Source organism: Nostoc sp. (assembly GCF_036917375.1).
Lineage (GTDB): Bacteria > Cyanobacteriota > Cyanobacteriia > Cyanobacteriales > Nostocaceae > Nostoc.
Genome location: NZ_JBALDN010000059.1, coordinates 1 through 57,671, shown reverse-complemented (window position 1 = coordinate 57,671; position 57,671 = coordinate 1). Strand labels below are relative to the sequence as shown.

At 41.7% G+C, this 57,671-nt stretch carries 45 protein-coding genes (1 of these 45 running past the window's edge); 19 read left to right on the top strand and 26 right to left on the bottom strand.

The features are described from left to right. On the bottom strand, positions 1 to 305 hold the beginning of the coding sequence (locus V7K45_RS15970; RefSeq protein ID WP_335005018.1) for an NAD-dependent epimerase/dehydratase family protein. 688 nt of this gene lie to the left of the window's left edge; the window shows 305 of its 993 coding nt (coding positions 1–305); its start codon is at positions 303 to 305; the stop codon falls past the left edge of the window. A 365-nt stretch (positions 306 to 670) separates the two neighbouring features. Between V7K45_RS15970 and V7K45_RS15965 the strand changes: the two genes are divergently transcribed. Next, a complete protein-coding gene (locus V7K45_RS15965; RefSeq protein WP_335005016.1) occupies positions 671 to 1,387 on the top strand; it encodes a molybdopterin-dependent oxidoreductase in 717 nt (238 codons plus the stop codon). Positions 1,388 to 1,577: 190 nt separating this feature from the next. Here the strand turns inward: V7K45_RS15965 and V7K45_RS15960 are convergent, their stop codons facing one another. The 6 genes from V7K45_RS15960 to V7K45_RS15935 all read right to left on the bottom strand — a co-directional run bounded on the left by V7K45_RS15960 (position 1,578) and on the right by V7K45_RS15935 (position 13,454). After that, complete coding sequence (locus V7K45_RS15960; protein ID WP_335005014.1) at positions 1,578 to 4,544, bottom strand: lamin tail domain-containing protein; 2,967 nt, start codon at positions 4,542 to 4,544, stop codon at positions 1,578 to 1,580. Further along, a complete protein-coding gene (locus tag V7K45_RS15955; protein WP_335005012.1) occupies positions 4,541 to 4,732 on the bottom strand; it encodes a hypothetical protein in 192 nt (63 codons plus the stop codon). Before V7K45_RS15955 ends, V7K45_RS15960 begins: the two co-directional genes overlap by 4 nt. Further along, complete coding sequence (locus V7K45_RS15950) at positions 4,729 to 8,478, bottom strand: TonB-dependent receptor (protein WP_335005010.1); 3,750 nt, start codon at positions 8,476 to 8,478, stop codon at positions 4,729 to 4,731. The genes V7K45_RS15955 and V7K45_RS15950 overlap by 4 nt, the downstream gene beginning before the upstream one ends. After that, positions 8,475 to 9,911, bottom strand: coding sequence for a hypothetical protein (locus V7K45_RS15945; RefSeq protein ID WP_335005056.1), 1,437 nt, complete (start codon positions 9,909 to 9,911; stop codon positions 8,475 to 8,477). The genes V7K45_RS15950 and V7K45_RS15945 overlap by 4 nt, the downstream gene beginning before the upstream one ends. Before the next feature lie 269 nt (positions 9,912 to 10,180). Beyond that, positions 10,181 to 10,744, bottom strand: coding sequence for a hypothetical protein (locus V7K45_RS15940; protein ID WP_335005008.1), 564 nt, complete (start codon positions 10,742 to 10,744; stop codon positions 10,181 to 10,183). 178 nt (positions 10,745 to 10,922) lie between these two features. Continuing rightward, the gene (locus V7K45_RS15935) at positions 10,923 to 13,454 is read right to left on the bottom strand and encodes a beta strand repeat-containing protein (protein ID WP_335005006.1); all 2,532 of its coding nucleotides are present in this window, start codon (positions 13,452 to 13,454) and stop codon (positions 10,923 to 10,925) included. An 829-nt stretch (positions 13,455 to 14,283) separates the two neighbouring features. Between V7K45_RS15935 and thrC (V7K45_RS15930) the strand changes: the two genes are divergently transcribed. Both thrC (V7K45_RS15930) and V7K45_RS15925 read left to right on the top strand, forming a co-directional pair. Further along, positions 14,284 to 15,594 carry a threonine synthase gene (gene thrC / locus V7K45_RS15930; RefSeq protein ID WP_335005004.1) on the top strand — a complete coding sequence of 437 codons (1,311 nt, stop codon included), beginning with the start codon at positions 14,284 to 14,286 and terminating at the stop codon, positions 15,592 to 15,594. An 89-nt stretch (positions 15,595 to 15,683) separates the two neighbouring features. Then, positions 15,684 to 15,959 (top strand): ubiquitin-like small modifier protein 1, encoded by a 276-nt coding sequence (locus V7K45_RS15925; protein WP_335005002.1) that lies wholly within the window; start codon positions 15,684 to 15,686, stop codon positions 15,957 to 15,959. A 255-nt stretch (positions 15,960 to 16,214) separates the two neighbouring features. Here the strand turns inward: V7K45_RS15925 and V7K45_RS15920 are convergent, their stop codons facing one another. Next, the gene (locus V7K45_RS15920; protein ID WP_335005000.1) at positions 16,215 to 16,568 is read right to left on the bottom strand and encodes a hypothetical protein; all 354 of its coding nucleotides are present in this window, start codon (positions 16,566 to 16,568) and stop codon (positions 16,215 to 16,217) included. Between the two features lie 412 nt (positions 16,569 to 16,980). Continuing rightward, entirely contained in the window at positions 16,981 to 18,648 is a 1,668-nt protein-coding gene (locus tag V7K45_RS15915) for an iron uptake porin (RefSeq protein ID WP_335004998.1), read from the bottom strand. 255 nt (positions 18,649 to 18,903) lie between these two features. On the opposite strand from V7K45_RS15915, the gene V7K45_RS15910 reads away from it, so the two are divergent. After that, positions 18,904 to 21,261, top strand: a complete 2,358-nt coding sequence (locus tag V7K45_RS15910) for a hypothetical protein (protein ID WP_335004996.1) — start codon at positions 18,904 to 18,906, stop codon at positions 21,259 to 21,261. 124 nt (positions 21,262 to 21,385) lie between these two features. Here V7K45_RS15910 and V7K45_RS15905 read toward each other — a convergent pair whose 3' ends face one another. After that, complete coding sequence (locus V7K45_RS15905) at positions 21,386 to 21,580, bottom strand: hypothetical protein (RefSeq protein ID WP_335004994.1); 195 nt, start codon at positions 21,578 to 21,580, stop codon at positions 21,386 to 21,388. Positions 21,581 to 22,513: 933 nt separating this feature from the next. Between V7K45_RS15905 and thrC (V7K45_RS15900) the strand changes: the two genes are divergently transcribed. Further along, positions 22,514 to 23,605, top strand: a complete 1,092-nt coding sequence (thrC, locus tag V7K45_RS15900) for a threonine synthase (RefSeq protein ID WP_335004992.1) — start codon at positions 22,514 to 22,516, stop codon at positions 23,603 to 23,605. A gap of 43 nt (positions 23,606 to 23,648) precedes the next feature. On the opposite strand, the gene V7K45_RS15895 is transcribed toward thrC (V7K45_RS15900), so the two are convergent. Continuing rightward, positions 23,649 to 24,125, bottom strand: a complete 477-nt coding sequence (locus tag V7K45_RS15895; protein ID WP_335004990.1) for a hypothetical protein — start codon at positions 24,123 to 24,125, stop codon at positions 23,649 to 23,651. Positions 24,126 to 24,257: 132 nt separating this feature from the next. Between V7K45_RS15895 and V7K45_RS15890 the strand changes: the two genes are divergently transcribed. The 3 genes from V7K45_RS15890 to V7K45_RS15880 all read left to right on the top strand — a co-directional run bounded on the left by V7K45_RS15890 (position 24,258) and on the right by V7K45_RS15880 (position 26,703). Next, positions 24,258 to 25,157 (top strand): YihY/virulence factor BrkB family protein, encoded by a 900-nt coding sequence (locus V7K45_RS15890; RefSeq protein ID WP_335004987.1) that lies wholly within the window; start codon positions 24,258 to 24,260, stop codon positions 25,155 to 25,157. 87 nt (positions 25,158 to 25,244) lie between these two features. Further along, positions 25,245 to 25,751 (top strand): DUF4112 domain-containing protein, encoded by a 507-nt coding sequence (locus V7K45_RS15885; RefSeq protein WP_322702134.1) that lies wholly within the window; start codon positions 25,245 to 25,247, stop codon positions 25,749 to 25,751. Positions 25,752 to 25,770: 19 nt separating this feature from the next. Beyond that, positions 25,771 to 26,703, top strand: coding sequence for an alpha/beta fold hydrolase (locus tag V7K45_RS15880; RefSeq protein WP_335004984.1), 933 nt, complete (start codon positions 25,771 to 25,773; stop codon positions 26,701 to 26,703). Positions 26,704 to 27,285: 582 nt separating this feature from the next. On the opposite strand, the gene V7K45_RS15875 is transcribed toward V7K45_RS15880, so the two are convergent. Beyond that, on the bottom strand, positions 27,286 to 27,780 hold the full coding sequence (locus V7K45_RS15875) for a hypothetical protein (protein ID WP_335004982.1): 495 nt from the start codon (positions 27,778 to 27,780) through the stop codon (positions 27,286 to 27,288). A gap of 357 nt (positions 27,781 to 28,137) precedes the next feature. Next, entirely contained in the window at positions 28,138 to 29,235 is a 1,098-nt protein-coding gene (locus V7K45_RS15870; protein WP_335004980.1) for a D-alanine--D-alanine ligase family protein, read from the bottom strand. 376 nt (positions 29,236 to 29,611) lie between these two features. On the opposite strand from V7K45_RS15870, the gene V7K45_RS15865 reads away from it, so the two are divergent. Further along, positions 29,612 to 31,303, top strand: coding sequence for an NAD-binding protein (locus tag V7K45_RS15865; RefSeq protein ID WP_335004978.1), 1,692 nt, complete (start codon positions 29,612 to 29,614; stop codon positions 31,301 to 31,303). 235 nt (positions 31,304 to 31,538) lie between these two features. Next, positions 31,539 to 32,138, top strand: coding sequence for an arsinothricin resistance N-acetyltransferase ArsN1 family B (locus V7K45_RS15860; RefSeq protein WP_335004976.1), 600 nt, complete (start codon positions 31,539 to 31,541; stop codon positions 32,136 to 32,138). A 432-nt stretch (positions 32,139 to 32,570) separates the two neighbouring features. Here the strand turns inward: V7K45_RS15860 and nblS are convergent, their stop codons facing one another. The 5 genes from nblS to purD form a co-directional block, all read right to left on the bottom strand. Then, positions 32,571 to 34,517 carry a two-component system sensor histidine kinase NblS gene (gene nblS, locus V7K45_RS15855; protein WP_335004974.1) on the bottom strand — a complete coding sequence of 649 codons (1,947 nt, stop codon included), beginning with the start codon at positions 34,515 to 34,517 and terminating at the stop codon, positions 32,571 to 32,573. A 468-nt stretch (positions 34,518 to 34,985) separates the two neighbouring features. Further along, positions 34,986 to 35,330, bottom strand: a complete 345-nt coding sequence (locus tag V7K45_RS15850) for a XisI protein (protein ID WP_335004972.1) — start codon at positions 35,328 to 35,330, stop codon at positions 34,986 to 34,988. Beyond that, positions 35,318 to 35,734, bottom strand: a complete 417-nt coding sequence (locus tag V7K45_RS15845) for a XisH family protein (RefSeq protein WP_335004970.1) — start codon at positions 35,732 to 35,734, stop codon at positions 35,318 to 35,320. Before V7K45_RS15845 ends, V7K45_RS15850 begins: the two co-directional genes overlap by 13 nt. A 213-nt stretch (positions 35,735 to 35,947) precedes the next feature. Further along, on the bottom strand, positions 35,948 to 36,409 hold the full coding sequence (locus V7K45_RS15840; protein ID WP_335004968.1) for a hypothetical protein: 462 nt from the start codon (positions 36,407 to 36,409) through the stop codon (positions 35,948 to 35,950). A 271-nt stretch (positions 36,410 to 36,680) separates the two neighbouring features. Beyond that, positions 36,681 to 37,982, bottom strand: coding sequence for a phosphoribosylamine--glycine ligase (purD, locus tag V7K45_RS15835; protein ID WP_335004966.1), 1,302 nt, complete (start codon positions 37,980 to 37,982; stop codon positions 36,681 to 36,683). A gap of 689 nt (positions 37,983 to 38,671) precedes the next feature. On the opposite strand from purD, the gene V7K45_RS15830 reads away from it, so the two are divergent. Further along, positions 38,672 to 39,631, top strand: a complete 960-nt coding sequence (locus V7K45_RS15830) for an NAD-dependent epimerase/dehydratase family protein (RefSeq protein ID WP_335004963.1) — start codon at positions 38,672 to 38,674, stop codon at positions 39,629 to 39,631. A gap of 83 nt (positions 39,632 to 39,714) precedes the next feature. Here V7K45_RS15830 and V7K45_RS15825 read toward each other — a convergent pair whose 3' ends face one another. Beyond that, positions 39,715 to 39,978, bottom strand: a complete 264-nt coding sequence (locus V7K45_RS15825; protein WP_335004961.1) for a hypothetical protein — start codon at positions 39,976 to 39,978, stop codon at positions 39,715 to 39,717. Positions 39,979 to 40,696: 718 nt separating this feature from the next. Here V7K45_RS15825 and V7K45_RS15820 point away from each other — a divergent pair. The 3 genes from V7K45_RS15820 (at position 40,697) to V7K45_RS15810 (ending at position 42,458) form a co-directional block, all read left to right on the top strand. After that, a complete protein-coding gene (locus V7K45_RS15820) occupies positions 40,697 to 40,933 on the top strand; it encodes a hypothetical protein (RefSeq protein ID WP_335004959.1) in 237 nt (78 codons plus the stop codon). Positions 40,934 to 41,188: 255 nt separating this feature from the next. Then, entirely contained in the window at positions 41,189 to 42,058 is an 870-nt protein-coding gene (locus tag V7K45_RS15815; protein WP_335004957.1) for a hypothetical protein, read from the top strand. Positions 42,059 to 42,083: 25 nt separating this feature from the next. Continuing rightward, positions 42,084 to 42,458 carry a hypothetical protein gene (locus V7K45_RS15810; protein ID WP_335004955.1) on the top strand — a complete coding sequence of 125 codons (375 nt, stop codon included), beginning with the start codon at positions 42,084 to 42,086 and terminating at the stop codon, positions 42,456 to 42,458. A gap of 200 nt (positions 42,459 to 42,658) precedes the next feature. Here the strand turns inward: V7K45_RS15810 and V7K45_RS15805 are convergent, their stop codons facing one another. Further along, complete coding sequence (locus V7K45_RS15805; RefSeq protein WP_335004953.1) at positions 42,659 to 46,654, bottom strand: DUF2157 domain-containing protein; 3,996 nt, start codon at positions 46,652 to 46,654, stop codon at positions 42,659 to 42,661. A gap of 194 nt (positions 46,655 to 46,848) precedes the next feature. Beyond that, positions 46,849 to 48,441, bottom strand: a complete 1,593-nt coding sequence (locus V7K45_RS15800; RefSeq protein ID WP_335004951.1) for a glycosyltransferase family 39 protein — start codon at positions 48,439 to 48,441, stop codon at positions 46,849 to 46,851. A gap of 736 nt (positions 48,442 to 49,177) precedes the next feature. Between V7K45_RS15800 and V7K45_RS15795 the strand changes: the two genes are divergently transcribed. Further along, positions 49,178 to 50,146: a TauD/TfdA dioxygenase family protein gene (locus V7K45_RS15795; protein ID WP_335004948.1), complete on the top strand. Its 969-nt coding sequence runs from the start codon at positions 49,178 to 49,180 to the stop codon at positions 50,144 to 50,146. A gap of 305 nt (positions 50,147 to 50,451) precedes the next feature. Then, a complete protein-coding gene (gene modA / locus V7K45_RS15790; protein WP_335004946.1) occupies positions 50,452 to 51,261 on the top strand; it encodes a molybdate ABC transporter substrate-binding protein in 810 nt (269 codons plus the stop codon). 296 nt (positions 51,262 to 51,557) lie between these two features. Here modA and V7K45_RS15785 read toward each other — a convergent pair whose 3' ends face one another. The 4 genes from V7K45_RS15785 to V7K45_RS15770 form a co-directional block, all read right to left on the bottom strand. Continuing rightward, complete coding sequence (locus tag V7K45_RS15785; protein ID WP_335005054.1) at positions 51,558 to 52,115, bottom strand: peroxiredoxin; 558 nt, start codon at positions 52,113 to 52,115, stop codon at positions 51,558 to 51,560. Between the two features lie 57 nt (positions 52,116 to 52,172). Beyond that, complete coding sequence (gene sipA, locus V7K45_RS15780; RefSeq protein ID WP_335004944.1) at positions 52,173 to 52,415, bottom strand: regulatory protein SipA; 243 nt, start codon at positions 52,413 to 52,415, stop codon at positions 52,173 to 52,175. 169 nt (positions 52,416 to 52,584) lie between these two features. Continuing rightward, positions 52,585 to 53,106: a Coq4 family protein gene (locus tag V7K45_RS15775; RefSeq protein WP_335004942.1), complete on the bottom strand. Its 522-nt coding sequence runs from the start codon at positions 53,104 to 53,106 to the stop codon at positions 52,585 to 52,587. Between the two features lie 69 nt (positions 53,107 to 53,175). Next, complete coding sequence (locus tag V7K45_RS15770) at positions 53,176 to 53,694, bottom strand: Spy/CpxP family protein refolding chaperone (protein ID WP_335005052.1); 519 nt, start codon at positions 53,692 to 53,694, stop codon at positions 53,176 to 53,178. A gap of 346 nt (positions 53,695 to 54,040) precedes the next feature. Here V7K45_RS15770 and V7K45_RS15765 point away from each other — a divergent pair, with 346 nt between their 5' ends. Next, positions 54,041 to 55,306, top strand: a complete 1,266-nt coding sequence (locus V7K45_RS15765) for a sensor histidine kinase (protein ID WP_335004940.1) — start codon at positions 54,041 to 54,043, stop codon at positions 55,304 to 55,306. Next, the gene (locus V7K45_RS15760; RefSeq protein ID WP_335004938.1) at positions 55,306 to 55,968 is read left to right on the top strand and encodes a response regulator transcription factor; all 663 of its coding nucleotides are present in this window, start codon (positions 55,306 to 55,308) and stop codon (positions 55,966 to 55,968) included. The genes V7K45_RS15765 and V7K45_RS15760 overlap by 1 nt, the downstream gene beginning before the upstream one ends. A gap of 119 nt (positions 55,969 to 56,087) precedes the next feature. Here the strand turns inward: V7K45_RS15760 and V7K45_RS15755 are convergent, their stop codons facing one another. Beyond that, positions 56,088 to 56,513 carry a nucleoside deaminase gene (locus tag V7K45_RS15755; protein WP_335005050.1) on the bottom strand — a complete coding sequence of 142 codons (426 nt, stop codon included), beginning with the start codon at positions 56,511 to 56,513 and terminating at the stop codon, positions 56,088 to 56,090. A gap of 88 nt (positions 56,514 to 56,601) precedes the next feature. Between V7K45_RS15755 and V7K45_RS15750 the strand changes: the two genes are divergently transcribed. Further along, complete coding sequence (locus tag V7K45_RS15750) at positions 56,602 to 57,393, top strand: ion transporter (RefSeq protein WP_335004936.1); 792 nt, start codon at positions 56,602 to 56,604, stop codon at positions 57,391 to 57,393. The last annotated feature ends 278 nt before the right edge of the window (positions 57,394 to 57,671 follow it).

Genomic DNA, 57,671 nt, shown 5'->3' with positions numbered 1-57,671 from the left:
TCTTGGGTTGATTCTGGAGGCATGTGCCACGCTACATTAATTACTGTTCTAATATCATGCTTGCGAATTGCTTGTGCAACATCATTGCTGGAAATCTCTACCTCTTGAGAGCAGATTATTTCCTTGCAAAAAGGCTTTATACCCTCAATATCACTACTCGGACGCACAAGTGCCAATACGGCAAAATCTTGTGTCTGAGAAAACTTTCGGCACAGCGCTCCGCCAATATACCCGGTTGCACCTATAATCAATACATTTTTAACGGAAGAGCTTTTTTCGGATGAAAAGTCTTTGTTATTTGACATATTTGAAATTTGTAACTAATTAAGGTTTTTTATGTTTTTAAAATAGCGCTTAAGACAAATTAAATATTCGTTATCAGTAGAAAATAAATGCGTGGGGATTTTTATGTGTGTAACTAACTTACAATCTTTAGGTTGGCGATCGCAAGGCAGATAAATGCGAAATATTGACTTTTACCTTTGCTTTAACCGTTGAATTAGTCAAATATTTAATTTGCAGCATTCATGAGGTTTAGTTGGCAGACTCTACGTACTGTTAACTTTATCACTGTTCCTACTGTCATACTGTTTACAATTGCTCATTCCTTACTTGCCCTGAAGGTAGGAAGCGTCCGTTTAGTGAATATTTATGTTTCTGTAGAGGTTTTATGAGTCTGATTCTGCCCAAACGTACCCTATCCCGTCGTCGGTTACTGCAAATATCTGGACTTTCAGGGGTAGGCTTTCTTCTTGGTGGCTGTGGAACAGATTTGTTCTCAGATAATCTGCGGCAAATATCTGAGCCACTAAACCAAAGTCTTGAAGCACTTCTGCTAACTCAAAAACCTATACCTGAATTTCCTGTTAGTGCCATAGAAGCAGATAAATTGTTGGTTAATACCTTTGACTTTACCCCGCAAATCGATCCGGCACAGTTTCGCTTAATAATTGATGGTGAGGTCAATAATGCGATGCAATTGAGCATGGCAGATATTCAAAAACTACCCTTGACTTCAATGGTAATTCGCCATGTCTGTGTTGAAGGCTGGGCTGCGATCGTTCAATGGGGAGGTGTGCGATTGCGAGATTTAGTAGCGCTGGTACAGCCGAAGTCAAACGCCCGCTATGTCTACTTCAAATCTGCTGATGGCTACTATGAAAGCTGGGATCTTGCTTCTGCCATACATCCTCAAACTCTCATGGCTTATCAAAAGAATGGACAACCCTTATCAGTTGATAATGGTGCGCCCATACGCCTAGCATCCCCAATTAAACTGGGCTACAAGCAAAGTAAGTGGGTAACTCAAATTACATTCGTCAGCAATTTGTTACCTACTAAAGGCTATTGGGAAGATCGGGGCTATGAGTGGTTTGCAGGGCTATAAAACAGGCAAAAAGTTAATCTATTAATTTATATTTGTACCGATCAAATACTACATAACCCAAGTTGCTAGTTATGCGATCGCCAGCGCTTCGGGTTGGTATATGGGGTGAGTATGGATCGTAAAATCCCCTCCAGGAACAAAAACGGAGGGAAAGATGCCTTGGCGTACCACTAATTAGCCGTGGTTAAAACTATTTCACCTTAGCGCGGAAGCGGACAAAACCATAAGAATTAGCTGGTGTGCCAGATCCAGTGGCTGCGGGTAGATTGGGAAAACTGGGGACTGTAATATTGACCACTACTGCTCCATTAGTGTTAGTACCGCAGTATGATGGTGTACCTGATTCATTAACTGTATAAAAATGCCCGCGATCGCTATCTCCGACATTAGTAAGATAAAGCGTAGGTGTATTAGAACCAATAGCTAGGGCAATTCCTCGATCTGCTCCTGGTAAGCCACCATCACTAGGAATCATGCCATTAAAAGCAGTGGGAATAAAATTAACATTAGTTGGAACTAAGTCACAGAATTTCACATTAGTTGCATTACCAAGACCATTGGAAAGAAAATATATAGTGTATTCCAATTCATCTCCCGGTTTGACAGTGCCAGCATTAATTAATCCTCGCAAGTAGCCAGCAGGCCATTTAGGATCGCTATCATCAGTAGCATAAGGTTCTGGTACATAGTTACTGGCATTAGTAGCAACGTCACTGCGACCATCCACAATATCAGTTAAATCTTGGTTATTGAGGCGGGTAATGCGTTTAATTAACAAAAGCTTTGCATTCACAGCAGTAGCACCGTTATTGCTTTCGCCAACGCTAGTAACACGACTACCTGTAGTATCAGTGTCTCTAGTTGGTAGATAGTTTGAACAACGTGTGCTGGCGTTATTACTAGTAGTTGCTTCCCAGCAAGCACTAGCATTTGTATCCTGCCCATTGGGAGTTAAGCTGATAGATTGTCCAGTAGTAGCCCCAACGAGAGAAGACTGATAAGTATTTTCCCAAAGATTGAGAACACTCGCAGGAGGTGTATTAATTTCATTACCACTGCCATAGGCGATATAGTCAATAATTTTATTCTGGCTATCGTACAACCAGATATCATCACCCAAGTTGTTGAGTTTGGGAGTTTGTCCCAACCAAGCCTGGAAAGCTGCTGCTGTGGCTTGATGATTGGCGTTGTTATTCCCAATCCAAATTACAGCATATTGGCCTGCTTGTAAGATTGTGCCGTTAGGAAATGTATAAGTAAAGCCGTTAGTACTATCATTATCATTAGCAGTCAGATGTCCATCTGCTAACTTCAAACCACTCAAATCTACAGTTGATGCAGATGGATTATAAAGTTCAATAAATTCATCGTTAGTGTTAGTAGCAGTACCCGTTTCGTTGTACAAAACTTCATTAATGATGACTTTGCCAACAGTTGGTGAAACTATATCAATGATGTTTAATGGAGTTGGTTGAGTTTGACCAGGATAATAAGTCCACAAATCCAACCCTTTGGTATCTCCAAAAGAGCCGTTGCATGATGTCCCAGCATTACCAGCGTTACCATTCTGACCAAATTTACGGTCATTGCTGGCGGTGTCAAAGCCGTTAATTGGGTTGCTGAAAGCTGGGTTTGGTGGATTAATCCCACAGAGTACTTGACCAGAAGTACCAATTTGAGTACCACCGATGGTTTTATAACTGCGATCGTCGTAAAATCCTCTACTATTACCTATAGGATTAGCGGCATTCAGCATTGTAATAGTAGGGCCACCAGTAAAATTGTTTTCCGCATCCAGTAAGGGAAAGTGATATTCCCCTCCAAAAGTTCTGACACTAACTTTGTAATTACTACCAACCGGAAAAAAATTGCCACTGTTATCCTTACCATTCCAATTAACTGCTTGCTGTCCTGTTGTAGTCATAATCCCTCGCAAAAGACGGTTTTGAGAGTTGGTGGGATCAAAATTGCTGCCGTCTCGGCTGATAACCAGTTCGTAAGTACCTGTAACATTGCTGTCAAAGTTCAAAGTACCGCCTGTACCAAATGAACTGTTATTTCCCACAACAGTGCCGTTGAATTGTAAATTACTAACAGCAGGAATAATTGGGCTAAGGGGAATACCAGTTCCCTCTAAAGTGCCGTCTCGTTTGTAACGTTCAACGAATGGAAGCACGTTGGTGTCGATGGAGTTCAAAAAAGTAGCATATTGGGGACGAGCCAAGCTAACACCACCTTGGGGATTTGCCAGCTGACTATCCGCTCCTAGTATGTCGTGATAGAGAGGCGATATCCCGTCACTGTCAAAAAAGCCAGTTTGATTACCATAGAGAACGAATCCGTTAGGATCTGTGCCTCTGAGTTCTACTTTATATCGGAAACCATCTGTGGTGACTGGATAAACTGGGAAGTTGAGATATCGACCGTTATTACCAGTAAAAAGAGCGAGATAATAGGTGAATAACCGCCCGTTGAAGTCGCTAATTGAAGTTTGATCGCTGCTACGTACAGTTACATCCCAAGCTGCTACACTAGTTTTTTGTTGATCGTTAAAGTTGTTGACACTACTCAAATCAATTTCACCGGTAGGAGTGGCATTAGTAGAAGAGTTACCCCCATCAGGCCCGTAGAAAACGATGTCATAAACTCCAGTTGATGGAGCTTGGTAGTAGCAGGGAATATAGCCATTGGGATTACCTCCGCCAGAAATAGCACGCGGGCCATTTAACTCCTGTTGGCGAGTTGAGATGATGCCCCGCCCAGGTTGAGAAGTACACACAAAATCTGGTGTGCCGGGAACAGTTTCACTGCCAATACTCCCACTGACACGACCGGGGTTGTAAACGCGGACATTACCATTATTTACCCCAACTGCGCTGGAGCCTAAAAGAATATACTCATCTTTGTTGGCATAGACTTTTAGTAAAGTTCGTCGCAGCACAAGACCGCCATAAGTATCAGTACGCCACTCTAAGTTAGCTCTGCTACTGCCAACTGAGGCATTACTGGGATAAAGGGTGCGACTACCTTCAGCCTGAGCAGATGGTATTCCAAAATTCAGATAGCACAGTAATAGAGCAAGGCCACTTAGTAGTTTTTTATAACGGTTGGGGTGGTTGTTATTAACCGCTAAAAGATGTTTTAAAAGTAGGCTCATTGATACTTCACTAGCTCCTGATTTGAAGTGGATGACAATGGCACTACCGCATTCATGGGAAGTTCAGAGATTCCATACTGAGCATTAATAGCGCCTTCTCCGTCTATTAGGTTGCCCAATGTGTACGATAATCTACCATCTAGATTGGCTGCTGCGATCGCTCTTAAACTTTTAAATAAAGATTTCATTGCTTAATTCCTAAATAACTTCGCGTCCTCTTCAGCCTATTTACCAAAGTTTTCATCGCCGATTCCTGTGGCTGGCGCGCTACAGATTTTTGTTGTCCAAAGCCGTCAAACAATTCGTTGAGCTTAACCGTAAAGCCTAAATACGCGCCTCCCGCAGAACGTGTTCCTGAGAAATCTCGGTCATCAACTTTCCCAAAGACGTAACCAGCAGAAACGCGCAGGTTAGGCGTGAGGTAGTAGCCTGTTTCCAGAACAAAGCCTGTCTCACTGTAGCTAGACTGACTAATTACACGAGCCTCACCCACCAAATCCCAGCTATATCCCAAACGATAGGTAGCGCGTACTTGGGCCAGATTTACTGTGCTAGTACCGGCTAAATCGTTAGCTAAATAAGAGGTGCTGTTACGCAAAGCATACTTCCCGTAGAATTCCCATTGCCAGTTAGGAGCGTAAATCGCTTCTAAAGCAAAGGTATGGTCTTGAGAACCCGTACCACTTCCTAACAGAATGGTGTCAGGGATGGTTGATGGATTTTGGCGATATTCATAACGCAATAAAGCATTAAATTTATCGCTATTGGGGTCGCGGTAGGCTAAACCCAGCTTTAGGTTAGCGGTATCTCCCAATCCTGAAAGCTTTTGATTGGAAGAACCAGCTTGTTGATAACGTACTAAAGCTGTGAGAGCCGGAGAAATTTTACCCGCAGCACCTGCGGTAATTACTGTATTACTACCACCAGAAGAGGAACGATGTTCATAACGGACGCTAGCTTGAAACTGCGGATTATCACTGTATTCCAGCCCGACACTGTAGCTATCGCCACCATCAAACCCGATCGCAGATGCTGCTTGACCAAAGGCGTATGGTTGGGCATATTGTTGACCCGCTAAAGTGCGTCCGAAGAAGTTGCCAAATACGTGTTCGTAAGCAACGTTCAACCGCAATCCCGAAGCAATAGTCCAACGGTTATTTATACCAATTGCTCCTTGAGTAGTCATTTCGTTAGCACCACCTAAAATTGAGTAACGACCAGTCAAGGTAGTATCCGAACCGAGTTTGTGTTCGCCGTTGACACTCAAGCTGGTGATGGAATTACCCGAATATTGACCGCTACTGTAATACTGTTGGGCTAAACTGACATTAACACCAGGAATTACCGCCCAATTCAACCCCAAAATGGTACGGTCTGGGTAAATAGCATTTTTTTGGGAAGATAAGCTGAGTTCATTTTGGGCTTGGAATGTCAGGTTTTTAGCTAGAGGAACTGCAAAACGCGATCGCAGTTGATCGGAATTACTACTTAGGGTACTGTCGGGGATACGGTCTTCCAGACGACGGTGAATCCAATCCAGATCGATAGTGGCGCTACCCAGGCGTTGTTGAATCCCAGCAGAAATCGTCGTCAGGGAATTATTAACCTTACTACCAGGTATCGCCTCATAACGCGGTGCAAAGAGTTCTTCAAAGGTATCTAAAGGTTGGGGAGCAATCCCAAAATTGTCTTCGTGGTCGTATTGCGCTCTGACGTTGGTAGTTGAAGTGAGTTTAGCTGTAACCTGCGCTCCATAACGGGTTTGTCCTGGGACAAAGCTGATAGTGGCATTATTGGCAAAACCCGTATCAGCAAAACGATAATAGGCACGACCTTGAATCCCATTAGTAATCTTTCCTTCAGCTTCTAAACGGTAAGCATCACCTCTGACCTTTCCCACAACATCAGAATCATTCGTGGAATGGGCATATTCTGCAATTAACTTACCGTTGTCACCCAAGGCAATCAGCGCATCTGCACCGTAGAGTTGAAAGTCGCGCACTCCGTGATTTTCTTGAATGTAAGTTGCTCCTATCCAACTTTCCTGATTAAGTTTGCGGGAAAGATTATATTGCAAACGACCAGCATAGATGTTCCCATCAGAGTCTTCGCTGTCATATTGATAGCTAACAACAATCCGACGTACCAACACTTGTCCGGTTCGATCGATATCGGTGCGAAGAATCGGTTCGCGGAATAATAGAGTACCGCGATCGTAGTCGATTTCGTAGTCTGGACCTCGGTTAAGCTGTTTGCGTTCTAATACAGTTCCAGGACGATTGAGTTCTTCTAACTCGATAAAGACATTTTCACTACCTGCTTGTAATAGTCTGCGAGAGAGGAAGTAATAGCCGCTAGTACCATCAGGAGCAATGGTGTCTCGTTGAAAGCCTTCTAAGTGATCGCCGTAGAAACCTGTAATTTGTAGGTTTCCTAAGTTGTAGTTAGCTTTAAAACCGTGGAGTTGACGGGTGATAGAAGTAAATTGCTGCGATCGCCGCGCAAATTCTTCTGTGTTATAGTCACCCCACATCGCATAATCCGGATCGGAGCCGGGGGTACGAGCTGAACGCTCAAAACGCAAAAATACACTGTCAATGGAAGGAGCAACTACATCAACTTTCGAGCTATCGCCGTAGACAGGATAGTTTTGCTCGCTGAATTGGTAAGTTCTAAACAGGCGATTATCGCAGTTGCAATCTTCATTGAGGTTACGAGAACTGTTGTATGCACCTGTAAATAACCATTCTCCGATCGCACCAGTGGCAAATATCGCTGAATGGAAATCTAATTGCGTTCCGTTGTTTTTGTCAGGAGGGAGGAAATCACGGAAACTGCCGTAATAATTTGTACCTCTAGCACCCAAACGTAAATCTATGACTCCAGTAACTAAACTCGGACGCAGTGCCGTTTCAAATTGCAGTTGAGTGAAGGCTTCTAAATCATTAGCGATCGCGCGAATTGTGACAGTTTCCGCCTTCAGTTGCGATCGCAATGTCGCTGTAAATTGCCCTGCTTTCGCCTCCACTTGAAATCCGGGTTCATTAGGCTTGAAGTCTTTCCCGATCAACTCCCCAGCAGTGGGTATGAGGGTGACAACAGCATCACGATTCGAGCGATTGCCAGTTGCATCGATGAGTTGACCCCGAATTGTCGCCGTAGAACGTCCATCTGCTGGGATACGAGACTCAACTGTTTCTAAAGTTAATTGCTGCGGCGCTCCCCGCACCGTAACTTGCACTGTTACAGGGGGTTCTGTTCCTCCAATAACCTGTGCAGAGATGGTGTTTGCACCTTCTTTTAACGAGACACCATACCATGTCTGCGTTACTAATTTGGTGGTAGCATCAGTTTCCGTCCGTCCTACTAAAGAAGGGTCTACCAACGCCCCATTTACCCGCAATTCCACTTGACTACCAGCAGGAAACTGCACAATTACCGTGCTAGCTTGTACATCTACAACACTGTCAGCCGTCGGAGTCAGGATTTTAATTGTTGTAGAGATAGGGACAGTGGGGGATACGGGAAGATTTTCATTCACCCCTTGTCTCTTTGTCCCCGCGTCCTCTACTCCTGCAATTTTGCCTAAGTCTCTGGGCAAATCTACAGAAGTTTCTGGTTGAAATGGTTGTATTTCTGTTTCACTTGGCTGGGCATTTGGAATTTCAGGAGCCGATGCTGAAGAAGTTGAAGCAAATTCGAGAGGTGGAGAATTTAAAGCCTCTCCCTTAAAAGAAGAGAGGTTTTCCAGATGCGCTGAAAAGTCAGGATCTTCGACACTCTTTTCTGCTTGCGAATGGGAATCAGGGAAAAAGAGATTTTCACTAGTGATTTCTGCTTTGACAACTGTAGGGTACAAAACAAGGCAGACTACTGGCATCACCCCCATCAATCTCAGGTTAAATGTAGTTAAACAGTGCAGTCTGGGTTTCATTTCTTGACTGGCTCCTGAAATGTTGGGGTGACAGCGAAGTTCATGCGTACTAAGCCACCAGGCTCTAAATGCACCAAGCGAGATTGGCTATTTCGTTCGCGGAATTTTTCGTTATGAGCTAGGGTGTAACCCGCTACACTGCTAAGGTCTAGTACACCTGTGTGGTATCCAGGTAAGACGTTAGCTAAGGAGAACAAACCATTAGGATCTGTAGTGATGCGGTTTCCGTCCTCCAGAAAAATTACCGCATTGGCTACTCCAGGCTCACCACGCTGTTGTTCGCCGTCAAAGTTTTTATCAACAAACACCCGACCGATAATCGTGCCACAGTCAGAAACGATTCCTGGACGAATTTTCAATTGGTGCGTTGCTGGGCCATCCTTAGTACTAAACCGGTTATCAGCTCGTTGACCATTAACGATCGCAGTGTTGCGACCAGTACCACGCAATGCATCGGCTGTTATTTGAGCCGCGTAGGCAATATTCAAGACTTTCTCTGGGGAAATTGTTACGTCTGTGCGGAATGTGATTGTGTTACCGTTGCGTTCTGAAGCGATCGCTACTGGTTGACCATCTAGTTCTCCTTGCACCGATTTCGGCAAGAATTGGAATCCTAAAGGTAGGTCGTCGGTGACAAATATATTACTCAAACCAGCATCAGCGAGATTTTTTACCGACAGGCGGTAAATTACCGTATCTCCAGGTTCAGCAGTAGCGCGATCGCCTGTTTTGATAATCTGTAACTGATTGGCTTGACACAAATTTGTAGTGAATTCAAAGGCTAGTAAATCCAGTCCCACTGTTTCTGCATTGGGAACTAAAACCACTGTTTGCTCTACTCTGGTTTCGCCTGTAAGACTGATTGGTTGACCATCTAGAGAACTGGCGACATATCGCACGACACCATTACCTTGTGTTCCAGTGTTAGCAAGGATTTCAATTTTGACCCGCCGCTGTTTGTAGATGGAATTTGGTGGTGGATTAACTACAAAAATGTAGGTTCTACCTGGAGCGGTTTGACCCTTATTCGGATCGAGTAGGAAATTGTAGACACCCGCAGGATTATTCGTAACGAAGTAGGGATTACTATTCTCAGTATTCGGCGATTTCCCACCAGGAACGTTGTTATTGGGAATATCTGGTAACTCTGTTCGAGTCAAAGCAACCAAACTGCCCAATTCTGTCCCCGTAGGATCGCTAGAGTTGGGTTCGTATACCCCAACTGAAAAACCTGTATAGTCAGGTAAAATTGTCCCAGCGCAACCTAAAATCCGTCCTAATGGATCGAGTAAAGGGATAGGACTAACATTAATTTGCTCAGAACTTCCTTGATATTGATAATTGCTAGCAGAATCTGTATAAGTATAAGTAGCTTGATTTATTAATGGCAAAGACGCAACCAGATTGTTAGTCTGTTGCGCGATCGCTGGCATAGATATAGTAGTATGCAAAAAACTTCCCAGAAGAACAGTAGCTGTTAACCGTCGCCACCAGCTACCGCTAGAAGTAATTTGCTTTTGGTTTTGAGGACGGCTCACTTACCACATCTCCTCTGAAATGTCAAGCTTGTTGTTAATAAAAGCACTTATTTATTTGGGAAAATCCAGTTAAGCTAAAACTCTTTTAAAATCTCGTTTCCAGGTGGAATCTGAACATATTCTTGATTGCGGCTATTTTCCGAGTCAGCAAGGTGGCGTGTTAATCAGCGCACTTGAGTTTGATAAGTTGCCTTGACTGTTGTCTTCGCTGCAAGTGACGGAATCTGCAAACGGATATGAGTGTAAGCAATGGCTGGTGCTGGTTTTGTTTCCACTTTGCCGCCAGGAAGAGTAACTTTAACCGTAGGATTTTCGACAAAGCTACGCCCACCATCAATGCTGTAAATCACTTTGGCATTTTTGGCGACATTGGTAGAATTCAGCACGTAGACCATTCCTTTGGGAATAGGTTGATTAAAAGTTAAATTCTTCACTGGGCGATCGCTCTTATTTTCGCCGCTCAAGGTATATCGCAATACATCTCCTGGTCGCACTACAACTTGACCTTTCAAAGGTTCCCATTTCTGGCTTTGCTTACCTTGTTGATCCTGTGCCACTACTTGCTTTTCTGCTTCTAAGCGCAATTGAATTTGCCCTTGAGTTTTGATATTCTGAGCAACAGCACTTTCTGAATGCCATACATTTGCGATTCCCGGAATTTGACCGGCAAATGGAACTGTAACAATGAGAGCGAATGCTCCTAAACCTGCAAGAGAAACACGCTTCATATAAATCACCTCAAAAAACTTCTAGAATCTGAATTGTTGACTTATCTTTCCCAGCTTTTGCTCAGAAAAAGTCACTCTGCTATTTGCTTGCTATTTGGGGGTTGGGGATAAGGTCAAATGGTTTGCAGACTCTGGTACAGAAGAGTCTGCAAACTTCAAAGTCCCCAATCCCAACGAATTAGTTCACCTTGCGTTGGAAGGTAAATGTTCTTTGAATACCCGGTGCGATCGCGCCCGTGACAGTATCCACATACTTAGTAACATCAGTGTTTACCGTAGTTCCAGTTTGGTCGATGCCAGAGTTAGTAGCTGGATTACCACTGAAGAATTGAATGGTTGCACTCCCGGAATCCTTAGCTGAACCAACAATGTTGCTAGTATCAATTTGACCGCTAGCATCGTTGTCTTTCGCCCAATTATTGGGGCTTTGCGTACCATCTTCAGTAATCACAACTTTGTTAGCATTCAAAATCACATTCCCAGTTCCAGATTGAGGATCGGAAATATTTGTGTATTGAATTTGGTACTCAATAATGTTTCCTGGCGCAGGCTTCTTCGGATCGATACTGAATGTGCCATCATTTCCTTGGACTACAGGCCCAGTTCCTTGTAAGACTCGTGACATTTTCAGCAGTTTCAGGAAGCCAGTGTACACGCGATCGATAGTGATGTTGGATGAATCAAAGATATTATCGTTTCCACTATCCTTAATTCCATCACCATTAGTATCCGTCGTATAGTTGTCAATCGAAGCAGTGATCGGTACAGGGAAGCCTCTATTAATATCAGTAGATAACTGCGTACCTGGAGGTAAATCAACTTCTACACCATAGTTGATACTTGCACCAGGAGCAACGTTGGGGATTGTAATTGCTGTACCAGGTGTTGTAAACACTCCCGTTGCACTATTGTAAGTATAAACAGCAGACTGACTATTGTAGGTAATAGTCACCTTCGTATTATTCGGTAAATCTCCTATATTTGTTGGTTTAGTTGGCTCTATCTTCAAGACACCTGCATCAGTACCACTATTCTTAATAGTGTTGGTGAAGCCAACTGATTGTGGATCGAGTGTAATACCTGGTGGTGTACCAGCAGGAACGAGAGAAGATTTGTTAGTGAAATCATCGTTGGTTCCACCTGACGGCCCAGTAGCGTCCGGGGCATTTTGCGGCCCGTTGAGTAACGCTGAAGCAATAGGCGCTTGCACCGTGAAGACGTTCGCCTCACCGCCTGAACCAGTACCACTGTTGTTATTACCTGTGTCAGTTCCAGTTTCTGGAGATGCTGGAGTGTTAATATAGCCATCATCAACGCTGCCGGACGGTAGAGTATCAGGAATACCATCACCGTTAGTATCTGTACCCACAGGAGGTGTCATACTGCCTGGGGAACCGTCGTAGTTGCTGGGGTTTTGGTCGCCAGAATCGTCGTATACTGGGAAATTGCTACTGGGTGTTTGACCAAACAATTGAGCGATATTAGCGACGGTTAAGGGTGAAGATGCAGTTGATTCAACAGCTAGCTGAATCGAGAAGCCATTTACCGTTGTACCAGGAGCAATGGAAGTAATGGTTGCTGGATTATTGATAAAACCAACGCGAGTAACTGAGGCCAAGGCTGGTGCTGTCGTAGTCCAACTAGCTGTATTAGCATTAGTTGTAACTGGAGTGGTGGTATAGACAGTTTGCCAACCAGGAGGGGCAGTTGGTGCTACTGCTAAATCTGTACCCGCAGGAATCGCATCAGAAACCAAGATATAAGTACCAGCAGCACCATTAACATTGATGCTTGTACCCGTCAAAGCTGATGGTGTAATTCCCTGTCCTGTGGGATCGTTGGACTCAACTCGCAAACTCAAATCGTAGGTCAATTTATCATCTGTAATCGCAGTTGTGCCAGCATTGTTATAGCCACTGCGAATCTTCAGAATGGTGGCTAAAGCATAGGTCTTCACCGTTAAACCAACCTTAATTTGCTCGGTGGCGCTAGCTTCCCGTGTACCATTAACTGGTGTGCCATCTACCTCACCAACAGCACCACCATTGGCGTTATCTACGGTGAATACGTCACCACCATCAGGACTCCGCAGTTGGTTTTGAGCATCACCAGGAGTATTACCAAGAGTAACGGTAATGACATCATTGGTTTGAGCGCCAGCTTGTACAGTTACTGGCACACGTACTAACACAGTACCGTTAACCGGAACAGAAGGTGTGTCTACGCCACCTTGAGGGACGTTTATCCAAGTTTGACCACCATCAGTACTATATTGCAGGCTATTAACTGTACCACCATTTGGTAATGTGCCAGAAACTGTACCTGGCCCAGTTGTTGTCGCTTGGTTGGGAATGTGAAATTTAGTAGGGTCATTACCTACGTTGGTCAAGGTGTAGGTGTAGATTAGTAAGTCGCCAACTGCAACATTACCGCCATTGTTATCTGTAACTCCAGACCCTGTAACGGTGATTCCAGCAACCTCTGCTACAGTGACAACCACAGTGTTAGAAGTGGCATTTATAGTTGTCCCTGGACTGTTGGGATCTTCGTAGGTTGCTGTTGCAGTGTTACTAATAGATGTACCCGCAGTCGTTCCGTCAGCTAATACGGGTGCGAGAAATTGGAAAAGGCTACCAGTTAATAATGCTGTTGCTACTAGAAATTGGTAAAGTTGACGCTGCTTATTTACGGATTGATTTCGATTTACCATATAAGTAGTTTGTTTGCTGGACTTGTATCTCGGATTTTGAGACAGGAAAAAGTTCGGCAATTCCCTTTAAGGAATTACCGATTATGGCTGCCCAAAACGTTGAAGTTTTGGGAATACATATTTAAGGAGTTAAATTATTGACACTCCTGGGAAATTATATTGAGACAATAACCAGAAATAACTTGTTTAGTTGTTTTACGCTTACCCTTGGGAATCAAAGCTGGCAATCGCAAATATGTGTAATTTATTACTGTATTTTGCTTAGTTAGAGATGTAAATAGCAATGTAGCTTTTAAAGCAAAAAAAATCTTCCGTATAAATAAGTAACTTCTTTAGCTATCAATGAGTGCATCAAAGCTAAAAAATTAACTTTATTGTGGCAACACACATAGCAATTTTAGTGAGTTGATTCAGATGCCAAAAACACTAGAACTTATATATAAAAATGTTTTTGAGTCTTTGTTATCAGAAATATATACTGCCCTGGAGAGTCATTTAGATAAAAAAAATTGAAAATTAACTAGGCGATCTAGATCGCTTAAATAGGATAGCAATTTCAATAAATGCAATTTCGTCATAAAAAAATGCGATTTAATCATAGAAAGTTTCAGTGTTAATGCTGAATAATGTAATCTATTTTATTTTTTCATAACATTAACTATATACGTGTAAATACTAAAAATCGAGATTACTAGTATTAAAGTTTTACAAGAATCATTCCTCTCAATACTAAACATACCCGATAATTTTAGTCGGGTATGTTTGACTGGTATTTTTGCTCGTGTTAGTATCAGGCGACAAGTGACAGACAAACAGGGAAAGCTAGTTTATGACTCAGGCAATCAAAACCCAAACCCAAACCCAAACCAGCACTGCCTACTTTCAAGCCTTGAAGTGTAAGGAATGTGGTGCGGAATATGAACTCAAAGCCAGTAATGTTTGTGAGTTATGTTTTGGCCCGTTAGAAGTCAAATATGACTACAATGCCCTACGTCTGACTGTCACTCGTGAAACAATTCAAGCTGGCCCCAATTCAATTTGGCGCTACCGTCCCTTTTTGCCTGTCGCAACTGACAATGTTATAGATGTGGGAACTGGTATGACTCCCCTAGTTCGTTCCCACCGTCTTGCCCGTCGCCTGGGTCTAAATAAGCTTTATATAAAAAATGATGCCGTGAATATGCCCACCCTGAGCTTTAAGGATCGGGTGGTGTCAGTCGCTCTATCCAGAGCGCGGGAGTTAGGTTTTACTACTGTTTCTTGCGCTAGCACTGGTAATTTAGCAAATTCTACAGCTGCGATCGCAGCTCACGCCGGTTTAGACTGCTGTGTGTTCATCCCCGCAGATTTAGAAGCCGGTAAAATTCTCGGTAGCTTGATCTACAGTCCTACCCTCATGGCCGTCAAAGGCAACTACGATCAAGTCAATCGTCTCTGTTCGGAAGTTGCAAATACACATGGCTGGGGTTTTGTCAACATTAATCTGCGTCCTTATTACTCTGAAGGTTCTAAGACGCTAGGTTTTGAAGTTGCAGAACAACTAGGCTGGGAACTACCCGATCATGTTGTTGCTCCTTTGGCATCTGGTTCGCTCTTTACAAAAATTTATAAAGGGTTCCAAGAATTTGTCGAAGTTGGTTTAGTAGAAAACAAGAGTGTCCGTTTCAGCGGCGCTCAAGCTGAAGGTTGTTCGCCCATCGCCCAAGCCTTCAAAGAAGGACGCGACTTTATTAAGCCAGTAAAACCGAATACAATTGCGAAATCGCTAGCGATCGGCAATCCAGCAGACGGTATTTATGCTGTGGAGCTAGCTCAGAAGACTGGTGGTAACATTGAATCAGTCAATGATGCCGAAATTATTGATGGCATCAAGTTGCTGGCAGAAACCGAAGGCATCTTCACAGAAACGGCTGGTGGTACAACCGTGGCCGTGCTGAAAAAACTGGTAGAAGCTGGCAAAATCGATCCAGATGAAACTACCGTGATTTACATCACAGGCAATGGTTTGAAAACCCAAGAAGCAATCCAAGGCTACGTTGGTGAACCCTTGACTATTGATGCGAAACTCGATAGTTTTGAACGTGCGCTAGAGCGATCGCGTACTCTAGATCGCTTGGAATGGCAACAAGTCCTCGTTTAGTTAGGAGTTAGGAGTTATGAGTTTTTTATATTCATAACTCTTTACTCTTAATTTTATTCCTAACTCTCCACTCTTCACTTTTTACTTCTATGGCTGTAACAGTTTTAGTTCCTACGACTCTTCAGAGTTTTACTAATAATCAAGCTACTTTAGAATCTAGCGGTAACACTATTGCTGAATTGTTAGATTCCTTAGAACAAAGCTTTCCTGGCATTAAATCCCGGTTGTGCGATGAACAAGGTAAGCTACGTCGGTTTGTGAATTTTTACGTCGATAGCGAAGATATTCGCCACTTAGATGGTATAAACACAACACTGAAAGATGGCGATGAAGTAAGTATTGTCCCAGCTGTCGCCGGTGGTTAATACACAGAACACCAACTAAGCTAGAAGCCTAGCTAGACCAGCCTTTACAAGATTGCCTCATTCCTTCCCAGTCCGAGACTGGGAACGCCCATTAAGATATCTACCACTTTTCTTACTCACGGCAGAGACAATGCAGACAGCATTTCCGGTTGACTATACATAGAAACGAGATTTTCTCGCATATTTTGGCTTAACTTGACACTAATAAGCAATGGCGTACAACTTAATCTTGTGAGAGTTATTTTGCTTGGCTAACTATACAGCAATGATCTGAGCAAGTCTTTGTTGCCAAGAATCATTGTTATCAATAGTTAAGATAATCCGCTTGTAGGATTCATCTCGCAATTCAATAGTTAAATAATTTGTCTCTCGATTCACATACCAAAACTCTTTACCCCGGTTAGTGTAATAAGTTCCAGCCTTAATCACTCCAGGAACAAAGCTACCAGGGGCACGCAATTCTCGCCAATTACTTTGGGGTTCGGCTGTTGTAACTTGTTCAATATGGGCTAGTGATATTTCCCAAAGCTTATTTAAACGAACAGCTAGCAGTTGCTCTTTAAATGTAAATTCTATCTGCAATTTATCATCAACGATACTTAGGTTCATAAGTAACTATTAAATTATGTTTATTGTAAAAGTTATAGCTGATAAAAATATCCAATTGCAGAGAAATTCATACTTGTGTTTTATGGGTAAGTATTTGGCGATTTGGCAGATTGTGATTAGAGTATCTTGATATATTGCATAAATTACCAAGATGTTTTTACTTATTATACAGAAGGCGGGCTAAACCCGTCTTTTTTATTAGACTTCTTGCAGAAGTGGGGGAAAGGGGAAGGGTTAAAGGGAAAAGGGATGGAATTTCCCCTTTACCTTTAACCTTTAACCTTTCCCATAAAAGGAGATATGTTGATTATTTATACCAAATTTATAACATTTCCCCATAAATCAATGTCCGCATCTTCCAAAGTTATGAGTGCTGGCTTGCGCAGATGCTTCTTATTATGTGAAACTAAAATTAAAAACTAAAAGTACTCCGCAGAATGCCGATAGTAACTGAGTCACTATCTGGTGTGTTACCAGGCTGGATAAGATGAATTATTCCTGGTGTAATGCTGATATTATCTGTTAGCTGAAAACGATAAAATGCCTCAATTTGAGTAGTCGTGCCTGGTTGTCCACCTGCTCGTCCTAAACCTGTATTGATAAAATCAGGGACATTATTTCCTACCGGTAAGTCACTACTAGTGATTTTAGGAGGTTGACCGACATAAATTCCTCCTAAATTTCCTTTAGCAAATAAATCAGGGAAATTCAGAAACACCATATAATTTGTCGTTTCTACACTTCCCGATTGTCCAGGAATATAAGATTTAGTATAACCACCCCACGCACCTGCACTAATGCGGGGAGAAATTTGCCAAGTGAGAGTCGCACCCACAGCGTTAGTTTGTAGCGGTGCTGATTTTCCGGTAGTAGTATTAACTGTAGTTAAGCATTCATCACCAACAAAGGTTAGCAAACAACCATCGGAAGCGTAATTGTTAACGTAATATAAACTTAAATCTAAAGTATCGGTTGGTGTCAGCAGTAATTGCACGCCTGTAGTGGTAGTTCCATCAAATAAACCGCTACCTTTACCGGGATTTCCTGGTTGATAACTAGTATAAATTGCCTGCAAACTAGCGCGTTTAGCAAATTGCCAATCAATAGCTATACCACCGTGACCATATCCCATATTTAAAATTGGGTTTCTTTGGGCAAAATAAGATAATGGCCCTGTTGCCGCACTTTCTACCCGATTGGGGCCTCGGAAAGCAGCTGGCATACTTACACCTTCTGTTCCTACCATTACTGCTAATTTATTTGTCACTAGCCAATGAAAATTTAGATCGCTTACAATCAAGCTATCTGTAGGAAATTCGTAGCCAAGAAAAACATCATTCCGAGAAACGCTATTGGTAAATCTAGGCGAAGTTTTTCCGTCACCATCTAAAAGACCTGTAAACAAATAACTACTCGGAGTGATTTGACTCGTTAAATACAGCTGCGCCAGGGAAATAACATTAATATTTGTCCCTGCATCATCTGTATCCTTTTGTCCATCTCTAAAATTAACATCACCACGATTGTTAGTTCGTCCTTGAATGCCAACTATCAGTAGTCCACTGAGTTTAGTTGTTGTTGAGAATTGGTTGGCTTCGATTTCAGCAGTTTTGGCTTCTAAATTATCGACACGACCCCGCAAAGTTGCTAATTCAGGGGCAAATTCTGACTGTAATTTTTGTAATATTTCTAAATCTTTGCGAGTGACTAAATCGCTGGTGGCTGTAGTGATTAATTCGTTGACTCTATCTAAACAAGCGTTTACACCCGCAGCAAATTCATACCGAGTTAAGGCGCGATTACCGCGATAGCTGCTATCTGGATAGCCTGCTATACAACCATAACGTTCTACCAAAGATTGCAAGGCTTGGAATGCCCAATCGTTAGGTTGTACGTCCTTGAGTTGAGATACCGATGTAACTTGGGCCATCGGTTCTTCTGGGGAGATGGAGGAGGATGAGGGAATAATGTTATCGCCCTTAACTCCTATCTCCTGAATAGTTTCTGGATTGATGTACTCTTGTGCTAATGCTTTTTGTGCAACTCCATTTACTCCCGCAATTAGTAACGATGCGAGCATCCAGGTTTTGCGATAACTGCGGCTAATAAGTCTACCTTTCAATTTTTTACACTCTGCTCACATACTTAAGTGAAGAGTGTATTCGCGATCGTTTAGCGTTCACATGGGGACATTTACGGATTTTGTCCCAAATTAGACTTAATGCTTCTGGGCAACTTTTGCAAGGGCGAGTATAACAGGGTATTGGGGAATGGGGACTGGGGACTAAGAAAGAGTTTCTCAATCCCTAATCCTCAATTCTCTAATCCCGAATCTATGGCAAATCGTTCACGCAAGCTGAAGCCAAAAGCCTCTAAACTAAATCAACCTCGTGCTGGTGCGATGAAACGCGTCGCTAAAAAACCCCAGAAAAAGCTAAAACGAGGAAGTTGGTTGTCATCAATATTAGCGATCGCAATTATCTTAAGTAGTGCTAGTCTAATTATGGCTTTTGCCTGGATTAGTGTTCTCTTCATCTTCAATCCAGACGAAGTAAGCTGGCTAAATAAAATTTTACCTGCATGGGCACAAATCCCCCTTGGTAAGCACGAACGCCCCCAAACTCTCAAACAAATTCAACTCGATTTGAGTAAAAAAAACCAAATATTTGGGGAAACTCTACCTTTATATCAGGATGTGAAAACCTCATTTTTATTACCAGTTTTTCAACAACGTGCTAATTGTCTATCTGATTGTGAAGAACTGGTGGAACTCAGGGTTTACGAGCGCTCAAAAGAGTTAGAGTTTAAATCTCAGTCAGAAAATTACTACTATCTAACGACTCAATTCCCTGTAACTGGCCCAGATGAATCCTTTGTGATTTCTTCTTTGCTTGATGGAACATCAGAACCCCAGGATATCAGTATTCCCCTACCTTTAACTGAAGTGCAACGCTTTGAAGGTAAGACACCATCATCAGGCGTTTGGTTTGATTTGCGCGGTAAACGCCGACAAGGAACTGGTAATATCCGCTACGGTTACGTTGTATACTACAATCCAGAACGTACCAATTTACTACAAATGTTGTCTTGGACTAGTCCTAATGGACAATTGCCCAAATGGCAGCAGGTAACTGGTGATGCTACAAAAGAGTTAGTTGTCGATCAAACAGTAGGTTTAGAACCGCATTTACAGGTTTATCAAGTCAAACCTTTGAAGTTATTCCTCAAACCAATTCAATTGGAGGCGATTAGCCTCAAATCATCGACTTTCAAGGATTCTGGATATCAAAATGCTCTGTCAATTGCTCGTAGTGGATTGTGGACACCAGCCTTTGAATGGTTGAAATTTATCAAGAAACAGCGCAAAGGAATTTTATCAGAAGCGGCGCAAGCACAAATGGATGTGATTCGCTTGCATTCTCAACTTACTAAAACCCAAGCCCAGAAAATTTGGGCAAGTCCTAGTCAAGAAGTGCTGGCAGATTTGATTGATGGTCGCTGGGAGAAAGCTTTACAGGTGTTTGAAGCGTCGCCACATAATGCCCAAGAAATTGCTACTCTACTCAAAACTGATGAAAAACGGTTGTGGAATCGCACAGCAGCAGCGTTGCAGGTGAACCCAAATAGACGAGAGGTACAAGCTTGGTTCGCGCTGATTTTAGCAGTGCAACGGGGAGAAGGACATGCTAATTCTTGGTTAAAGGCGCAACCAAAAATTACCAAAGAGAATCTTACCTATATTCAAGATTTGTTGGCAAGACTCAATGGTAAGGGTACATCGCAAATATCCTCTACTCACCCTAGTCAAATTGTTGGTACGGTGCAACCAATTACTGAAGTTAACAACACCGAATGGCTGCAACCAAATTCCTCAGCAGATTTGAAACTGATGGATAATCAAGTTTGGTATCAGGTAGAGGTGAATGCATTTAATGACGGGAAACGTTGGCTAAATTTTCCCTTTGAAAATTTCAACCCCCCGAAAACTGACGCCGCCAAATTTTTCTGGAAAACTTTGGGAATCACTTCTGACCCGGAAATCCAGATTGTAGTTTGGTTGCCTAACGGAGAACAAAAAATTACTATAGCCGCTATCAAAGCGGTACAGCTACGGGGTAAAGTTTTGCGCCTATTAGCTACTGGCCCAAAAATTCCAGATAATGAAAACGATATTCTCCAACCCAAACCTTTAGCTTTGACAAATGCAGCATTGGAATGGGTGCAACCATCTCCTATTACTCTGCGAGAGCTGCATCAACAAAATCCCCAAGGGGTGAAGGTAATGCTATCAAGTCTGTGGCAATCTTTACAACAATCTGGTGAATTTCCGGTTGGTGCTATTCCTAGCTTTGAACAGATGCAGGAAAAATTGGGTGATTGGCCGGTTCAAGTGATTGATTTAACAAATAACACTCAACCAGAAATAATACTGACTATCTCCCCAGAAGCCATAGCATCCTTGAAGCAGCCAACACCTGAAATTCAGGGAGAAAACCCAGAGCAGCGCCGCGACCGGACTATAATTTTGTCTGATGCAAATAAAGTTATTTACACTGATTTTACAGGAAATTACTTACAAAGACTCTCTGCGATCGCCAAGCTTTCAGGGGTGCAATCCTTAGCTTTACTGGTAGAAAATGCTCATAACTACAGTTTGAGGCGCTGGTCAGAGAAAAATCAGCGCTTTGAATAACGCACCCCTGATTCAAATTTCCCCTTTACTCAAATTTAAATTAAACAGGGGAAAAGCGTAGGCGTAGCCCTTCGGCTGCGCTCAGGAACCACCCGTCGTAGACATCGCTATCTAGAAGACGGACTTATTCTTCTTTTTGGTTGGTTTCGGCTAAACGTTGGTGCTTCAAGTTTTCCAATTGCTGCAACAGAGAGTCTACCTCTGCTTGTAAATGCATCAATTTAGCTTGCTGATCGTCTTGATAATAAGACTTGCTTAACTTACTGACCCAGGCAGTCTGGGACTCGCGATCGGAAACACTAGATAAATAAGTAGGCATCGCTAATTAAATCCACAATTTAACTCACACCATTAGAAATATTATAATAATGCTCTTTTAAGCTTTATTACATTATTGTATATTTTCAATCAATTACTCTAATGGATTTTGCGTTCAATCATAAAAGACGGTGATTACAATGGCTGTGTTCCAAAAAAACACTGATCCAAGTGTGTAAAGCTTCCTTCCGCTGGACGGTACTTAGGAATAGCGAATTTATAGTCTGTCAATTATGCTTGTACAAATGATTATCGCTGTTTTTAGGGAATTTACGCAAGAAATTATATGTAGACTATATCAAGAATTATCCTAAATCATGAAAAAACGTAGGGCGAAGCACTTGCACTTGGTGCAGTCTCTCGTAGAAAGGGAGGTGGAAGGCTAACATCAAAAAGAGACAGCCTTTTAAGTATTTTCCTATCTTCACTGAAACACATAGGGTGGGAAAATACATAGATAGTTTTGAATAAAATAATTCACTAAGCGCAAATTAAACTACGGATAAATTAGAGTTTTAGAGAGTTATGACCTAAGTCTGATATAAGAATCAGGTTTGATTCCTGAATTTACTTCTATAGACAAGGAACATAGAATAAGGAATAGGATAAATACGTACTCAGTCTTGTTCAAAAATCAAATAAGAGTCCTATAGATTTACAGATGATTTTTCACCTTGTCAGTCTCCTCCAAGGTAATTTGTTGAACCGAAGGTCGCCGTGGCGGTTTATGATAAATTAACGTTCTAAATAAAAATAGCAAGTGAAACACCTGCACTACAAAAAATAATATTCTTAACAAGATTCTTTGGGATTAGGGAACTCTGAACAGCCAGCTGGTAAAGAAAAATTTACTTTCTTCCTCTTTGCCATTTTGCGCTTCCCGATCCCAGCCTTTCTAAATATCCAATCCTTACATTAAGAAATTTTAAATCCCGTGACTTTGAGCCTGTCTGTTGCTACATCTCATCGCCAACCCTGGCCCGGACTGATAGAAGCCTATCGCGAATACTTACCTGTCAGCGAAAAAACGCCGATTGTGACTCTGTTGGAGGGCAACACACCTCTAATACCAGCCCCAGCGATCGCAGAACGCATTGGCAGACAAGTACGGGTTTTTGTAAAATATGACGGTCTGAATCCTACCGGTAGCTTCAAAGACCGGGGGATGACTATGGCAATTTCCAAGGCCAAGGAAGCAGGGGCAAAAGCAGTCATTTGTGCTAGCACGGGCAACACCTCAGCCGCGGCCGCCGCTTATGCCAGACGGGGAGGCATGAATGCCTTTGTACTGATTCCCGACGGCTATGTGGCGCTGGGTAAGTTAGCTCAAGCCTTGTTGTACGGCGCAGAAGTATTGGCAATTAAAGGTAATTTTGACCAAGCGCTAGAAATTGTCCGCGAGATGGCCGAAAGCTATCCGATCACTTTGGTGAATTCAGTCAATCCCTATCGGCTAGAAGGACAAAAAACAGGAGCTTTTGAAATTGTCGATGCATTGGGTGATGCACCAGACTGGTTGTGTATTCCCGTGGGAAATGCGGGAAATATCACAGCATACTGGATGGGATTTTGTCAATATCATCAAGCCAGAAAGTGCGATCGCCTGCCCAAGATGATGGGATTCCAAGCCGCAGGAGCAGCCCCCTTAGTACACGGTCAGCCAGTGGCGCATCCCGAAACTCTAGCGACAGCAATTCGTATTGGCAACCCTGCAAGTTGGGAGTTAGCGATCGCAGCCCAAACCGCAAGTCAGGGAAATTTCCATGCCGTTACCGATGCCGAAATTCTCGACGCCTATCGACTTTTGGCAGCGTCAGAAGGTATTTTCTGCGAACCTGCTAGCGCTGCTTCTGTGGCTGGGTTGTTGCAGGTGAAAGACCAAGTTCCCACAGGAGCGACAGTCGTTTGTGTACTCACAGGCAATGGACTAAAAGACCCAGATACAGCCATTAAACACAATCACAGTCAATTTAAACAAGGTATCGCGGCAGAACTGGGCGCAGTAGCTGAGGCAATGGGATTTTAGGGCATTGGGGATGGGAAGGGGCAGAGGGGCAGAGGAGAAAAACTTACTGCAACTTCTCCCCTGCTCCCCTGCTCCCTGCCCCTGCTCGTTCGTGTGCCAAACTATCAATAGCATCACCCAAGGCAGTAGTCAGGTTATTGCGAGTTTGGGCGTGATTGTCCTGCTCAGTTTTCAAAGCTTGCAAGAGGCGATCGCGTTCTTTAATCGCGGCAATAAGTTTAGCTTGCAAGTCTTCCACAGATTTTAGTTGTTCTATTTCTTGTTGAATCGCTACTGGTGTCCCAGCAGTCAGTGTGTCTACTTCAAAACCTTGAAGTTTATGCAGTTCTGCTTTGAGAGAAGCGATCGTCTGTTGGGACAGTTGGGCATCTGTGCGGCGTTGTTCTGCTTCTGTGTTGTAAAGCTGACGCCATTTTTGGGCACTTTCCCAAGCTGTATCGCGCTCGTGTTGCAGCTGTGCCATCTGCTCTTTGATTACCTGGATTTCTGTCAACCACTGTTGTGTTAAATCTTGATTCATAGATTAATAGTCATTAGTTAGGAACTTTCCCCCACTTCCCACTCGGTATTCTTGCGGTAGAAAGATAGATGCGATCGCTACGCAAAATTTAGCACAGTAGTTAATAAACCCAACCAGTTTTAACTCTAAATTATGCCAAAGCCTCGTTTTTTTCGCTTCTTTGTCCATCTCAATTGGCGCACGATTAAAAAAACTTTTTCCAGGACAATCGAAAGGCGACTTTTTGGACTCGCCTCGGAAATCGCCTACAATGCAATGCTATCGCTGTTTCCAGCAATTCTTGCGATCATCACAGCTATTGGTTTATTGGCAGAATCTTTACAAAACACCTTTAAACAACTGGCAGTGCAACTAAGTCAAGTCTTACCGGAACAAGCCTTGGATTTGATTCGTGATTTTGCCACCACAGAAATTACCAACTCCAAAAACAGCGGTTTGTTTTCTCTAAGCTTTGTATTAGCAATTTGGACTGCTTCTGGGGCGGTAAATACAGCTATGACAGCCCTCGATCAAATCCATCAAATTCCTCCAGAAAACATCCGCCCTTTTTGGAAAGCCAAGCTCGTCTCTCTGGGATTAACAGTTGGTACTATGTTGCTTTTAGTATTGGCTTCTTTCTTAGTGTTTACTAGCGATTGGCTATTGGGAATGGTAGTACGTGAAAATACTTCTTTAATCTTTTTGTTACATCTTTGGCAGCTGTTACGCTGGCCTTTAGCTTTAAGCATTGTTGCTGTCGCCTTTGGCTTTGTCTATCGCTATGGGCCAAGCAAGTGGAACTCAGGCACGCCAATGATGCCTGGAGCAATTTTAGCGGCTGTTTTTTGGGCAATATTGTCTGCCCTATTTCGGCTGTATGTGGCGAATTTTGGCAATTATAATAAAGTATATGGTGCTGTAGGAGCCGTCATAGTTTTAATGCTTTGGCTGTCAATGAGCGCTGCTGTTCTGTTAATCGGCGATCAGTTGAACGTAACTGTCGGCGAAGATATGCGCTTAAAAGCCCAGCCGCAATCGCAAGTCAAATATTAATTCGTAAATCCCTGAGAAAATGATTGCAAAAGCTCAGTAGGGGAGTAAAATATCTAACGATTCAATACAAAGTTAGCGATCGCCTCCATGCCTGATTCTCCTCCTCGATTTCCGATGATTGAACCTGATGCCAAAGCACCCACTTTGAAGCGCCTGCGTCAGTTAAGTCGGCTGCTGGATAATGTTATTACCATTCCTGGTACAAAGATTGGTTTTGGTTTAGATCCAATTTTAGGACTCATACCAATTGGTGGTGATTTTTTGGGAATAATGTTTTCTAGCTACATCATTCTAGAAGCAGCACGGCTAGGCGTATCTAGAGCCACTCTAGGTAAAATGGTTTTGAACGTAATCATTGATGGCTTGGTAGGCGCTGTCCCAGTTTTGGGAGACTTTTTTGATTTTGCCTGGAGAGCTAACACTAATAATATCAAGCTCTTAGAAGAATACTTAAAGTTTCCCAGCGAGCAAAAGAGTGCAGACAGGTGGTTTATCTTTGCCGTTTTGGCTGGATTATTGCTCATCTCCATTGTCTTAGTAGCATTGCCTGTGATCCTAATTAGAATCTTGTGGAGCGTCTTTACAGGCGGTTAAATTGTTTATTGATAAAAGAATGAAAGATTGGTGGCAAGCTACTTTTCCCAAAGGGCGGCAAAGTCTAGTTATTAGTGATGCTAAAGGGTATCCTGTACAAATTGCTTATGGCGAAAGAGGTAAAGGTAAACCGCTAATTTTATTACATGGTATGGGGAGTTGGAGCTACAATTGGCGCCACAGTGTAGCAGCATTATCTAAATATTACCGAGTAATTTGTTTTGATGCCAAAGGTTTTGGTTTTTCGGAAAAACCATTATCTCGTAAAGAACACAACGGTCATCAAGTTATTGAGTTTCAAAGAATTATTCAGGCATTATGTGATGAACCCGCAGTCATTGTGGCAGAATCTCTAGGGGGATTAGTTGCCCTTGCTCTTGCTCAAGAAAATCCGCAGTTAATCGGACGGCTTATAGTAGTAAACGTACCTGTTTTTGCCGAACAGCTACCCCATTGGTCTATGTGGTTGCTTGCTAAAACGCCTTTAGAAGTAATGCAAACAATTGACTCCTTACGTCTGACATATTTGTTTGCACCTCTATTTAGAGAAGTTATGGCAATAGAAAGACGTGGGGTATTATTCGATCCCTCAATTTTGACGCAGGAAGATATCTATTGGATAACTTACCCGTTTACTGAATTGCCTGGTACGATCGCCAAAGTTGCCGAAGAGTTACAAATAGCCGCACGAGAAATTGAGAATTGGCAAGCAAACAAGCCAAATATGCTCACCAAAATTCAAAATAACCTGAGTGCAATTAAGTGTCCCACACTAGTTTTGTGGGGTGAGCAAGATAGTTGGTTTCCTGCTAGTCATGGTAAAAAATTACATCAACATATCCCCAATTCCAAATTACAGATTTTATCTAACTGCTGTCATGATGCCTCAACTGGGGCTTCTGCGGTGTTGAATAAAACGATTCTTGAGTTTTTACAAGAGACTAACTTCTAAAGAAGAATTTTGACTCCTGAATTCTGTTTCAATAAAAAGAGAGTGGGAGGAAGCATATCTGTCAGCTTTCAAACTCCCACTCTACCATTTGCTGCTGAAGTGAACAGGAATGCATACAGACGTTACCCATTAGGGGGCTAATGCGTAGTTCAACAACAACGCCTGCACGCATTTAATATTCCTGTTGCAGCAAATGCCAAACCTGATTATTGAATTTATTTACTGAGATAAATACTCTGCAAATAATTGTTAGAGATAGCTTTTTGTTTTTGTAAATCACTTAGTAAATAGTGTTTTACAAAAGGAATTTCCTTAGGTGGTAGTCCCTGATAATCAAACCCTTGAAGTCGTTTATCTTCATACAATTTAACTTGAATCATCAAAAGCTGGTTGCCATTTTGGCAAGTTTTTAAATTATCCTAATTGCTCATATCTAACTTTTTAAAAGCAGTTAAACCGCTATATAGCAAATAAATTATTCGTACATAACAAGATTCCCGACTTCTTAAAGAAAGTCGGGAATCTAAGCCAAGCTAATTGGCAAAAAGTGTTAATTTAACGGGGTTTTACTTTACCGTAGTATTAATACTGGCGTAAAATAGCAGACAATGAACTATTTTTACGAAGATCCATCAAGTCTGCTAAAGGTTCTGTGCGCGTATCCAGGTGGTGCTTATGTTCTGCTGGGAGAACAGTTACCAGATGCTTTGTTTTAGGTTGCATCTGCATAATGGGCATTAGTTGTGGCTGTGGCACAAAAATTGGCTGACTCTTGGGAAGATTTGGTTCCAATTTTTGGTGATGCTTCTGTGCCAAGCGTACCTGATGGCGATTAACCTGTTTTTGAACTTTTTGCGGTTGCTTGGTGCGGTTAAGCATTCGGAAAATCAGCAAGGAACCACCACCACAGCTGAGAACGATCGCAGCAACCATCCATAAAGGTGTAGGATTGCTATTCTCAGAGGGCGGACTGATTGGTTCTTCAACGATAACTGGGATTTTTTCTGGTTCTTCTTGTGGCACGGGGCCAGCATTACCTAAGCTATATAAGGCAAAGGCACCACCTCCCAGAAACATGGCTAAACACCCGGTTAACAATAGCCAAGGATGATGTGCAACCAGATATATCAGAACATTCGAGCTGTTTCTTAGTCTCGATTTCCTGTTTGTCAGCTCTGGAGTAGCCCTTTTTAAATGGGTTCGCTCGCGCTGTACACTCTGACTTTTTTCCATAGATTACTTTCAGATTTGTACCCCTCTAGTCAATAAATTGTACTGGAGGAGTCAAGCATCAGGTATCCGTAACAAAATTTAGATTTAAGTAGCTTTTTTGTAAAACATAAGCTACCAAATCTGGCTAAATTTTGCCAAAGTTCTGTATTTATTGTGACTTTTCGCCTTAATAATCTGAAATCAGTTCGCTTATTTTCTCTGTCAGCTAGGAGAATGCCTTTCAAGAGCAAGTTGAATTAACCGCTCGACTAATTCTGGAAAGGAGACTCCACTATGGGCCCAGAGTTGAGGATACATACTCGTCGCAGTAAAGCCTGGCAAGGTATTGATTTCGTTAATAAATACTTCTTGTGTTGCTTCCACATAGAAAAAATCTACCCTTGCTAACCCAGCAGCGTCAACAGCAGCAAAAGCTTGCAAAGCCATGTCCTGAATTTGACGAGCGATCGCCTCTGGAAGCTGTGCGGGGATCAGTAAATCTGCCCGACCTTCAGTATATTTAGTTTCATAATCATAAAAATCGCTGTCATAAGTAATCTCTCCAATGACAGAGGCTTGGGGTCGATCGTTACCTAAAACGGCACACTCAACTTCTCTAGCGACTACCCCAGCTTCTACAACTAATCGGCGATCGTAACTGGCAGCACTATCTAAAGCAGCTTCTAATTCTGGGCGCGATCGCACTTTGGCAATACCCACCGATGAACCCAAATTAGCTGGCTTGACAAAAGCTGGATAACCTAATGTTGCCTCAATTTCATCACACAGTTTCGGAAATACGCACGGATTAGACCAAACCTGCGCTCTCGTTACCGCTTTATATTTTACCTGTGGTAATCCCGCTTGCTCAAAAGCCATTTTCATGGCAATTTTATCCATCCCCATTGCCGAACCTAACACCCCAGAACCGACAAAGGGGACTTGCATCAAAGTCAGTAACCCTTGAATCGTTCCATCTTCACCGTTAGGGCCGTGGAGGATGGGAAACCAAACATCCACTTGGGCAACTTGAGAGGGAGATTGCCACTTGCTCAGGGTTTGGGCTTGAGGGTTGGATGTCAGATTTTCTTCAGAAGTTGATGCCGATTCCAATAGCGGACTGCCGGTTGCTAAAACCTTTTCGGGTGCTTCTCCTGCCAGCCAGCGGCCATCTTTTTGGATATAAAAAGGCAATATTTCGTACTTACTAGCATTTTCCCCTGCACTCAAGGCGTTAGCGATCGCCCGTGCTGATTTGATCGAAACTTCATGTTCTCCCGAACGACCGCCAAACAGTAACCCCACCCGCAGCTTAGTCATTTTCGGCTCCTCCACACTTCTCAAGCAGATAGCGTATCACAACCTACAAAAATTGCCATATTTTTCTAGATTATTTTATTGCCTGTTCAAACCCTGCCCCCATTTCTAACAAGCTTGAGGGGCATTGGGCATGGAGAAGAGGACAAGGGGACAAGGAGAATTGGGGACAAGGGGAAAGACTTGTTGTAAGTTCTAACTTTTGTCACCTTGTCCCCCTTATCCCCCCTGCCCCTCTGCTCCCCTGCTCCTCTCCCCGCCCCCTGCCTCCAATTAAAACAATCGTGTTGTCAGCTACAGTAATATTCTTGGAAAATGGGCAACAATATTGATAACTAACTAGAAATGCAGCCCTACCTGTAAAAGATGCTGCCGTTTCATGAAACCCAGAATTATTGTTTGTGGCTTAGGACGTACCGGATATAAAACCTTTCGTCTGCTGAGACATCAGGGAGCCTTCGTTGTTGGCATTCATCACCAATCTATCCCTGGCGAAACAGCAGGAGATGTGATTGTTGGAGATTTACAAGCAGCTTCTACCCTGACAGCAGCAGGCATTCAACAGGCGCACACTTTAGTCATTGCTGGATCTAAAGATGCTCTGAATTTATCTATTATGATGCAAGCGCGGGTGCTGAATCCCCAGATTCGGATTATCAACCGTTTTTATAATACAAATTTAGGAGAGCGCCTAGATCAAAGTTTGCCAGACCATTTGAGTATGAGTGTTGTCGGATTAGCAGCACCCGTATTTACCTTTGCAGCGCTGGGAAACCGAGCAATCGGACAAATCAAATTATTTCAGCAAACTTGGCCAATTCACGAAGAATACATCGATCAAAACCACTTCTGGAAGGGTCGAAAGCTGAGTGAATTGTGGGAAGACCGATCGCGGATGCTAATTTATTACTTGCCAGTCAAAGGCGAGATGGATTTGGTGTCAGCTGTCATCGCTGGCCAAGAAATCCAAGTAGGCGATCGCTTAATTATTGGCACACAACCCCGCATCCGTTCTCCCCGGAGATCGTTGATTAGAAAACTGCTGAAAGTTATGACTAATTTTAGGCAGTTTCAGGAACACGGGCGATCGGTAGTGGTGGGTGCTATTGCACTATTGACGGTTATTGCGATCGCTACATTCACCTATATGTCGGCTGAGTTGAGTTTGTCTCCTGTGGATGCTCTATATTTTTCTGTCGGCATGATTACTGGAGCGGGTGGAAATGACAAAGTAGTAGAAAATGCTCCTAACAGTATTAAGTTATTTACCGTTGTGATGATGCTGGTTGGAGCAGTGGTGATTGGTATTTGGTATGCCATGCTCACCGATTTTGTCTTAGGAAGCCGCTTTAAGCAATTTTGGGATGCAGCCCGAATTCCCCAGCGATCGCACTACATTGTCTGTGGCTTGAGTGGTATTGGGGTGAGAATTGTCCAGCAACTCCACGCCAGCGGACATGAAGTTGTCGTCGTTGAACCCGACTCCAACAGTAAATATATCAACACTGCCCGCGAACTCGGTATCCCTGTGATTCAGGGTGATGCCAGCTTCCGTACAATACTCAAAGCTAGCAATATAAACTCTGCCGCCGCAGTGATTACTGTTACTAGCAATGATGCTACCAATTTGGAAATTGCCCTCAAAGCCAAAGGTTTGGCACCCAGTATTCCGGTGATTGTTCATTATGCCGATCCTGATTTTGCTGGCATAGCGCAACAGCTATTTGGTTTTGAGGCAGTACTTAGTCCGGCTGAACTAGCAGCCCCAGCTTTTGCCGCCGCTGCACTAGGGGGACGTATCCTTGGTAATGGCATCACAGCCGATAGTCTTTGGGTAGCTTTTGCCACTGTAATTACAGCTTCACACGTCTTTTGCGGTCAGTGGGTAAAAGATGTAGCAATGTCTGCTGATTGTGTACCTTTGTATGTAGAAACAAATCACCAAACTCTTCACGGCTGGGATTTATTAGAAACTAACCTCAGTGCTGGCGACGTTTTATATATGACAATGCCAGCGACGCGGCTATATCAATTATGGCGGGGCGAGCAAGTTTGTGAAGCACATGTTTAAGACAATTCCTACAGTCATTGCACCCTCATTCGTGACACAATACTTCTCGCTTTGTGCATTTTTAACTCGGAATCGGGTTTGGGGTAAAGGGTAAAGGGTAAGGGTTAAAGGTTTTTTCTTTCCCTTTTTCCCAAAACCCGAGAAGTATTGATTCGTGACATTGATGTAAACTTAAGCTAAAAGCCTTTTCAAACCTCGTTTCTAGCCAATTATTAAAATCCAAAAAGAATCTGTTGTGAAAGCTGCAATTAGACTAGCTAACGAAAGTGATGCTTTAAAAATGCTGGCAATTTATGCGCCTGTTGTGTGGGAAACTTCAATTTCCTTTGAGATAGAGCCTCCCAGCAAAACAGAATTTGAAAAACGCATCAATAACTATCAACAGCAGATGCCTTGGCTAGTGTGTGAAATTAACGGTGAGATTCTAGGTTATGCCTATGCTACTCCCTACCGGACTCGTGCTGCTTACCAATGGTCTGTAGAATCATCCGTGTATGTAAATGTTGAATATCGCAGAAAAGGAGTTGCTAAAGCTTTGTACACTTCTCTTTTTGGCTTGCTGCAACTCCAAGGATTTTATAACGTTTTTGCTGCGATCGCTTTACCTAACCCAGCAAGTGTAGCTATGCATGAGGCTGTCGGTTTTTCGCCTCTAGGTGTTTTTTATAGAGTTGGGTATAAATTTAGTAAGTGGCACGATGTTGGCTGGTGGCAACTATCTCTGCAACAAGAGCCACCGTTATCAGTAAATCAGCCTCTTTCTTTGCCAGAAGTTCAAAAATCATCTCTGTGGAATCAAGCTTTAAGAAGTGGACTCTTGCTACTTCGTATTTAATACCAATTTGAAAAATGATTGCGACAGATGGGAAACTGAAACACTTATCAAATGGATGTTTCACAATCCAAAATCTAAAATCCAAAATGGTATAACTTGGTGTTGCCCTTAGCTGTGATATTAACAAGTATGTGAACAGCTAGGATGAGAGCAACAACCAAGTGCAGCAGTTCTAGATTCAAAGGAGAGCAATGCAATTTTGTGAGATGAGCCACTTAAAGAGCGATCGCTAATCAACTCTTATACCAATTCGCAATTAAGAAACTTATGCCTCATTTTGGATAATTGGTATTACGTATAAATTGAATACAGTGCGGCAATTCCTGCAAACGCTTCATCCAAAATCGCCACTATCGGGAATAGTCAAAAATAACAAACCATACCCAATCCCTAATCTTCAGGCTGTGATGATTTTGGATGCTTCTGCAATTTTCAAACTGTGGTGATTTTGGATGTTTCTGCAATAGGTTCAACTTGTATCGGTGGCGCTTTTTCTTCAAAGATGGCTAAGTCGAACCAAAAAGTGGTGCCAATGCCGACTTCACTCACTAGATGGACTTTACTACGATGTCTATCGATGATATTTCTAACAATCGATAAACCTAAACCCGTACCTTCTAGGGTGTGAACTCGGTTTTCTACGCGGAAGAAGCGTTCAAAAATTGAGTGTTGATCTTCTGTGGCGATGCCAATTCCAGTATCGGAAATTTCAATCCGCACTGGTGCAGATTCGGTGTGACTGGGTTTGAAATCTAGTTGGTAGGCGCGGATTGCTACTTTACCACCGGCTTTGGTGAATTTAAGCGCATTACCAATCAGGTTGCCAAACACTTGTACTAACAGATCGTAATTACCTAATACTAGCGGCAAACTAGGGGCAACTTCCTGAACAAGTTCAACACCTTTATCTTTTGCATTGAGTTGATAAGTACGCAGGGTTTGCTCGATCGCTTGGGCTAAATCTACGCCATCAAAGCTGTAGTTGCGACCAGATTCGAGTTTTGATAAATCCAAAACATCGTTAACTAGGCGAGTTAGGCGATCGGTTTCATGGTTGACTGTTTGCAGAAACTCTTGCCTTTCTTGTAAAGCCAAGTCTTCGCCGTAATCGTGCAGGGTTTCAATATAAGTTTTAATGTTAAATAGAGGCGTTCGCAGTTCGTGAGAAACGTTGCTGATAAATTGACTTTTTGCCTCGTTTAGTTCGACTTCACGGGTTATATCTTGAATAGTAATCGCAATACCTTTGATGCTTTCTCTTTGCAGGTTGAGTACTGTAGTCAAGAGAATACGGATCGTCCGTGGGGTGGGTTGATTGATAAAAATTCGGAATTCGGCGCTTTCGCATTCGCCTGCTGCCATTTCGTACAAGGGACGGGTGATTTCGATTTGTACTGATGCTGGTAAGTGATGCAAGACATTGCAACCGACTACATTAGCGGCTTCCCAGCCAAAAATTCGCTCTGCTGTGGGGTTGACTAAAATCACCTGCATGTTGTTGTCAATCAACACGGCACCATCTGCGATCGTGGAAACTAAAGTTTCTAGCTTGGCTTTTTCTGCGGTTAGTTCTTCAATATTCTGTTCTTCATAGCGCTCTAATCGCTCTGCCATCTCATTAAAGCTTAAAATTAATTCTCCTAGTTCGCCGCCTAAAGGTAAATTAATCCGCTGCTTAAAATTCCCGGTAGCAATTTGCTTTACCCCCACCAGTAGTTCTTTAATCGGCTTGGTGATGGTCAAAGCGTTAATCACTCCTGCCAAAATCACCATTACCCAAATTGTGATAAAAACGGCAATGGTAACATCGCGGGTAAAATTGGTGGAGATAACAGCGGTCTGATTGGGGTTGATCCCGATCGCTAATACACCTAAGTATTTTTTATTGACGATTAGGGGAATAAATACATCGGTGACTGTCCCATCTGGGGTTGTGTGTTGCCGCACCATCGGCTTTTCCCCATCACCAGGGTAATCTTCTGGCAGTTGTATCCGCCGTTTAATGGTAAGGGAATTTTCAACCTCGGCTTCCCAAAAAGGAATGCCAAAAAAGATTTCCCCATTTTCATCGGCGTAGAGCATATAACGCACGCTAGAGGTGCTGCTATAGAAACGTTGGGAAAATCGGGCGACCTCGGTGAGATTATTGTCAGCGACCAAGGGGGCAACGTTGGCAGCAAGCAGCAGCCCCAAATCACGACCGAAGCGGGTGTCATTCATCCGCGCATCCTGCTGAATTGTATTTACAGCCCAGAAGGTCAAACCACTCATCACCAACGAAACTACCATTGTGGCTACAGCCAGCAGTTTAGTCTGGAGAGTGAACTCCGACCACCAACTTGCGATCGCATCTCGAATTGATTTGAACAGACTTAGCATCTTAAATAAAGTTGTTAGTAGTCTTTGTTATAAAGCTCAACAACTTAAAAATTAACAGTTAATTTGACAAATATGTTAGGGAAAGAGGGAATGGAGGAGTGTAATAGGTATCTCGATTAAGGTGGTCTTAACGAATTTACCTCATTTCAGCCATAATAGTTAATATCCAGTTGAGGATTAACGCCTTAAACTCATTTTTGTGACTATTGGTTACGCACAGATGAGCAGTCTAACAAAAATCCAACCTGTCGCAATACCTTTCGGTTAAGGGGAAAAGGGAAAGGGGAAAAGGGAAAAGAAAAACCTTTAACCTTTACCCCTTAACCTTTTCCCCAAACGCAATTTCAAGTTAAAAATGCTTAACCGAACAGTATTGCAACCTGTCGTGATTTTGAGCTAATTATCCGACCCAGGTTAGCGCGAGTAAACTTGAACTCAGCCCAAGGTATTCCAACCAAAGCGTCAACGCTACGATGCTACTGCAAAATCTGTGTACTGCCGCATCTTAGGCTCATGGAATGCCAAAACTATATCTTCTTTGACAACACCTGCACGAACTAGGTCAGTTGCGATTCCATCTTCAGTCCAATCTTCCTCAATCCAGAATTTGCAATCTCGAATCCGAACGTAGACAGTGATACCAGTAATGCGTTCGCCATTTTGCCAACCAAGGTTCATCCAAATATAGTGACCCTTTGGCTCATCCATAATCAAAAATGTTTCGATGTCTCGGTTAGGACGACGGTTACATAGTTCTACATACTCTGTCAAGATACGCTTAATTATCTTGGGATACTCAGTTAATTTATCCATTGTGTGATTTCCTCTGTTTCTGTATTGACAACAATCAGTGGAAGTTGATGTTTGTGGAGGATGAGTTGAATCACATCCTGGTTGAAAAAGCTTTTATAAGCGATCGCACCGACAGCAAGGTAAAGTTTACGCTCTGGTGCTGTTTCCTCTAAAAGATAACGGTATATGTCATACTGACCGAGAGCTTCTTTCAAATCTTGTATCTTTGATGCGCCAACAAAGCTTTTCACTTCAATAACAAGCTTTTGCCCATTTCGTTCAGCCCCAATTGGGCGTTCAGCACCGAGATCAGCGTATAAGGTTGTTCTTCGATACTGAATTACGTAGGGGTCGTCTGTAATTGCCCAGCCGTCCTTAATGAGTGCGTTTTTTACCGCATTATGGATAATGTCTAACTTGGGCATAGCTTAAGTATAAGTTGGACTTGCTGTCTGATGGAAATTAGCGCCAGCCTTCAAGCCGATATCAGGCTGCATTTGGATTGGATGTCTTAAACATTAAATTAACTTTTAAAAATATTGCAGGTATCTTAACGTATAAGCTTTAGAAAAATTTACAAATCAAGTTCTAACTCCAAATTAGTTTGCAAAGTATCCAGTCTAGGAGTGACCCATTTTTTATGCCAGTAGCTTATTAAATCTCTCTGAGTAAAGTTTTTCCAGAAACTTGAATAGACATTTGATAGGCTCTAAAGTGAGAAGCTCATCGTAAATATCATTTAAGTGACCTGGATGTGTAATAAGAATATTATGTGGATAATATGCCTGTCCAAGTATTACTGGATCGTCTAATGAGTTCATTCTAAGCTGCTTACCCTTGTGAAAGCAGATGTAACCAGCTGCATAAATAGCGATGCATAGACCGTTGTAGAATTGCTCACTGTTATAACTGCCATCTATCGCATAAAATCTTCTATCACTGTCATCAATTTGATCAAACGGGATGATTTCAAATATTTGAGGAGTTTCTATATTCTCCTCATGTCCAATCACAGGAATACCATAACTTTTGTTGCTTCTTGTGTTGATATGTTTGGCAACCAACTCAATAGCACTATCAGGGATTTCTTTTCCTGGCATATTTTGCCTTTAACAGTATTACTTTAGAATATTTGACCTAATACTTTATCATTTTAGTATAATATTTGTCAGGTAGCTTGTTGTACAAGTAATATCATTTATGTCTACGATGCTTAAGCATAGTTCTATCTAGGCATAATTAGCTACCCTATACCTGTTAAATTTGCGGGATTTTTCATGTGGTATACCCCATTGTTAACCTATTGGCACATAATGGAGTTCAATAACGCAAGAATCACCCGCAGATAAACTACAAACATTAGGCGATCGCTTACGGGGTTTCCTCCCTCTGCTTCCCACTCGCTACTCTATGACCGATATCTCTCCGGTAATACATCCCTTCAAATTGAATATGTTTGATACTGGCGTAGGCTTGGGCGATCGCTTGCTCAAAATTTTCTCCAATTCCCGTCACATTTAGTACTCGACCCCCATCTGTGACTATTTCTTGTTGCTGGTTCAATTTCGTACCTGCATGAAATACAGTTGCTCCTGCTGCTTCTGCCTGCTCAATACCAGTAATCACCTGGCCCTTCTGATATTCTCCTGGATAACCACCGGAAGCGGCAACTACAGTGGCAGATGCTCCCCCTTTCCAAGCAATGGGCGGCAATTCACTTAAGCGCTGCTGTACGCAGGCTAGAATCAACTCTTCTAGGGGTGTTTCTAACAGTGGCAAAATCACCTGGGTTTCAGGATCGCCAAAGCGACAGTTAAATTCCAAAACCTTCAAGTCGCCATCGGGTGCAATCATTAACCCAGCATACAGCACGCCTCGGTAATCAATGCCTTTAGCTCTTAAGGTGGCGATCGCCTTTTCTAATACTTCTGTTTGAATGCGTGCCATCAACTCTGGTGTAGCGATGGGTGCGGGGCTGTATGCTCCCATCCCGCCAGTATTTTCGCCTGTATCGCCGTCACCAATCCGCTTATGATCTTGCGCTGGCAACAAGGGTCTAATTGTTAACCCATCAGTCAACGCTAAAACTGACACCTCTTGCCCAATCAAACATTCTTCGATGACGACAAATTTACCAGCACTGCCAAATTGTCCTTGAAAAATTGCATCAATGGCACTTTCTGCCTGTGCAACTGTTTCAGCTACCGTTACACCCTTACCAGCCGCCAAGCCATCAGCTTTAACAACAATGGGCGCTCCCTGAGATTTGACGTAAGATTTTGCTGCCTTAGCCTCCGTAAATACCGCAGCCCGTGCCGTCGGAATCCCTGCTTCTTGCATCAAGGCTTTTGCCCAAGCTTTACTCGCCTCAATTTGCGCTCCGGCTCTGACTGGGCCAAATACCATCAATCCTTTATCTTGGAGGTAATCTGTAATTCCTTTAGATAGTGGAACTTCTGGGCCAACTATTACCAGAGTTATGCCATTTAAGAGAGCATATCGGCTCATCCCCTCGAAATCGTCTACTGCTAAGGGCAAGTTTTGGCAACGTTCCATACTTGCCGTGCCCCCATTCCCTGGTACACAGATAACTTGCTCAATTTGCTTAGATTGCAACAGTTTCCACGCTAGAGCGTGTTCGCGCCCTCCATTACCAACAACTAAAACTTTCACTGATTTCCTCGTGCGTCCCTTGCAAAATGAGAATACCTGATTCGACTCTCGCGGATCAATTTTTTCATCAATTCTCACACTTGTGCAAGTTTCTTCTGGTTTACAGCAAAATTCAGGAGTCAGAATTTAAGAGTCAGAATAGGCACAAATGCTTGTCCCACATACGGTTTAACCCACCCCAAAGCATCAGCTACGGTGTACACACAAATCCTAAAAACTTAGCTTGATAAGACTTTCCTCGTTTTTCCTCGTTCCCAGTTTCCGACTGGGAATGCATTCATTGAGTCTCTGACTCAATGCCAGACTGGAGGCAGAGCCTCAACCAGGGGCATTCTCATGCAGAGCATGGGAACGAGATAGATAAGAGAACAGTTTATGCGGATAAACAATATAACTATTTATCCATCATTTTAATTATTTCATCTGCTGACCTATTTTAACTATTTAATTCTAACTGAATGTATTCTAAAAATTAAACTTGATTAATTAATATAATTTTAATTTTTATTGTTAACAATTGCCAAATCAAGTTAATAACATATTTTCAGCACAAGTGTAATAGTTGAATTAGATTTTTTGCTGAGACGACTCAAATTATCTATGAAAAAACCCTCAATTAATAACCAATTTTGATTATAATTATTAACCTGTGAATATCGCGGTTAATCAGGATATAAAAAATCGGCAAAATGGCTAAAATTATCGTTACTGGAGTCGCAGGCTTTATTGGTTCTCATCTTGCAGAAACATTGCTACAACAAGGAAACGAAGTAATCGGGATTGATGAATTCAATGATTATTACGATCCGATGTTAAAGCGAAACAATGTTGCACACTTATATCGTTTCCCTGGTTTTGCATTAATTGAAGGAGATATGCAGTTTTTAGATTGGCAGAAACTCCTAAAAGATGTTGATGTAGTTTACCATCAAGCGGCACAAGCAGGGGTCAGAGCAAGTTGGGGTAAAGCTTTTCGAGGCTATACAGAACGAAATGTTAACGCTACACAAGTTTTGCTGGAAGCAGCTAAGGATGCTAAAGACCTCAAAAGATTAGTGTTTGCCTCTTCATCTAGTGTATATGGTGATGCGGAAACATTACCTACCCACGAGAAAATTTGTCCTCAACCTGTTTCTCCTTACGGCATTACAAAGCTAGCAGCAGAGTTTTTGTGTGAACTGTATTACAAGAACTTTGGTGTGCCCTGTGTGACATTGCGCTATTTCACAGTTTATGGCCCCAAACAGCGCCCAGATATGGCATTTAATAAGTTTTTTCAATCCATTTTGCACGATGAGGCGATTCCTATTTACGGCGATGGCCAGCAAACGCGGGAGTTTACGTTTGTTAGTGATATCGTCGCCGCTAATTTAGCCGCCGCTACCGCACCCCAAGCAGTGGGAGAAATCTTTAATATTGGTGGTGGTAGCAGGGTGGTTTTAGCAGAAGTCTTAAATACCATTGAAGAAATTGTTGGGAAGCCAATCAAAAGAAACCACATAGAAAAAGCGATGGGAGACGCGCGCCACACGGCTGCTGATGTATCTAAAGCGCAGAAAATTCTCGGATATCAGCCGCAAGTCTCTCTAAAAGAGGGTTTGACGCAAGAATGGGAGTGGGTAAAATCTTTGTATTCCCTATCTTCCTAATATTCCTCACTCTCTTTATCTGTTTAACCGTTTTGCCCTTAGCTGGTAGTCAAAACAACACCTTGGCGTACAGCACGCTTGCGTTAGCGTAGCCGGTCGGAGACATCGCTTTTACGAGTACCCCCAGCCATCTGATATTGATGGCTATTTTTACCAAACTTATGAGCAACACCAAGCAAAATTTTTTCAGAATAGTCTGCTAAATCTTGTTCATTTTCAATAATTTGGGTTAATAAAACATCAATGTTAGAGAGGGTAGTATTGTAAGCTTCCAGAGATTGACGGAGATTTTCAATTTTGTCAGTTTCATTGTTCCTTGTGAGCGCGGATCGTGAAGTCTTTTGCATAAATCAAAAATAAAGAACCCCACCCCAGCTATTACTTTTTTTTGACTCAGGACTTAGTAAAGTTAAGGCAGAAATTGCTACAGCAAAAGCGGAAGTTCTTACAGGGAAGACGGAAGTTGCTACAGACTGCGCAAAATACCGAAACGTCAAGGCGGAAGTTGCTACAGACTACGCGAAACACCGAAACGTCAAGACGGAAGTTCTTGCAGGGAAGGCGGAAGTTGCTACAGACTGCGCGAAACACCGAAATGTCAAGGCGGAAGTTCTTACAGGGAAGGCGGAAGCTGCTACAGACTGCGCGAAACACCGAAACGTCAACCCTGGAGCAATATTTTTTGATGTATTAGGGACTTGCAACAGATAAATTAATTATCCAATCTTGCAGGGATTGACCAAGATTTTGCACAAACCGATCGCTTTGTAAGTCTATCCATATCAGCAATAATAAAAATTTTTCTCAATAATTCTCGGAAACCTAAATATTTTCCCTTGAAAGGGAGGTAGAAAAAAGCGTGAAAGCATTCTCGTGTTTGAGATTGGTTTCATCAAAGATATTGAGTTTAGAAAAAACCTCTAGCGCGATCGCAAAATTCCGAAATTGACTAATTGGGGAGTGGAGTAAGGAAAGAACAGCGATTTTAGTAATATCGCAACGGTAAATAAAGATGTATTCGATAGTTGTGTCAATCAATCCTAATATTATCCTTCTGGAGGCTCTATGAATTTTCTAATTCCGAATGAAAATAGCAAACCCAATCCCAGTCCTAACAGTACTAACCCAATTGAAAGCCAAATTATGGCAATGACTAGTAAAGAAGATTTACAGCAAGAATTAGACTCAGTTCGTGCTAATTACCAAAAATGGCAAGGCGATCAAACTGCAATAATAACGCAAACTAGACTGGCGCAAATTATTCATCTCCGTGCTAATCAGATAGGAATTCAACTAACGTAATCGACTTTATATTGTGCGTAGGTCAAACAAATTTGCTTTTTACTATTTGCAATTTGCAGCGTTTTGCTCCCGGTAAGCCTACGGCATTAACACTAAAAGGATGTCTGAGAAGTATTAAATATTTTGCTTGATCTTCCCTAGCCTCCTAAAAAAGGGGGATTTAGGAGGATCTACAAGTCTTGAATACAACACCAAAAAGTTTTCAGACATCCTTTAACCCTCAAACTCAAGAAGAACACAAACAATCATTAGTTTATGAAGAAGACTTTTCGTAAAACCGTCGTTGTATTTGCAGTAATTGCAACGCTAACAACAGGGTGCCGCTCAACTGATGAATACAAAAAATTTGCCAAAGCAGGAAATGAATATGCCAATGCAGTTGACAAATTACTTGATGCCGCCACTGACATTCATATAGATAAAACTTCTGAGCAATTATTAAAAGATGACCAAATTACCAATCAAACACGTGAAGATTATGAAAAACTTACTGAAACTGATGAAGAACGTTTAGAGGTTATTGATAATTTACGCAAACATAACAATCTATTAAGAGATTATTTTCAACTGCTTAACGAACTTGCTTCTTCCGATGCACCTGTACGTGCAGAAGGAGAAATTAACGGAGTAGTAGATAATCTCAATAATATTGGGAAAGAACTACAAAAGAGCGATTTGATTAAAAATCCAGGTCTTTTTGAAGGCATTACTAATCTTGTAGTTTCATCACAAATTCGTGGAGCATTACGCAATGAACTAGAAAAACGTAATGGCACAATTATGCGCGAACTAACTATTCATACGGCGATGTTAAAATCTCTTGGAGATTCAATTGAACAAGATACCAAACTTATTCGTATAGCAGAAGAAGACCGTTTAGTTATTCGTCCACTAACGCAGGACGCAGAAATTCCTGACAAAGAAGCATGGATTGAAACTCGACGGGAAATATTAACAAGGAGACAAGGAAAAGAACTTAAAGATGCTAGCAATACATTAAGTGAGTTTCAAGGAATTTTTCAAGGTCTTATTGAAGGAAAATTAAATATTGCTAGACTCAATAGTTTTTTACAAGATGTTGATAATTTTCTACAACTTGTTGAAGCAGATAAAAATGCAAAGTAGATATTTACATTGTCGGAAAATTACCATGAATTTTAGCTCAAAAATTACACCCGAAGAAAACACAAGTATTGCTAGAGATTTTGAAGAAATTCTCAAGAGAATTAAGAATATAGAATTCAATCTCAATTTACCAGAAATACAACAAAAATTTGAAAATGAAAAGGACGAGTCACGAAAACGAGATTTTCTTGAACAACGTAAGAATATAGCGATTCTACGCAGTCAACTTGAAACTGCGGCTCTAGAAGAAATAGCTGCGAATCTAAAGAAGTTAGAACCAGACTTGCTTAAAGGAATAGAAGACTTAACTCAAGCAATTGATAAAGTGGACAATACCGTAAATATTCTCACTACACTCCAAAATGTAACAGGAATTATTCGACGTGTTCTCTCGTTGTAAAACGATTTAACAAGAACCTCCGTTCGGGTAAATGAAGTTGAGCTTGTGTTAATGGAATCTGTGTTATTATTTTGTGCTTCTATGCATTAGTCGTTTGCAGAGCGTCTAGAAAGCTTTGGCAAAGCCACCGCTCTTGCTTAATTTTAGAGGTATCTTCAATTTGGGCGATCGCCTGTCTAATTAGTTCAACATTTAGCTTACTATTCCCATGATTGAAATTCATCAATAGCGCTACGAATTAAGGAAGTTATTTGAGCGCGACGGGTTTCAAAGTTGGCGGCTATGTAAATCAATAAAATGCCAACTAGCAAGCCAACAACCCATTTTAAAAAGGAGTACTGCAAGCTGAAAATTACCGATTGATAGATTGTCGTAATTAAAAAAGTGGCTGTACCAATGTAGAGAAAAGCTCGTACTCGCAAAGCTAATCCAGCAAAAATAGCGATGAGGCTGAAAATACCCGGTATCCAAGCTGCGTTTTGATTAAATAAAATTGCCCACCCACAAATTAAACCACTACCTAGCACTCTCAGAAAATGACGAGATGTTTTGTACTCTGGTAGCTTCAGTTGGGTATCCACTTGAGCAATATAAAGCAGTGATAACCCAATTGGTGTTACATACCACAAAGTATCAGTCAGATGTAAGGAATCAAAGCCACGGTAAAGTGCCCAATCAATCAACGCCACACTAATATAGGTGAAACGAATGTTTTCACCTACTTTTGCTAAAAAGATGTAAAATCCAGCTGCGAGTATTAAGGTTATGGGGTAAGTTTGCAGTCTAGTCTCCCATAAAATTATCAGTGGTGTAATGTATGCAGCTTGTTGCCAAGGTCTTTTAGACCAACCCCAATTTTCCCAAGGTAGGATGTATAGAAAGTAGGCTACCACACAAGCGATCGCACCATTCCAAGGAACTAATGGCCCAGCCCAAAATCGCCCTACTGCTGTCTCCCGCCAATAAATCCTCATGCCGGCTACCTCTAATAAGCCAAGGTAAACCCACATTTCGGCGATTGTAATTTCTCCAAAGAAACTGGGGGAAGTACGCGAATTGCGTCCCTGAAAGACGGCATAGCGAATCAAAAATACTCCAGTTCCCAATCCCACCAAACGGTTAACTGCAATGGGTGTAATAATAGCAGCCATTAATAAACAGCTACTCCAAACCCAGTGAATATGGGCAATTCTTTTCAATTCTTGGGGAGTTAGGTGTAAGTAGCTGACTAGCCAAGGCGACAGAAAGCGGTAAGCATACATGATACTCGCGCCAAGGGTAGACATGGCAATTAATCCATCACCTAATGCTCCTCCTGAAGCTTGTGACATTTGATAGAACAAAAGTTCATAAGCAGAAATTGATACGCCAATAATTCCTAAATACAGCAAGGGTTTGAAGCTCTCGTGCCGTCGCCCTACGCCAATAATAATTAAAGCCACACCCAAGGAATACAAACCTGTCCACTCGGTGAAGGTGTTCAAACGCAGCAACACACTAAATGCACCATAAATTAATGGCAAAATGTGCAGGCTGCTAGGAAACCTTTCTAATTGATGTCGTCGCCGCCACCACTCGCCGACAAGTTGAGTAATTAAACCCAAGGCGATGTTTGCAATTGCAATTCTCACAATTGAGCGTTCCCCCAACCCTAGCACCTGAGCAATTAATAATTCCAAACACCAACCAATACTATAAAATGCCCAATTTGTCGGTTCGCGCCAACTGCGATAAACAATGGCTGCCAAGGTGATTACAGTGGCAATTAAGAACAAAAATCCTGAAGTCGTAAACCCTTGGTAAATCAGCACTGAATGCAGCGTCAAACTTAATAATTCAACACTACATAAGGCGATCGCCCATTTATCGCTAGCGGCTGCATAGATAACTGCTAATTCGTTACCGCATCGGTTCAAAATAGTCCGCGCTAACCATAGACTTAGAATTGCGATCGCTCCTACAACAAACCAACCTGCTACCGCTAGGCGAGGTAAACCAGGTACACCCGTCCACAGCAGCACTCCAATGAAACTTAAAACAAATCCTTCTGTAATTACCGCAGATATTTGGTTTCGCAAATAGCGCGTATTTACAAACATCAATCCAGCACCTATAGCCAAACCGATTAATCTGATTCCTGGTAGTTGTAAAGTCAGTAGCTGGGCAACTATTACAGCCAAGACACTCAAGTAACGGCTAGTAATCCGTCGCTCTATAATTGCGGCATTGGCAACACCTGTGAGAGCTAAAGGCGTAACTAGCCATAAAACTCCCCAATCAGATCGGCTATCAGCGATGCCATACCAAGATGATTCTGAATTTATCCACAAGAAGAAAAAACTCGCTGCGGCTAATCCTAAACCAATATCCCATGCGCTACGTTGCCATAGTCCTTCCTGCAAGCTGAATCGCCATTCTGCAACCATGAGAGCCAGTAAAATACCGGCCCAACCTTGTTGAGTCAGGCTGGGGAATAACCAATTAATGGTACAGCAAAACGTTAGCACCCCCATGATATGAGTTAGGTATACCAAAGGAAGGGATGAGGGGGAGCGGCGTTGAGTGACGAATGCGAGAGTGGCGGTAGAAAATAGCAGATTTAGCGATCGCAATGCGGGATTTACGATAGCGATCGTTGTTAAAAAAGCTCCAAATAACAGAGCGAGGAGTTCGCCAAATTTCGCTAATTCTCGCTTTTGGCGGCGATACAAACCATCTGTAAGCGCCACCATCAAAATTATGTAGGGAAATAAAGCGATACCCAGTAGCGCCCAAGGTTCATTTTGAGAATTGGTGAGTTGGGTAGTAGTTGCGATCGCTAATTTTTGTAAGTTATCGGGTACTAATCGCCAACTTAGCCAAATTGTCTCTAAGCCGATGACGAAAGCCCCTGCAAAGTCTCGCTTTAAACTGTAGCGCCACAAGCGACTCCCCACAAACCACAAACCCAAACCACTGACAGCTATTGCTTGCCAAGGATAATTTACTACCGATACCACCCAACCCAAAAAGAGTAAAACGCCCCCAAGTCTTTCCCAGAGTAAGAGAGATGAGGGAGACAAGGGAGACGAGGAGTATATTAATGTTACCTCCCCTGCCCCCTCGCTTCCCTGCTCCCCTGCTCCCCTGCTCCCCTGCTCCCCTGCTCCCCTGCCCCCCTGCCCCCTGCCCCTCTGCTCCCCTGCCCTCCTCTGCTCTTCTAACCAAGTCATCAACCAGCCGCAAATGCCAATAGCTAACCCCAACAGTGTGACATCTACTTTGGTAACAAAAATCGCCCGCACCAACAATACTATTAAAGAATAAATAATTACAGCAGCAGGTAAACTAATACTTAGCCTACGGCGATCGTCGCTGACAGTGTGAGGCTGTTGGAAAAGATTGTGATAAACAGTAATGATAGTTGTGGCGATCGTTGCCAGATAAACAGCAACTAAAGGAAATCCTGGAAACTGCCAACCCCAATGCAGATAACTCAGCCCTAGAATATTTATCAGAGGTAATTTGCCAGTATGTAAATTGGTAAAAATAGTCCGATTTTTGGAAAGTAAAACAGCTATAGCAGTCAGGGTAGGACAGGCGATCGCAACTACAATCCAATCCACAGGATTTTGCCACAATTTAAAGCTATCCATTGCCCAAAAATTCACTGGCACTAACAAAAGAGTGGCAATCAGCAATGTCTGAGCTGTCAATCTGAGATTATTTTGCCTAGTCGCCCAAAAGCTTAATCCCCAAAAACTCAAAGTATAAGCAAATAAAACCCCGTACTGTCCAGCAGCGGGAAACCTCGCCCATTGGCTAGCAGCAAGTACTCCAGAGGATACGACTACTAGGAAAACCCCTAGAAAAAGTAGCCAACGCACACTCAGTTCTGCCCCCAAGGACTGCAACATTGTGCCGATGAAGTTGGGTTTAGCTGGTTTTTGTTGTGGTTGTTTACCGCTACTAGATTGTAAAGCTGCTACGGGCAACTGCTGCACGGTGTCGGAAGTTGCAAATACTACCTTTGTTTGAGCTTCAACCTGGGGTTGCAACAGCACCGCACACACCAGAAACTCTCGACACAACTGCCTGACTTGGGCATCAGATATCAAACCTAAACGCAGCCATATATCCAGTCCTTCCAATAATTGAGGATGCGAAGATGGCAGTCTGATTTCAATTTTTAGCGGGCGCTCAAGGGGCGATGACATAAGCGGCAGCAGTACCAGTATATACTTAAATTATTTGTTTAATTAAAGTATATTTTTGCTCTAACTGTGACACTTATCAGGCTAATTGATATTAATTTTTAACCCAATACAGTTTAGATAAGCCCAAAACCCTGATGTAGAGACGCGATTTATCCCATCTTTGCGATACCCCTAAATATGCTCGTATACCTAGTTTAATTAGATTTTATTATTTTCCAGAGATATTGGTTTACCTGCTGTAACTTTGAGTTATAAACTTTTTCAATTCCAGCTCTTAAAAAGTCAGATGGCTCGAACAAGAACAAAAATATGTCACTAAAGCCATTAGTAATCTCTGGTAACTGATTTTTTCCGACAATTTGAAATTGCACCTTTGGGTCGATTAATTCACTAAGTACTTGTAGTGGCGGAATAATATTATCCTCATCACTAATTAAAAGTGGTTTCTTTCCTTGATTAATAATATGAGCAATTTGAGGATATTCTTGATATTTTTCAGGGAATTGATTCCACCAAATCTGCGCTTGAGAGTGAACCACACAAGATACAACTTCACCCATAATTACCATAAGTGCTACAAGCGACCAAAACTTTTTTTGCCAAGCTTTAGCAGAAACAGACACGATCTTAGTGGTAAATAGGTAGGCTACAGCTAACTGTATACCTAAAACTGAAGGAAGTGTATATCGACTAGTCGCGAATCGCTTTTGAAATACGAAATCTGTTATCAATAAAGGAAGCCCTAAAGATCCAATCAAGGTTAAGACAAATAACCAAACTTTTTTAGAGGTTCTTCGACACACAACATAAATTGAGTAGCTGATTAAAGCTAAAATAATTAAAATAAAAGGAATTAAGATAAACTTCAGTTTTCCAGGTTCATTAGGACTAATACCTAAATCAAGAAAAGCGCGACTAAAGATACCAGCCCACCTTACAAATGACATAAATAATGTTTGTTTAGTATTTGCCCAAGTGACTGCTTCTGGTTGAGGATTGGTAATAATAATCCAAATCCAAGGTACAAAACTTATAAACCCCGCAAGCAATGATAGCACGTAGTAAATTGATGTTTTACTCAATCGAAAGCGTTCGATTATAACTACATAAACTCCCTGTGCAAAAGCAACCAAGGTAAAAAATAGATGAGTATAAAACCCTATTGATAATGTTGCTACATAAATGCACCAACTAACTTTTGTTTGAAGGCGCATCGCTCGTAGCAGTGCTACGCTCGACATTAAGATGGCTACTATGCCTAAACTATACGATCGCGCTTCTTGTGCATACACAATATGAATAGGTGAAATGGCTACTAACCCGATGGCTATCCATCCAACTATCGAAGACTTAAATAATTCTTGACATAGCCAATAAAGACAAGGAAAGGTAAGCAGACTAATAAATGCTGAAAAACTTCTACTCGCTGCGATAGAATTGCCAAAGCACTCTACCCAAAACCGGGTCATCAAGATATATAGTGGCAAAATCTGCGAGTCTTCTAAAATAAGCCCTTTAATTGTATCAATTACATTTTTTTCAGGATTAGGATGCTGGTATTTATGTAAATCTTCTATGCCAATCAAACGACCATCACTTAATTGTGTTCTCATTTCTGACTGCGTATAGCCAGATACGCGTAATGATGACAAAACTTCATCACCCCAATAAATTTTTTTGTCAAGATTGACGAAACGAAAAAATATACCTATTCCTAATAGAATGATGATTAAAAAACGTAACCAGTATTTAGAAATATTCCATTTTTGTGATATTTGCTTTTTCATCTACTTTTCAATCTCTTCAAAGCCTTAATCAACCTTGGTAAAAAGTCAACTCATAATTTATTATTAGCAACAGGCTACTAATAAAACTCAATTAGTATCTTGGAATAAGAGAGTGGACTAAAATTAGTATTTATTATTTATAAAGTTTCAAATTAAAAAATAAATATAAGGTATTTTTTTAAAAAAAGTATTAATTTATTTTGCAGCCTTGGGCAGAATAAATTAATACTTATAGTGATACTAAATATAATTGTTTATTTGTCATCCTCCAGTATAAATTAATCAATAAAATACTGGAGTTATAAATAAAAAGATTTTATAAAGTTTAGATAAAAATATTATTATAAATACGTTCGTGAGTAGCAAAGAATACAGAGACGCTATTGTGGAATCTTGGTAAGTCCCAAAAATACCCTTTTTGACAGAAGCGTAAGAGTTGTACCACCTACTCTCACCTACCAATATGGTTGGTTGCCTGACAGTATCCGGTATCTGTAGCTTGTTTGTCACCTCATCTGTGTTGAGAATTTTAATTTGCCCTTGCCTGGACTAAATCGACTATTGTTCCAGCAGTCTAAAATATGGCTAGCAAATACTACGGTAAGTAGATAGATTTATAGTATTATGTTTTAAATTGCGATCGCTTGGTTATGTAGCCATTAAGCGCAAGCAACATATCTCAAGTAAACGGACGAGTGCGAACATCGCCCGATCGATCAAACTATGGAGAATTGAGATGAGCAACAAATACATTGAAGTCAAACAGGTAGCAGGTTTCATCGGTGCCGAAATCAGCGGCGTAGACTTGTCGCGTCCTTTGCACGATGATGCAGTCAAAGAAATTCGTCAAGCACTATTGAAGTGGAAAGTCGTGTTCTTTCGCGGTCAAAACATCGATCATGCGGCACAGATTGCATTCACGGCTCGTTTTGGCGAAGTGACTTACGCACATCCCCACGAAGATGAGCCGATTGAAGGCTTCTCAGAAATCCTGCCCATTGACCGCAGCCGTTACGAGCGGCGCAATGGTTTGCGTCGTTCCAGCTATGAAAGCCGTTGGCACACCGATGTCACAGCAGTTGTCAACCCACCTGCTGCATCAATTTTGCGTGCGGTTAATGTCCCTAGCTTCGGTGGTGATACACAATGGACAAATTTAGTTGCAGCCTATGAGGGTCTGTCAGCACCCCTACGGGCATTAGCAGACACATTAAAGGCCGAACATCGCTTCAATGCGCGTTTGAATTTGCCCAGCAACAGCAAGATTGCCCAGCGTATTGCAGCCAATCCCCTGGTTTCAATTCATCCAGTAGTAAGGGTTCATCCTGAAACTGGTGAACGCGCATTGTACGTTAACCCTGGCTTCACCTCGCACATTCTTGACGTATCACGACAAGAGAGCGACCTGCTGCTTGAGTTGTTCTTTAACCAGATCACCAAGCCCGCCTATACCACCCGCTTCCGCTGGAATAACGGTGACATTGCGTTCTGGGACAACCGCGCCACCTCCCATTTGGCCCCTCAAGACTTGGATCATCTGGAAGTCGAGCGCGTTCTCTATCGCACTACCATCACAGGCGATGTTCCAGTTGGGCCTGATGGTTTCCGATCGCAAGTAGTTGAAGGTGAGGCGTTCAACAGCGAACTACCAACCGTATTGAAGAACAAAGCTGAGAAGCTAGAAGCAGTATCAGCACTTTCATAAACTACACAGTGGTAAACAAGCAATACGGTTCGGTTAAAGGGGAAAGGGTAAAGGGTAAAGGGTAAAGGAGAATAAAAAACCTTTAACCCTTACCCTTTACCCTTTTCCCCAAACCCTATTCTGAGTTCAAAATGCTTATCCGAACAGTATTGGGTAAACAAGGGCTGCGCTGTTCGTAGCCCAGTTTACCTGCTGAAGTTTTTTTAGACAAATTTTTACCGATATAGTTGGTTATATATTGGTATCTTTGGTACTATTTTACCTAACGTCAATTTTATGGAAGAAACCCTTCAAACGCCTTTTCTATGAAAAGAAGACAAATTTTTGGCTTCCTGGGTATAGCGATCGCCAGCTTGCTGCTAGCAATTGGTTTACCGTTGGTTCCTCCTTCTCCTGTAATAGCACAGTCCAACACCACCATACTTGTGTCCGCAGCTGCCAGCTTAAAAGAGGCGCTGGAAGAAATTAAGCCTTTATACCAACAAAGTAAATCAAATATCAATATTAATTATAACTTTGGGGCTTCTGGTGCCTTGCAGCAACAGATTGAGCAAGGTGCGCCAGCAGATATCTTTATTTCTGCTGGCAAAAAGCAAGTGGATGCCTTGGAACAAAAAGGACTATTGCTACCAGGTAGCCGTACTAATTTAGCAAATAACCGTTTAGTCTTGATTGTGGCTCAGGATGTTGTTGACATCAATAGCTTCTACAATTTAACAGATAGTAAGATTAAAAAAATTGCGATCGGTGAACCCAGAAGCGTACCCGCCGGTCAATATGGCGAACAAGTTTTGAAGAAATTGAAACTTTACGATCGCCTCAAGTCGAAATTGGTCTTTGCTAACAATGTGCGTCAAGTTTTAGCAGCAGTAGAAAGTGGTAACGCCGAAGCAGGTTTAGTTTATGCTACTGATGCCAAAATTTCCAACAAGGTAAAAGTCGTAGTTACTGCTGATGATAAATTTCATTCCTCAATTATTTATCCGGTAGCAATAATTAAAAGCAGTAAAAATCCTTCTGCTGCCAAAGAATTTGTCCAGTTTCTATCTGGCAGTGAAGCCAAAACTGTGCTTAGAAAATATGGGTTTATTGTGCCCGAAGGAAATAAAAAATAATAACTCTATTTCTTTAGCGATCGCTCTTACAAATTTTAAGAAAGATCCAAGTAATGAATAGCCTTTAAGGGGGAGAATTTAGATGTATGCAAGTTCTTCCAGTAGCTAATTTTGAATTAACCGCTTGATTATTGTTAGCCTAAGCCAAGGAGAAAAATCCCTAACTTAGGCTAATCATTAAACCTCTTGCAAAAAGCACTTTTGCAAGAGGGGGAAAAGGGTAAAGGTTAAAGGGGAAGGGGACAATACAGAACTTTTTCCCCTTCCCCTTTTCCCGACTTATGCAAGAAGTCTATTTAAGAAGCTGTGGACTGTAATTTTTCTAGTCGTGCCAGCACTTCTGAACTGTGGATAGTTGGGTTGACTTTGACAAAAGTCTCGCGCAAGACGCCTTGAGGATCGATGATAAAACTGTGGCGCATAGATAAAAAGCCAAGCCACGAACCGTAAGCTTTGCTCACTGAACCATCAGTGTCAGCCAACAGAGGAAATTTTAGTCCCTCTGAATCGCAAAATTTGGCGTGGGAATCAATGTCATCAGCACTAACGCCAATAATCTGGGTATTTTTTTCGAGATATTGGGGTAAGTCTTGCTGAAAACGACGAGCCTCTATAGTACAACCAGAGGTAAAGTCTTTAGGATAAAAGTACAAGACTAGCCATTTACCGCGCAAGTCAGAGAGGGAAATTTTGCCATCACCTGTATTGGTTGGCAAAGTAAACTCAGGTGCGGGTTGATTAATTGCCGGAAGTTTACCACCCATAGCATCAGCAGTAGGGGTAAAATTCAGCCAGCTGATGATAGAAATACAGCTGGCAAATAATATGCTTAAAAAAGTGCGGCGGGAAATCATGGTGTAAACCAGAATCATAACTTTACACAAGTTTACAATTCTTGGTTGCGAGAAATCTTATTCTAAGTGAGATTCGGATGGGGTATCTGTGCTTTCGATATATTGACTATCTAGGAGAAAGACCCCCCTAGCAAAGCGAATACCCCAATATCCACCGGGTCTGCGGTCAATGACTATACCTTCTTCACCAATGTGAATGACATTGGGAGGGCGCAGCATGGGCATAGGTTCAGCAGTTTTGACGTAGGCTGGTAGCGCCACAACACGGACTTTACTACCAATTGCGAATTCTTTGGACATCTTAATCAAGCTAGGAGTTTTGAATTAACTCATAACTCAAAACGATCTTGAAAGTCTACTAAATTGAACTCAGCACTCAAAACTCAGCACTCAAAACTCAGCACTCAAAATAGGGAAAGGGAAAGGGGATAAAGTTTTTCCCCTTTCCGCATCTTCTGCAAGAAGTCTGTTAATTTTTAACTATGGAAAACAATGCCTGGACATCAGTCAAGGGTAAGTGCCAAAGTAATTCTGGTTGCCAAGTATCTGGGTCAAAGTGAGAGTGACAACCGCGTTGGTATGCTTGCCAAAGTCTGTCCCAAGTAAATTGTTGTCGATAATTTAAGTTTTTATGGATGACTCGCAACAGTCCTAGTCCCAGCATCAAGTTAGTTATGCTAAATTTTGTTCCTAATAAAAATGCCTGTACTTCTGCTTCACCGATGAAGTCTGTGCCATAGCCTGTGATAACGTGAACCCCGTCATGGAGTTGTTTACGGCGGCTACCTGTAGTAAAGGGTTTTAAATTGTGTTCATTGAGGAAGTCTGCCCAAGTTCTACCAAAAGTGCCAGTAGGGAAGAAACGCAATTTCTCTATTTCCACAATTTGGGGAACATCTCGCCCCTGCGCTTGTGCGATGCGATCGAGTACATCTAAAACCTGTTGCACACGAGGAGCGGGATTTGGGGAAGCCGCAAAGGGTTGCATCATAATCTATCTATTTTGGGATTGAGATGGGCGGCACTGCCCACCTCAGAATTATTCTTTTTTGAAAGATGATTATTGAGGATTGCCTTGTTGACGGCGTGATGGAGCATTTTGACGGAATTGCTCTAATTTTTGACGCTGTTCCGGGGTTAAGACTGCTTGAATCTGTTGTTTTTCAGATTCGCGGATTTGTCGCATTTGGGTTTTTTGTGCTTCAGTTAGATTTAAGTCACCAAAACCACCCTTTCCTCGACGTTGACCGGGTTGCCGTTGACCTTGACCTGTTTGCCCCTGAGCCTTACGCGCTTGCCACTCAGCCCGACGTGCTTGTTTCGCTGCCTCTAATTTTGCTTTTTGTTCTGGGGTCAAAACTGCTTCAAATTTGGCGCGGCTATCGCGGCGAATCGTCTGAATTTGGGCTTTTTGGGCATCTGTTAGACCTAACTCTTTCCAAGGGCCTCTTTCTTTTTTTGGAGTTTGTGCAAGTAACAGGGGTGAAGGAGAAGCTGTTTGAGCGTGAACAGCAAAGGAGGTTGCAGTTAAAGTGAGAGCGATCGCGGAAGCAACTAGCGATAATGCTTTGAGTTTCATTACTTGTCTGGTGGGTTTTTCCTGGTTGGATGCCACCATCATAAGAACTTATCTTCAGCAGTTACATGAGGAGAAAGTCATGGTTCTACCCATGACTAAAGTCATGATTGACAATAGATAGTTAAGAGTTAGAAGTTATAAGTTAGGAGTTATAAATTAGGAAAATTTTGATTATGATGATTTTATAAGTCATTAGTTAGCAGATTAACTAACTGTTTTGTTCTTTGAATTTACTTTTGATTTTTTAATCAGTGAAAATTGTAAGCGGTGAAATATCGGCTCGATTTTTCGGAATTATTAACTTCTAATTCAAAACTTATAACTTATAACTGGAGTAATGCGACTAATGAGTCGTCCAATTGAAATTAAGAAACATCCTTTTCCGTCTCTGCTTTATCTGGAGTGGACATTACTGGCAATCACCGCATTGACAGCTGTTATACCACCTCCGTTACGGCGTTTTCGTCCCAAGCCTCCAGAACTATCAATTTGTGGTGCATTTCCAGACTTGTCAGTTTGCAGTATATTGCCAGAGCTATCAATTTATAGTCTGATTATTTTTGCGTTAATGGGCTTAAAATTACCCAGAAAAAATCAGACAACTAAGATAATATATACAGCTATTGAATTTTTATTAATTTTAATAGTTGGACTTTTTGGGGAAAGATTTGCTCGGCTTTTTCCTTTTTTATATATAATTTTAGTAACTCGTAGTTGTCTGATTTTTCAGTTAAATGGGCGCTTATTCGTTACATCTCTGTCATTTGCCTTATTTTTAGTTACTACACAACTAAAATATCAGTTATTCAATTTTCAAGCATCGCCGCAGGCACAAGAGCGATATCGATTTTTGATTTTGAATTCGTCGCTAGTATTTGGCTTAAGTTTGGTTTTTGTGTTGTTGATGATGAATGCAGTTTTGTCTGAACGGCAAAGTCGAGAAAAGCTAGCTCTTGCTAACGACAAACTCCGTCAATATGCCATGCAAATTGAAAATCAAGCTACCTTAGAAGAACGTAACCGCATTGCTCGTGAAATTCATGATTCATTAGGACACTCTCTGACTGCTTTAAATCTGCAATTAGAAACTGCTTTAAAACTATGGCAATCTAATCCAGGTAAGGCTGAAACATTTCTCGCAACTGCAAAGGAATTAGGTTCAAAAGCGCTAAAAGATGTTCGTCAATCTGTTTCTACTATGCGTTCTAATCCCTTACAAGAACAATCTTTAGAAGATGCGATCGCTAGTCTTTCAGAAAATTTTCATCGCTTTAATGGGATATTACCAATTTATCAAATCAATCTGGAATATTCTCTGCCACCTGAAATAAATACTGCTATTTACCGGATTACTCAAGAATCTTTAACTAATATATCTAAATATGCCTATGCCACAGAGGTTAAATTGGAACTCACTACGACTAAAGGCAATTTACGATTGATAATTCAGGATAATGGTAAAGGTTTTGATGTGGGGCAAAATACTACTGGTTTTGGACTTCATAGTATGCGCGATCGCACTTTAGCACTTGGGGGTCAGTTTAATATTAATAGCGCTCTTGGCTCTGGTTGCAAAATTACAGTTAATATTCCATTAACATGGTTAACATAATGATTAAAGTATTGCTGGTAGATGACCAAAGTTTAATTCGTCAAGGATTAAGAGCATTATTGGAATTAGAACCAGATTTAGAAATAGTTGGAGAAGCAGAAAACGGCGAACAAGCGATTAATTTTGTTGCAGAATTTCAGCCAGATGTAATATTGCTAGATATCAGAATGCCGATTATGGATGGAGTTGCAGCCACAAAGGAGATTCAAAAACGTTTTGCCAAAACTAAGATTTTAGTACTAACGACTTTTGATGATGATGAATATGTGTCAGCAGCTTTAAAGAATGGGGCTATGGGTTATTTATTGAAAGATACACCATCAGAAGAATTAGCTGTTGCTATTCGCGCCGTTCATAAAGGATATACGCAATTAGGCCCAGGTATAGTTAAAAAGCTGTTGACGCAATTTTCTCCTGTCGCACCAACTCATTTACCGCCTGTACCATCTAGTTTAGCTGAACTTACTCCTAGAGAAAAAGAGGTTTTGCGATTAATTGCTACAGGTGCTAGTAACCGAGAAATTGCTCAGGAACTCTACATTTCTGAGGGAACAGTAAAAAATCATGTTACGAATATTTTAAACAGATTAAATTTGCGCGATCGCACTCAAGCGGCAATTTGGGCAAATACATATTTATCTTATTTGAATGAACCAAGTTAAATAATTGGTAATTCGTAATTTTAAGCTTTATATAGCAATCCTATTTGATTTGTGAAAATGCGCGTTGTCCAGATCCCCGACTTCTTCAAGAAGTCGGGGATCTAATGTTTTTTGATACCTTATTTAAATAATTCCAAACATTCATTTTTTAAAACGTCTTTTGTGACTTTTATTTTCCGAAATGACTTATCGATTATCTCTTCGCAAGATATACTAATTTGTGATTGATTTGCTGAAATTAAATCTTGAATTGAAGCACCATATACAATTTCTGATAAACCACTCCAAACACAAGCAGTTGCACACATCGGACAAGGTTCGCCAGTTGTATATATGCTATAACCTTCTAAAGAGGGGTTTTTCAGTTTAGCTGTTAAACTACGAATAGCATTAATTTCTGCATGGGCTGATGGATCGTTGTCTCTCCTCACAGTATTATGAGCTACAGCAACGACTTCGTTATCTTTAACAATCACTGCACCGTAGGGTGCATCACCTTCTTTCGCTTCTGCCAATGCTAAACGCATAAAAGATTCTGGGTTCATATAAGCTGAGGTTAACATAAGGATAATGGTTAATAATATCGTATTTCTAATGTTATAACTGGGAATTAAGATGTATTAATAGTGGAATATGTTATTGAGCAGACAAGAAACAGAATTTTACTTAGAAGACCTAGAAACACCAATAGGTAAAGCGATTAATTTAACCCTTGCCTCTTTGGTGCTAATATCATCAGGAATTTTTGTGGCAGAAACATATAATATTCCTGATTATATGCGGTTTCAGTTCAATGTAGCTGATACTGCGATCGTCATCATCTTCGCTGTGGAATATTTACTCCGCCTGTGGAGTGCGGAAAACAAAATTAAGTATATTTTTAGTTTTTATTCGATTATTGACTTAATGGCGATTCTGCCATTTTTTCTCGGTATGGTGGATATTAGCTTTATCCGCTTATTACGATGGTTTCGGATTTTACGATTAATTAGATTTATAGATAGAAAGTTTTTATTCGCTAGTATCAGCAGTGAAGATGGGATGATTTTTGCGCGAATATTATTTACATTATTCGCAATTGTTTTTATTTATTCTGGCTTAATTTATCAAGTCGAGCATCCGGTTAATCCTGAAAATTACGGTACATTTTTGGATGCATTCTACTTCTCTGTTGTCACAATGACAACTGTAGGATTTGGTGATGTTATTCCAATTTCGGAATTAGGACGCTTGTTAACAGTATTGATGATTTTTACCGGAATCGCACTGATTCCTTGGCAAGTCGGGGATTTAATTAAGCGAGTGGTGAAAACTGCTAATCAGGTAGAAATAGTTTGTTCAGGTTGTGGTTTAGCTTTCCATGATGTAAATGCTGGGTTTTGTCAGAGGTGCGGGACTAAGTTACCTAGTCGCAGGATTGATTAGACTTCTTGCATAAGTCGGGAAAAGGGGAAAGGGGAAGGGGAAAAGGTTCTGCAAAAGTCCCTTTCCCCTTTAACCTTTACCCTTTTCCCCCTCTTGCAAAAAGCACTTTTGCAAGAGGTCTATTAGACAATAAACTCTTTGAGGTTCTTTTATTATGGCAATTCAACAGACACAATCCAATCCTAAGAGGTGATTCGTAAAGAAAATCTAAAGAGCTTTTAAGTGAGCTGGACTAGATTTTAATCTAGATCAGGTTGAATAGTTGTAGAAAATATGAG

Excerpts from the sequence above, each read along its gene's own strand:
- V7K45_RS15840 (WP_335004968.1), bottom strand. The coding sequence starts at position 36,409 with ATGCCAGGAAAAGAAATCCCTGATAGTGCTATTGAGTTGGTTGCCAAA.
- V7K45_RS15820 (WP_335004959.1), top strand. The coding sequence starts at position 40,697 with ATGAATTTTCTAATTCCGAATGAAAATAGCAAACCCAATCCCAGTCCT.
- V7K45_RS15875 (WP_335004982.1), bottom strand. The coding sequence starts at position 27,780 with ATGTTTCTGGGAGGTGGTGCCTTTGCCTTATATAGCTTAGGTAATGCT.
- V7K45_RS15805 (WP_335004953.1), bottom strand. The coding sequence starts at position 46,654 with ATGTCATCGCCCCTTGAGCGCCCGCTAAAAATTGAAATCAGACTGCCA.
- V7K45_RS15960 (WP_335005014.1), bottom strand. The coding sequence starts at position 4,544 with ATGAGCCTACTTTTAAAACATCTTTTAGCGGTTAATAACAACCACCCC.
- V7K45_RS15940 (WP_335005008.1), bottom strand. The coding sequence starts at position 10,744 with ATGAAGCGTGTTTCTCTTGCAGGTTTAGGAGCATTCGCTCTCATTGTT.
- V7K45_RS15935 (WP_335005006.1), bottom strand. The coding sequence starts at position 13,454 with ATGGTAAATCGAAATCAATCCGTAAATAAGCAGCGTCAACTTTACCAA.
- V7K45_RS15955 (WP_335005012.1), bottom strand. The coding sequence starts at position 4,732 with ATGAAATCTTTATTTAAAAGTTTAAGAGCGATCGCAGCAGCCAATCTA.
- V7K45_RS15880 (WP_335004984.1), top strand. The coding sequence starts at position 25,771 with ATGAAAGATTGGTGGCAAGCTACTTTTCCCAAAGGGCGGCAAAGTCTA.
- V7K45_RS15950 (WP_335005010.1), bottom strand. The coding sequence starts at position 8,478 with ATGAAACCCAGACTGCACTGTTTAACTACATTTAACCTGAGATTGATG.
- V7K45_RS15830 (WP_335004963.1), top strand. The coding sequence starts at position 38,672 with ATGGCTAAAATTATCGTTACTGGAGTCGCAGGCTTTATTGGTTCTCAT.
- V7K45_RS15775 (WP_335004942.1), bottom strand. The coding sequence starts at position 53,106 with ATGATGCAACCCTTTGCGGCTTCCCCAAATCCCGCTCCTCGTGTGCAA.
- V7K45_RS15770 (WP_335005052.1), bottom strand. The coding sequence starts at position 53,694 with ATGAAACTCAAAGCATTATCGCTAGTTGCTTCCGCGATCGCTCTCACT.
- V7K45_RS15825 (WP_335004961.1), bottom strand. The coding sequence starts at position 39,978 with ATGCAAAAGACTTCACGATCCGCGCTCACAAGGAACAATGAAACTGAC.
- V7K45_RS15965 (WP_335005016.1), top strand. The coding sequence starts at position 671 with ATGAGTCTGATTCTGCCCAAACGTACCCTATCCCGTCGTCGGTTACTG.
- thrC (WP_335005004.1), top strand. The coding sequence starts at position 14,284 with ATGACTCAGGCAATCAAAACCCAAACCCAAACCCAAACCAGCACTGCC.
- V7K45_RS15945 (WP_335005056.1), bottom strand. The coding sequence starts at position 9,911 with ATGCCAGCGATCGCGCAACAGACTAACAATCTGGTTGCGTCTTTGCCA.
- modA (WP_335004946.1), top strand. The coding sequence starts at position 50,452 with ATGAAAAGAAGACAAATTTTTGGCTTCCTGGGTATAGCGATCGCCAGC.
- V7K45_RS15755 (WP_335005050.1), bottom strand. The coding sequence starts at position 56,513 with ATGAACCCAGAATCTTTTATGCGTTTAGCATTGGCAGAAGCGAAAGAA.
- V7K45_RS15760 (WP_335004938.1), top strand. The coding sequence starts at position 55,306 with ATGATTAAAGTATTGCTGGTAGATGACCAAAGTTTAATTCGTCAAGGA.
- sipA (WP_335004944.1), bottom strand. The coding sequence starts at position 52,415 with ATGTCCAAAGAATTCGCAATTGGTAGTAAAGTCCGTGTTGTGGCGCTA.
- V7K45_RS15915 (WP_335004998.1), bottom strand. The coding sequence starts at position 18,648 with ATGCTCGCATCGTTACTAATTGCGGGAGTAAATGGAGTTGCACAAAAA.
- V7K45_RS15850 (WP_335004972.1), bottom strand. The coding sequence starts at position 35,330 with ATGGATAAATTAACTGAGTATCCCAAGATAATTAAGCGTATCTTGACA.
- V7K45_RS15810 (WP_335004955.1), top strand. The coding sequence starts at position 42,084 with ATGAATTTTAGCTCAAAAATTACACCCGAAGAAAACACAAGTATTGCT.
- V7K45_RS15870 (WP_335004980.1), bottom strand. The coding sequence starts at position 29,235 with ATGACTAAGCTGCGGGTGGGGTTACTGTTTGGCGGTCGTTCGGGAGAA.
- V7K45_RS15795 (WP_335004948.1), top strand. The coding sequence starts at position 49,178 with ATGAGCAACAAATACATTGAAGTCAAACAGGTAGCAGGTTTCATCGGT.
- V7K45_RS15905 (WP_335004994.1), bottom strand. The coding sequence starts at position 21,580 with ATGCCTACTTATTTATCTAGTGTTTCCGATCGCGAGTCCCAGACTGCC.
- V7K45_RS15750 (WP_335004936.1), top strand. The coding sequence starts at position 56,602 with ATGTTATTGAGCAGACAAGAAACAGAATTTTACTTAGAAGACCTAGAA.
- V7K45_RS15765 (WP_335004940.1), top strand. The coding sequence starts at position 54,041 with ATGAGTCGTCCAATTGAAATTAAGAAACATCCTTTTCCGTCTCTGCTT.
- V7K45_RS15910 (WP_335004996.1), top strand. The coding sequence starts at position 18,904 with ATGGCAAATCGTTCACGCAAGCTGAAGCCAAAAGCCTCTAAACTAAAT.
- V7K45_RS15925 (WP_335005002.1), top strand. The coding sequence starts at position 15,684 with ATGGCTGTAACAGTTTTAGTTCCTACGACTCTTCAGAGTTTTACTAAT.
- V7K45_RS15845 (WP_335004970.1), bottom strand. The coding sequence starts at position 35,734 with ATGCCCAAGTTAGACATTATCCATAATGCGGTAAAAAACGCACTCATT.
- nblS (WP_335004974.1), bottom strand. The coding sequence starts at position 34,517 with ATGCTAAGTCTGTTCAAATCAATTCGAGATGCGATCGCAAGTTGGTGG.
- V7K45_RS15895 (WP_335004990.1), bottom strand. The coding sequence starts at position 24,125 with ATGAATCAAGATTTAACACAACAGTGGTTGACAGAAATCCAGGTAATC.
- V7K45_RS15885 (WP_322702134.1), top strand. The coding sequence starts at position 25,245 with ATGCCTGATTCTCCTCCTCGATTTCCGATGATTGAACCTGATGCCAAA.
- V7K45_RS15920 (WP_335005000.1), bottom strand. The coding sequence starts at position 16,568 with ATGAACCTAAGTATCGTTGATGATAAATTGCAGATAGAATTTACATTT.
- V7K45_RS15890 (WP_335004987.1), top strand. The coding sequence starts at position 24,258 with ATGCCAAAGCCTCGTTTTTTTCGCTTCTTTGTCCATCTCAATTGGCGC.
- V7K45_RS15865 (WP_335004978.1), top strand. The coding sequence starts at position 29,612 with ATGAAACCCAGAATTATTGTTTGTGGCTTAGGACGTACCGGATATAAA.
- V7K45_RS15815 (WP_335004957.1), top strand. The coding sequence starts at position 41,189 with ATGAAGAAGACTTTTCGTAAAACCGTCGTTGTATTTGCAGTAATTGCA.
- V7K45_RS15800 (WP_335004951.1), bottom strand. The coding sequence starts at position 48,441 with ATGAAAAAGCAAATATCACAAAAATGGAATATTTCTAAATACTGGTTA.
- V7K45_RS15785 (WP_335005054.1), bottom strand. The coding sequence starts at position 52,115 with ATGATTTCCCGCCGCACTTTTTTAAGCATATTATTTGCCAGCTGTATT.